This window comes from Reyranella massiliensis 521 (genome assembly GCF_000312425.1).
GTDB lineage: Bacteria > Pseudomonadota > Alphaproteobacteria > Reyranellales > Reyranellaceae > Reyranella > Reyranella massiliensis.
The window spans coordinates 5502549-5558863 of sequence record NZ_HE997181.1 but is presented as its reverse complement, the minus strand read 5'-3'; the positions used below and the strand labels follow the sequence as shown (position 1 = coordinate 5558863).

55 protein-coding genes (2 of these 55 cut by a window edge) are annotated in these 56315 nt (G+C 65.6%); 21 read left to right on the top strand and 34 right to left on the bottom strand.

The window, feature by feature from the left end; genetic code table 11:
• A protein-coding gene (locus BN60_RS27150) for a VOC family protein (protein WP_020699343.1) crosses the window boundary here: on the bottom strand, positions 1 to 374 show its 5' portion. It extends 55 nt beyond the left edge of the window; the window shows 374 of its 429 coding nt (coding positions 1-374); the start codon lies at positions 372 to 374; its stop codon lies off the left edge, out of view.
• 67 nt (positions 375 to 441) lie between these two features.
• Between BN60_RS27150 and BN60_RS27145 the strand changes: the two genes are divergently transcribed.
• Complete coding sequence (locus tag BN60_RS27145; protein WP_020699342.1) at positions 442 to 1080, top strand: TetR/AcrR family transcriptional regulator; 639 nt, start codon at positions 442 to 444, stop codon at positions 1078 to 1080.
• Here the strand turns inward: BN60_RS27145 and xdhB are convergent.
• Both xdhB and xdhA read right to left on the bottom strand, forming a co-directional pair.
• Entirely contained in the window at positions 1025 to 3331 is a 2307-nt protein-coding gene (gene xdhB / locus BN60_RS27140) for a xanthine dehydrogenase molybdopterin binding subunit (RefSeq protein ID WP_020699341.1), read from the bottom strand. The genes BN60_RS27145 and xdhB overlap by 56 nt on opposite strands.
• The gene (gene xdhA, locus BN60_RS27135; protein ID WP_020699340.1) at positions 3328 to 4710 is read right to left on the bottom strand and encodes a xanthine dehydrogenase small subunit; all 1383 of its coding nucleotides are present in this window, start codon (positions 4708 to 4710) and stop codon (positions 3328 to 3330) included. The genes xdhB and xdhA overlap by 4 nt, the downstream gene beginning before the upstream one ends.
• An 81-nt stretch (positions 4711 to 4791) precedes the next feature.
• Between xdhA and BN60_RS27130 the strand changes: the two genes are divergently transcribed.
• The 10 genes from BN60_RS27130 (at position 4792) to BN60_RS27085 (ending at position 14460) form a co-directional block, all read left to right on the top strand.
• A complete protein-coding gene (locus tag BN60_RS27130) occupies positions 4792 to 5691 on the top strand; it encodes a polysaccharide deacetylase family protein (RefSeq protein ID WP_020699339.1) in 900 nt (299 codons plus the stop codon).
• A gap of 1 nt (position 5692) precedes the next feature.
• A complete protein-coding gene (locus tag BN60_RS27125) occupies positions 5693 to 6625 on the top strand; it encodes a polysaccharide deacetylase family protein (protein WP_020699338.1) in 933 nt (310 codons plus the stop codon).
• 4 nt (positions 6626 to 6629) lie between these two features.
• A complete protein-coding gene (locus BN60_RS27120; RefSeq protein ID WP_020699337.1) occupies positions 6630 to 7964 on the top strand; it encodes an MmgE/PrpD family protein in 1335 nt (444 codons plus the stop codon).
• A gap of 85 nt (positions 7965 to 8049) precedes the next feature.
• Entirely contained in the window at positions 8050 to 9279 is a 1230-nt protein-coding gene (locus tag BN60_RS27115; RefSeq protein ID WP_020699336.1) for an ABC transporter substrate-binding protein, read from the top strand.
• A 19-nt stretch (positions 9280 to 9298) separates the two neighbouring features.
• Positions 9299 to 10171, top strand: a complete 873-nt coding sequence (locus tag BN60_RS27110; RefSeq protein ID WP_020699335.1) for a branched-chain amino acid ABC transporter permease — start codon at positions 9299 to 9301, stop codon at positions 10169 to 10171.
• Entirely contained in the window at positions 10168 to 11130 is a 963-nt protein-coding gene (locus tag BN60_RS27105; RefSeq protein WP_020699334.1) for a branched-chain amino acid ABC transporter permease, read from the top strand. Before BN60_RS27110 ends, BN60_RS27105 begins: the two co-directional genes overlap by 4 nt.
• The gene (locus BN60_RS27100) at positions 11123 to 11851 is read left to right on the top strand and encodes an ABC transporter ATP-binding protein (RefSeq protein ID WP_020699333.1); all 729 of its coding nucleotides are present in this window, start codon (positions 11123 to 11125) and stop codon (positions 11849 to 11851) included. Before BN60_RS27105 ends, BN60_RS27100 begins: the two co-directional genes overlap by 8 nt.
• Complete coding sequence (locus BN60_RS27095) at positions 11844 to 12545, top strand: ABC transporter ATP-binding protein (protein ID WP_020699332.1); 702 nt, start codon at positions 11844 to 11846, stop codon at positions 12543 to 12545. The genes BN60_RS27100 and BN60_RS27095 overlap by 8 nt, the downstream gene beginning before the upstream one ends.
• Positions 12546 to 12645: 100 nt before the next feature.
• Entirely contained in the window at positions 12646 to 13572 is a 927-nt protein-coding gene (locus BN60_RS27090) for an alpha/beta hydrolase (protein ID WP_020699331.1), read from the top strand.
• Positions 13573 to 13626: 54 nt separating this feature from the next.
• Positions 13627 to 14460 (top strand): helix-turn-helix domain-containing protein, encoded by an 834-nt coding sequence (locus tag BN60_RS27085; protein ID WP_083856309.1) that lies wholly within the window; start codon positions 13627 to 13629, stop codon positions 14458 to 14460.
• 37 nt (positions 14461 to 14497) lie between these two features.
• Here the strand turns inward: BN60_RS27085 and BN60_RS27080 are convergent, their stop codons facing one another.
• The 12 genes from BN60_RS27080 to BN60_RS27025 all read right to left on the bottom strand — a co-directional run bounded on the left by BN60_RS27080 (position 14498) and on the right by BN60_RS27025 (position 25869).
• The gene (locus BN60_RS27080; RefSeq protein WP_020699329.1) at positions 14498 to 15493 is read right to left on the bottom strand and encodes an ABC transporter ATP-binding protein; all 996 of its coding nucleotides are present in this window, start codon (positions 15491 to 15493) and stop codon (positions 14498 to 14500) included.
• Positions 15474 to 16469 (bottom strand): ABC transporter ATP-binding protein, encoded by a 996-nt coding sequence (locus BN60_RS27075; RefSeq protein ID WP_020699328.1) that lies wholly within the window; start codon positions 16467 to 16469, stop codon positions 15474 to 15476. Before BN60_RS27075 ends, BN60_RS27080 begins: the two co-directional genes overlap by 20 nt.
• A gap of 5 nt (positions 16470 to 16474) precedes the next feature.
• Positions 16475 to 18181 carry an ABC transporter substrate-binding protein gene (locus tag BN60_RS27070; RefSeq protein ID WP_043284376.1) on the bottom strand — a complete coding sequence of 569 codons (1707 nt, stop codon included), beginning with the start codon at positions 18179 to 18181 and terminating at the stop codon, positions 16475 to 16477.
• Positions 18182 to 18200: 19 nt separating this feature from the next.
• Positions 18201 to 19094, bottom strand: coding sequence for an ABC transporter permease (locus tag BN60_RS27065; RefSeq protein WP_020699326.1), 894 nt, complete (start codon positions 19092 to 19094; stop codon positions 18201 to 18203).
• The gene (locus tag BN60_RS27060) at positions 19091 to 20044 is read right to left on the bottom strand and encodes an ABC transporter permease (RefSeq protein ID WP_020699325.1); all 954 of its coding nucleotides are present in this window, start codon (positions 20042 to 20044) and stop codon (positions 19091 to 19093) included. Before BN60_RS27060 ends, BN60_RS27065 begins: the two co-directional genes overlap by 4 nt.
• Before the next feature lie 70 nt (positions 20045 to 20114).
• On the bottom strand, positions 20115 to 21554 hold the full coding sequence (locus BN60_RS27055) for an amidase (RefSeq protein WP_020699324.1): 1440 nt from the start codon (positions 21552 to 21554) through the stop codon (positions 20115 to 20117).
• Positions 21555 to 21565: 11 nt separating this feature from the next.
• The gene (locus BN60_RS27050) at positions 21566 to 21961 is read right to left on the bottom strand and encodes a YybH family protein (RefSeq protein ID WP_020699323.1); all 396 of its coding nucleotides are present in this window, start codon (positions 21959 to 21961) and stop codon (positions 21566 to 21568) included.
• A 93-nt stretch (positions 21962 to 22054) separates the two neighbouring features.
• The gene (locus BN60_RS27045; protein WP_043284372.1) at positions 22055 to 23224 is read right to left on the bottom strand and encodes a BaiN/RdsA family NAD(P)/FAD-dependent oxidoreductase; all 1170 of its coding nucleotides are present in this window, start codon (positions 23222 to 23224) and stop codon (positions 22055 to 22057) included.
• Between the two features lies 1 nt (position 23225).
• The gene (crcB, locus tag BN60_RS27040; protein ID WP_020699321.1) at positions 23226 to 23606 is read right to left on the bottom strand and encodes a fluoride efflux transporter CrcB; all 381 of its coding nucleotides are present in this window, start codon (positions 23604 to 23606) and stop codon (positions 23226 to 23228) included.
• Positions 23606 to 24628 carry a P1 family peptidase gene (locus BN60_RS27035; protein ID WP_020699320.1) on the bottom strand — a complete coding sequence of 341 codons (1023 nt, stop codon included), beginning with the start codon at positions 24626 to 24628 and terminating at the stop codon, positions 23606 to 23608. Before BN60_RS27035 ends, crcB begins: the two co-directional genes overlap by 1 nt.
• Positions 24625 to 25377: an SDR family NAD(P)-dependent oxidoreductase gene (locus BN60_RS27030; protein ID WP_020699319.1), complete on the bottom strand. Its 753-nt coding sequence runs from the start codon at positions 25375 to 25377 to the stop codon at positions 24625 to 24627. The genes BN60_RS27035 and BN60_RS27030 overlap by 4 nt, the downstream gene beginning before the upstream one ends.
• Positions 25378 to 25440: 63 nt before the next feature.
• Entirely contained in the window at positions 25441 to 25869 is a 429-nt protein-coding gene (locus BN60_RS27025; protein ID WP_020699318.1) for a CBS domain-containing protein, read from the bottom strand.
• 80 nt (positions 25870 to 25949) lie between these two features.
• Here BN60_RS27025 and queC point away from each other — a divergent pair, with 80 nt between their 5' ends.
• Positions 25950 to 26663: a 7-cyano-7-deazaguanine synthase QueC gene (queC, locus tag BN60_RS27020; protein WP_020699317.1), complete on the top strand. Its 714-nt coding sequence runs from the start codon at positions 25950 to 25952 to the stop codon at positions 26661 to 26663.
• 2 nt (positions 26664 to 26665) lie between these two features.
• On the opposite strand, the gene BN60_RS27015 is transcribed toward queC, so the two are convergent.
• Positions 26666 to 27181, bottom strand: coding sequence for a DUF4142 domain-containing protein (locus BN60_RS27015; protein ID WP_020699316.1), 516 nt, complete (start codon positions 27179 to 27181; stop codon positions 26666 to 26668).
• Between the two features lie 98 nt (positions 27182 to 27279).
• Between BN60_RS27015 and BN60_RS27010 the strand changes: the two genes are divergently transcribed.
• From BN60_RS27010 to BN60_RS29295, 3 genes are all read left to right on the top strand, one after another.
• The gene (locus BN60_RS27010) at positions 27280 to 27846 is read left to right on the top strand and encodes a VUT family protein (RefSeq protein ID WP_020699315.1); all 567 of its coding nucleotides are present in this window, start codon (positions 27280 to 27282) and stop codon (positions 27844 to 27846) included.
• Positions 27843 to 28289, top strand: coding sequence for a protein tyrosine phosphatase family protein (locus BN60_RS27005; protein ID WP_051150196.1), 447 nt, complete (start codon positions 27843 to 27845; stop codon positions 28287 to 28289). The genes BN60_RS27010 and BN60_RS27005 overlap by 4 nt, the downstream gene beginning before the upstream one ends.
• Positions 28290 to 28391: 102 nt before the next feature.
• On the top strand, positions 28392 to 29222 hold the full coding sequence (locus BN60_RS29295) for a universal stress protein (protein ID WP_020699313.1): 831 nt from the start codon (positions 28392 to 28394) through the stop codon (positions 29220 to 29222).
• A gap of 19 nt (positions 29223 to 29241) precedes the next feature.
• Here the strand turns inward: BN60_RS29295 and BN60_RS26995 are convergent, their stop codons facing one another.
• From BN60_RS26995 to BN60_RS30625, 5 genes are read right to left on the bottom strand one after another with little or no spacing between them, the layout of a single operon-like run.
• Positions 29242 to 29706 carry an SRPBCC domain-containing protein gene (locus BN60_RS26995; RefSeq protein WP_020699312.1) on the bottom strand — a complete coding sequence of 155 codons (465 nt, stop codon included), beginning with the start codon at positions 29704 to 29706 and terminating at the stop codon, positions 29242 to 29244.
• Positions 29703 to 30176, bottom strand: a complete 474-nt coding sequence (locus tag BN60_RS26990; RefSeq protein ID WP_020699311.1) for an SRPBCC family protein — start codon at positions 30174 to 30176, stop codon at positions 29703 to 29705. The genes BN60_RS26995 and BN60_RS26990 overlap by 4 nt, the downstream gene beginning before the upstream one ends.
• 11 nt (positions 30177 to 30187) lie before the next feature.
• On the bottom strand, positions 30188 to 30658 hold the full coding sequence (locus tag BN60_RS26985; RefSeq protein WP_020699310.1) for an SRPBCC family protein: 471 nt from the start codon (positions 30656 to 30658) through the stop codon (positions 30188 to 30190).
• Positions 30655 to 31056 carry an ArsR/SmtB family transcription factor gene (locus BN60_RS26980; protein WP_020699309.1) on the bottom strand — a complete coding sequence of 134 codons (402 nt, stop codon included), beginning with the start codon at positions 31054 to 31056 and terminating at the stop codon, positions 30655 to 30657. Before BN60_RS26980 ends, BN60_RS26985 begins: the two co-directional genes overlap by 4 nt.
• A gap of 51 nt (positions 31057 to 31107) precedes the next feature.
• Positions 31108 to 32553, bottom strand: coding sequence for a tetratricopeptide repeat protein (locus BN60_RS30625; protein WP_020699308.1), 1446 nt, complete (start codon positions 32551 to 32553; stop codon positions 31108 to 31110).
• Positions 32554 to 32679: 126 nt separating this feature from the next.
• On the opposite strand from BN60_RS30625, the gene BN60_RS26970 reads away from it, so the two are divergent.
• Positions 32680 to 33813 (top strand): efflux RND transporter periplasmic adaptor subunit, encoded by a 1134-nt coding sequence (locus tag BN60_RS26970; protein ID WP_043284370.1) that lies wholly within the window; start codon positions 32680 to 32682, stop codon positions 33811 to 33813.
• An 18-nt stretch (positions 33814 to 33831) separates the two neighbouring features.
• Entirely contained in the window at positions 33832 to 36957 is a 3126-nt protein-coding gene (locus BN60_RS26965; protein ID WP_020699306.1) for an efflux RND transporter permease subunit, read from the top strand.
• 83 nt (positions 36958 to 37040) lie between these two features.
• Here the strand turns inward: BN60_RS26965 and katG are convergent, their stop codons facing one another.
• Together katG and BN60_RS26955 are read right to left on the bottom strand one after the other, a co-directional pair.
• Positions 37041 to 39227 (bottom strand): catalase/peroxidase HPI, encoded by a 2187-nt coding sequence (katG, locus tag BN60_RS26960; protein WP_043286962.1) that lies wholly within the window; start codon positions 39225 to 39227, stop codon positions 37041 to 37043.
• A gap of 159 nt (positions 39228 to 39386) precedes the next feature.
• Positions 39387 to 40853 (bottom strand): flavin-containing monooxygenase, encoded by a 1467-nt coding sequence (locus tag BN60_RS26955; protein ID WP_020699304.1) that lies wholly within the window; start codon positions 40851 to 40853, stop codon positions 39387 to 39389.
• A 151-nt stretch (positions 40854 to 41004) separates the two neighbouring features.
• Between BN60_RS26955 and BN60_RS26950 the strand changes: the two genes are divergently transcribed.
• Positions 41005 to 41541 carry a hypothetical protein gene (locus BN60_RS26950; protein ID WP_020699303.1) on the top strand — a complete coding sequence of 179 codons (537 nt, stop codon included), beginning with the start codon at positions 41005 to 41007 and terminating at the stop codon, positions 41539 to 41541.
• Between the two features lie 28 nt (positions 41542 to 41569).
• On the opposite strand, the gene BN60_RS26945 is transcribed toward BN60_RS26950, so the two are convergent.
• The 3 genes from BN60_RS26945 to BN60_RS26935 are packed head-to-tail and all read right to left on the bottom strand — an operon-like array spanning position 41570 to position 43415.
• A complete protein-coding gene (locus BN60_RS26945) occupies positions 41570 to 42178 on the bottom strand; it encodes a pyridoxamine 5'-phosphate oxidase family protein (RefSeq protein WP_043284367.1) in 609 nt (202 codons plus the stop codon).
• Positions 42171 to 42719, bottom strand: coding sequence for a VOC family protein (locus BN60_RS26940; protein ID WP_020699301.1), 549 nt, complete (start codon positions 42717 to 42719; stop codon positions 42171 to 42173). Before BN60_RS26940 ends, BN60_RS26945 begins: the two co-directional genes overlap by 8 nt.
• A 9-nt stretch (positions 42720 to 42728) precedes the next feature.
• Positions 42729 to 43415 carry an RraA family protein gene (locus BN60_RS26935; protein WP_020699300.1) on the bottom strand — a complete coding sequence of 229 codons (687 nt, stop codon included), beginning with the start codon at positions 43413 to 43415 and terminating at the stop codon, positions 42729 to 42731.
• A gap of 64 nt (positions 43416 to 43479) precedes the next feature.
• On the opposite strand from BN60_RS26935, the gene BN60_RS26930 reads away from it, so the two are divergent.
• Genes BN60_RS26930 through BN60_RS26920 form a run of 3 tightly spaced genes read left to right on the top strand, consistent with a single transcriptional unit; the run spans position 43480 to position 47153 of the window.
• Positions 43480 to 44760, top strand: coding sequence for an amidase (locus BN60_RS26930; RefSeq protein WP_020699299.1), 1281 nt, complete (start codon positions 43480 to 43482; stop codon positions 44758 to 44760).
• Positions 44757 to 45545: an aspartate dehydrogenase gene (locus BN60_RS26925; RefSeq protein ID WP_051150195.1), complete on the top strand. Its 789-nt coding sequence runs from the start codon at positions 44757 to 44759 to the stop codon at positions 45543 to 45545. Before BN60_RS26930 ends, BN60_RS26925 begins: the two co-directional genes overlap by 4 nt.
• A 9-nt stretch (positions 45546 to 45554) precedes the next feature.
• On the top strand, positions 45555 to 47153 hold the full coding sequence (locus tag BN60_RS26920; protein WP_020699297.1) for a GMC family oxidoreductase: 1599 nt from the start codon (positions 45555 to 45557) through the stop codon (positions 47151 to 47153).
• Positions 47154 to 47159: 6 nt separating this feature from the next.
• On the opposite strand, the gene BN60_RS26915 is transcribed toward BN60_RS26920, so the two are convergent.
• The 8 genes from BN60_RS26915 to BN60_RS26880 form a co-directional block, all read right to left on the bottom strand.
• On the bottom strand, positions 47160 to 48299 hold the full coding sequence (locus BN60_RS26915) for a mandelate racemase/muconate lactonizing enzyme family protein (protein ID WP_020699296.1): 1140 nt from the start codon (positions 48297 to 48299) through the stop codon (positions 47160 to 47162).
• A gap of 3 nt (positions 48300 to 48302) precedes the next feature.
• On the bottom strand, positions 48303 to 49442 hold the full coding sequence (locus tag BN60_RS26910; protein ID WP_020699295.1) for a mandelate racemase/muconate lactonizing enzyme family protein: 1140 nt from the start codon (positions 49440 to 49442) through the stop codon (positions 48303 to 48305).
• Positions 49443 to 49463: 21 nt separating this feature from the next.
• Positions 49464 to 51509: a hydantoinase/oxoprolinase family protein gene (locus tag BN60_RS26905; protein WP_020699294.1), complete on the bottom strand. Its 2046-nt coding sequence runs from the start codon at positions 51507 to 51509 to the stop codon at positions 49464 to 49466.
• A gap of 2 nt (positions 51510 to 51511) precedes the next feature.
• Positions 51512 to 52216, bottom strand: a complete 705-nt coding sequence (locus BN60_RS26900; RefSeq protein WP_215905995.1) for an ABC transporter ATP-binding protein — start codon at positions 52214 to 52216, stop codon at positions 51512 to 51514.
• Positions 52213 to 52962, bottom strand: coding sequence for an ABC transporter ATP-binding protein (locus BN60_RS26895; RefSeq protein WP_020699292.1), 750 nt, complete (start codon positions 52960 to 52962; stop codon positions 52213 to 52215). Before BN60_RS26895 ends, BN60_RS26900 begins: the two co-directional genes overlap by 4 nt.
• On the bottom strand, positions 52959 to 54836 hold the full coding sequence (locus tag BN60_RS26890) for an ABC transporter permease (protein WP_020699291.1): 1878 nt from the start codon (positions 54834 to 54836) through the stop codon (positions 52959 to 52961). The genes BN60_RS26895 and BN60_RS26890 overlap by 4 nt, the downstream gene beginning before the upstream one ends.
• Before the next feature lie 37 nt (positions 54837 to 54873).
• Positions 54874 to 56094 carry an ABC transporter substrate-binding protein gene (locus BN60_RS26885; protein WP_020699290.1) on the bottom strand — a complete coding sequence of 407 codons (1221 nt, stop codon included), beginning with the start codon at positions 56092 to 56094 and terminating at the stop codon, positions 54874 to 54876.
• 98 nt (positions 56095 to 56192) lie between these two features.
• On the bottom strand, positions 56193 to 56315 hold the 3' portion of the coding sequence (locus BN60_RS26880; RefSeq protein ID WP_020699289.1) for a hypothetical protein. Its footprint extends 255 nt past the window's final position; 123 of the gene's 378 nt are visible here — the last part of the coding sequence; its start codon lies off the right edge, out of view; its stop codon occupies positions 56193 to 56195.

Sequence of the window (56315 nt, the reverse complement as noted above, 5' to 3'; positions counted from 1 at the left end):
ATCGGCTTGATGACGTCGATGGCAATGCCGTTCGGATCTTCGGTGATGAAGTGCCGCTGGCCGAAAGGTTCGTCCCGCAGGGTGAGATGGATCTTGAGGCCGGCTGCCTGTGCTTTCGCAAACTCGGCATCGACGTCGGCGACTTCGAGGTTCACCAGCAGACCGGATGCCTTCTTGCCGCGAAACGCCACCGGGATGGTTTCGTGGCGGCAATCAAGGATCGCGAGGTTGGGTCTGGCCTGACCATCGCCGACGAGATGGACATACCAGTCACTCTCGAAGACACGGCGCAGCCCAAAGTGGTGCTCCCAGAAGGCAACCGTGCCGGCCACATCGTCGGTGCAAAGCACGGTGTAAAACTCGTTGAGTTGCATTGCTCTCTCCATGGTTGCGGTTTACATACAATCTGTATGTTCATGAAGTTAGATACAGGATGTATGTATGTCAAGACCCCGGATCTCGTCCCGTACTCAGGCCGAGCGGCTGGCCGCGACTCGCGCCGCCCTCCTCAAGGAAGCACGGGCGATCTTTGCGACCGCCGGCTACGAAGCGGCGGCAACCGAGGAGATCGTGAAGCGGGCTAAGGTGACGCGCGGCGCGCTCTATCATCACTTCAGGGACAAGCGTGATCTCTTCGAGGCTGTCGTCGAAGAGGTGGCGCGCGGGATCGCCACGATGATCGACGACACCGCTGTGCCCGCTCGCACTCCGTTGGAAACGCTGGTCGAGGGCATGCGCGCCTTCCTCGATGCCTGTCTCGATCCGGCGGTCCGGCGCATCTACCTGATCGACGCGCCCGCCGTTCTGGGCTGGCACCGTTGGCGCGAAATCGACGCGCCACATGGCGTGCGCTCCCTGCGCGAGGGTATTGCCGCGGTACTGGAGGAGCGGCCCGATCCGGCGCTGGCTATCGAGCCTCTCACCTTCCTGCTCTCCGGCGCCTCCAACGAAGCCGCTCTCTGGGTCGCGGAGGCGAAAGACGAAAAAGCAGCACGACGCGCCATGGACCGCGCGCTCGGCGAACTCATCGAGCGACTGTTCGCGCCCTCTCGATCGCCGCGAGCACGCGCTCGGGTGTAGCCGGCGCATCGAGACGTACCGGCGCGCGGCGATTCGTGGCGGCGCCGATTGCATCCTTGAGTGCCGTCCACACGGCGGTCGCCAGCATCAATGGCGGCTCGCCCACCGCCTTGGAACGGAAGATCGTCGCCTCGCGCGACGGCGCATCGGCAAGCATCTTCACATTGAAGACAGGCGGCACGTCGCGGCTGCCGGGGATCTTGTAGGTCGACGGTCCCACTGTCTTGAGACGGCCCTTGGCGTCCCACCACAATTCCTCGCAGGTGAGCCACCCCTGCCCTTGCACGAAAGCACCTTCGATCTGGCCGAGGTCGATCGCCGGATTGAGCGACTCGCCGCAATCCTGCACGAGGTCGACACGCAGCACGCGGCTCTCGCCGGTCAGCGTGTCGATCGCCACCTCGGCCATGGCCGCGCCGAAGGAGAAATAGAAGAACGGCCGGCCGCGCATCGCCACGGGATCCCAGTGGATCTTGGGCGTCTTGTAGAAGCCAGTGGAGGAAAGCGAAACACGCCCCAGCCAGCAGAGCTTTGCCAGCTCGCCGAAAGTCAGCACCTGATTGCTACCGGGCTTGGCGATGCGGACATTGCCATCGGCGAACTCGATGTCGTCTTGCGCGACGCCGAAATGCTCCGCGGCGAAGGCCGTCATGCGCTGCTTGATCGTGTTGGCCGCTTCCCAGGCCGCCCAGCCATTGAGATCGGAGCCCGTCGAAGCCGCCGTCGGTGACGTGTTGGGAACTTCGGCGGTCGACGTTGCGCTCGGCCGGATACGGTCGATATCCACCTTGAACACCTCGGCCACGACCTGCGCCACCTTGATGAAGAGGCCCTGCCCCATCTCGGTACCGCCATGGTTCAGGCGGATGGAGCCGTCGGTGTAGACATGAACCAGCGCCCCCGCCTGGTTCATGTGCGGCAGATTGAAGGAGATGCCGAACTTCAGGGGGAACAGCCCGAGCCCGCGCTTCAACACCGGATGGCCGGTATTGAACGCATCGACCTCGGCGCGCCGCCGTTCCAACGCACCGCCTGTCTTCACTTCGGCCCAACAGCGCAACAGATGGTTCTCGTCGACCTTCTGGCCGTAGGGCGTCTCGTCCTTCCCTTCGGCGTAGAAGTTGAGCGCGCGGACGTCGTTGGGATTACGCGCCAGTCGATGGGCAATGCGGTCCAGCGCATCCTCCATCACCACGACGCCCTGCGGACCACCGAAGCCCCGGAAGGCTGTGTTGGACTGCCTGTTGGTGCGGCAGGCATAGCCGACGGCGCGGAAATGCGGGATCCAGTAGGCGTTGTCGGTATGCGTGAGCGCCCGCGCCACGACGCCCGGCGTGAGATCGAGGCTCCAGCCGGCATCGGCCGCCAGCTCGGCATCGAGCGCCAGCACCCGACCCTCGTTGTCGAAGCCCACCGTGTAGCGGTAATCGAAGCCGTGCCGCTTGCCGGTGGCGATCATGTCGATCTCGCGCGGCAGGCGAAGCTTCACCGGCCGGCGGGTGTGGTTGGCCGCAAGCGCCGCAGCACCCGCCACCCACGAGGCGTTGCTTTCCTTGCCGCCGAAGCCGCCACCGAGACGGCGCACGACGGCGGTGATGCGATTGAAGTCGCAGCCCAGCAGGCGCGCGCAGATGTGCTGCACTTCCGTCGGATGCTGGGTCGAGGAATGCACGACGATGTCGCCATCCTCGCCCGGTAGGGCAAAGGCGATCTGGCCCTCGAGGTAGAAATGCTCCTGCCCGCCGACGCTGAACTCGGCGGTCAGCCGATGCGGCGCACGTTGCAGGGTGCCCTCTGGATCGCCTCGCAACAACGTGGCTGGCGCCTGGACATAGGCCTTTTTCGCGAGCGCCGTCGCGATATCGAGGATGGGCTCTTCCTCCTCGATCTCGACCACAGCGCGCTCGACGGCTGCCCGCGCGGCATCGAGGCTCTCGGCGACGATCAGCGCCAACGGCTGGCCGGCATAGTCGACACGATTCACTGCGAACAGCGGCTCACCTTGACCGACCGCTGCGACATCGTTCGTACCGGGAATGTCGCCCGCCGCCAGCACCGCGCTCACACCGGGCGATATCGCCGCCGCCGCGAGGTCGAGCTTCTTCAGCCGACCGCAGGCCACTGTGCTCAGCACCAGCGCGCCGTGCAGCGTGCCGGGGGGCTCGGGCATGTCGTCGATATAGAGCGCCTGTCCGGTGACGTGCTTCAACGCACTGTCGTGGCGCTGTGCAGTTCCGACCTTGGCGTTCACAGGGCTTCGAGCTCCAACACACGCGCCGGCTCGGCAATGCGGAGCTCCAGCCGGCGCAGCAGATTGGCCGCGACCTGAAGACGGTAGCTGGCCGTGCCGCGCCAATCGCTGAGTGGCTGGAAGTCGTTGGCGACCGCTGCGATGGCCGCCGCGAAACCTTCCGCCTTCAAGGCCGCCTCGACATGCGTTGCCCGCTTTGGCGTCGCCGCCATGCCGCCGAAGCCGACACGGGCGTCCTCGATCCGGCCGTCCTTGATCCGCAGACGGTAAGCCGCGGCGACGGTCGAAATATCCTGGTCGCGCCGCTTGCTCACCTTGTCGCAGAAGAAGACTTCACCCGGCCACAGGCGCGGCATCGACAGGCTCTGGATCACCTCGTCGGGCGCCAGCGCCGTCTTGCGGTAGCCGACAAAGAACTCTTCGAGGGGCAGGTCGCGAGCGCCGCGGCCCGACACCAGTCTGACGCTGGCCTCCAGCGCGATCAGAACAGGCGGCATGTCGCCGATGGGCGAGGCGTTGCCGACATTGCCGCCGAGGGTACCGAGATTCCGGATCTGCCGCGAACCCAGCCGCGAGAGATAGGGACGCAAGGCCGGAAAGGCCTCGATCAGCGTCGGCGCGGCCTCGGTGTAGGTGACGGCTGCGCCGATCGTGATCTTCTCGTCGTCGGCAGCTATTCCCTTCAGCTCGGCGACATGCGCGAGATGGATGATGGTGGACGGCGGCTTGCGGGCCCGGCTGGCGTCGAGCCCCAGGTCGGTGCCGCCGGCCAGCAGTCTCGCGCCGGGATACATGCTGCGCAGCGTCAGCAACTCGTCGAGCGAGCGCGGTGCGAAGAAGACGCCATCGATTGCAGCCGATGCCGGGCGCACTGCCGGAGCCGGCGGCGGATCGATCGCGAGCCCGACAACGCGGCCCATGGCCTCCACGATCGGTCGATAGCCTGTGCACCGGCAGAGATTGCCTGCCAGCGCTTCATGAACCGTATCGGCCTCGGCTTTCTCGCCCCCAGCGGCGAAGGCATAGGCCGACATGACGAAACCCGGCGTACAGAAGCCGCACTGGGTGGCGTCTGCTTCCGCCATCGCGACCTGCACCGGGTGGGCGCCCCCATCGACGCCGCACAGGCCCTCGACCGTGCGCACAGACAGTCCGTCGACCTGGCCCAACAGGGCGATGCAGGAATTCACGGCCTCGCGCCGCCCATCCTCGCGCTCCAGGACGACGGTGCAGGCGCCGCAGTCGCCCTCCGCACAGCCCTCCTTGGTGCCGCGCAGCCCGCGACGGTCGCGCAGCCAGTCGAGCAGGGTCGTCATCGGTGAGATGCCCGTAATCTCGACCGGCTGATCATTGAGGGTGAAGCTTAATCGGTCCGCCATGCGAATAAGGATGCAAGCTGTTGCGCCTACGTCAATCGCATGATGCACTTGCCGCGCCAACAAGGGAGAGAAAGCACCAGGATGGACCCTTACAGATTCGGCTATTCCCCCGTCGTCGCGCGGCCGAAGCTCTCTTGGCCCAACAATGCACGGGTCGCCGTCTGGGTTTGCCCCAACATCGAACATTACGAGTATGTGCCGGCCGAGGTGCGTGTCCGTAATCCCTGGCCGCGCATGCCCCATCCCGACGTGCTGGGCTATGGCGGCCGTGACTACGGCAACCGTGTCGGCCTGTGGCGCATGTTCGAGGTGCTGGACAAGCACAATGTGCGCTGCACCGTCTCGCTCTCCATGTCGGTGATCGAGATGTATCCCGAGATCCTGGAGGCGATGGAAGCGCGCCGCTGGGAGTATATGAGCCACGGCTACTTCAACACGCGCTATCACTGGGGCTACAGCGAACAAGAAGAGCGCGAGGTCATCGAACACAGCAAGGCGACGCACCTGCGCCTGACCGGCCGCAAGCTGCGCGGCTGGTTCTCGCCGGCGATCTCCAACACCATGGCCACCCCCGATCTCGTGAAGGAAGCCGGCCTCGACTATTTCTGCGACTTCTATCACGACGACCAGCCGACGCCGCTGGTCACCAAGCACGGAACCCTGATCCACGTGCCCTATACGATGGATCTCAACGATGCGCTGATCTACCGCCAGCCGGTCGAGGCGGAGGAATTCGCGCAGATGATCATCGATCATTTCGACACGGTCTATCGCGAGGGCCAGGAGAATGGCCGCGTCATGTGCATCGCCCTGCATCCCTACATGATGGGTGCGCCGCATCGGCTGAGACACCTCGACCGGGCACTTTCCTACATTCGCAAGCACAAGGATGCCTGGGTTTGCACCGCCGAGGAGATTCTCGACTGGTACGTCGCCAATGGGCTGAAACCCTTCCAGCAACATCTCGGGAAGGAGGCGTGAGATGAGCACCCCTCCCAATAATATCCCCAAGAACCCGCCGCCGCTCAGGGCCGGGATGGACAATCCCTGGTACGACTATTCGCCGTTTCCGCTCCGGCCGAAGCTCAATTGGCCGCGCAATGCCCGCGTTGCCTCCTTCGTACTGCTGCATCTCGAATACTGGGAACTGCTGCCGGACGAGAAGAGTCATAAGGACCCGCGCTATGTCGGCGAGTACGGCAGTTTCGTGCCCGACTACCGCACCTGGACACAGCGTGAGTATGGCAACCGGGTCGGCATCTTTCGGGTGCTCGACGTGCTCGACCGCTATCAGATCCGTGCCGGCGTGGCGGTGAATGCACTGGCCGCCGAGCGCTACCCCTTCCTGATCGAGCAGTTCAAGAAGCGGAAATACGAGTTCATCGCGCACGGCCATTCGGCTAACCGCATGATCACCTCGAAGATGACCGAGGCCGAAGAAAAAGCGGAGATCGAATCCTCGATTGCCGCCGTCGAGAAAGCTTCCGGCGTGCGCCCGACCGGCTGGCTCGGCCAGGACTATGGCGAAAGCACCCGCACGCCCGGTTTGCTGGCCGAGGCGGGGCTCGACTACGCACTCGACTGGCCGAACGACGATCAGCCCTATCCGATGAAAGTAGGTGGACGGAAGTTCGTCTCGCTGCCCAACCAGCCGGAGTGGGACGACGTGCAGCAACTCTGGCTGCGCCGCATCCCGACCACGCGCTATCCCGACATCGTGGGCGAGGCGTTCGAGCTGCTGCACCACGAGGGCGGTCAGGTGTTCAACCTGTCGATCCACCCGTGGCTGATGGGCATGGCGCACCGCATCAAGTATCTCGACGAGGCCCTGCGCCGGGTCGAGCGCTTCGGCAATGCCTGGCAGGCCACGCCCGGCGAAGTTGCCCGGCACTATATCGACACGATGATGGGCTGACGCCGTGACCGCCTTCTGGCTCGACACCCTGGCTTCCTTCGTCGCCGACTTCCGCCTGGAATCACTGAAACCGGCGACGGTCGAACAAACCTCCTACGTCATGCTCGACACGATCGGCGCTATTGCCGGCGGTGCGGCGGAACCGGAGATGCAGGCGCTGACGGCCAAGCTCGCCGTCAGCCCGGCGGGCGAGGCATCGGTGATCGGCACGGACAAGAAAGCCGTGTCCGCCGCGGCCGCCTTCCTGAACGGCACGGCCGGCACCTTCCTCGAAATGGACGAAGGCAACCGCTTCGCCAAGGGTCATCCCGCCATCCATGCCCTGCCCGCCGTGTGGGCACTGGCCGAGATCAAGGGGCTCTCAGGCAAGGCCGTGATGGAAGCCTTGATCCTGGGCTACGAGATCGGCGCGCGCATCGGCATCGCCGCCGCGCTTCGACCCGACATGCATCCGCACGGCACCTGGGGCACGGTGGGCGCCGCCACCGCCGTCGCGAAGCTGCTGGGCTACGATGCCGCCCGGATTCGCGAGACGATCAACGTCGCGTCTTCGCTGACGCTTGCCACCTCCAAGCGGACCATGCTGGAGGGCGGCACGGTACGGAATGCCTATGCCGGCATCTCGAACCGCATGGCGCTGATGGCGATAGACCTGATCGAAGCAGGGTTCGTTGGCGAACGCGACGGGCTGTCGAGCGTGTTCGGCCGGGTCGTATCGGAGACCTTCGACACGGCGAAGATGATCGACGGGCTCGGCCGCGACTGGCAGATCGACCATAACTATTTCAAGCTCCATTCCTGCTGCCGCTACAATCACGGCGCGCTGGATGCCCTCGATCTCCTGCTCGCACGCGAGCGGGTCGCCCCCGATGCTGTCGAGCGCGTCGATGTCGCGAGCTATCTCTACGCCGCCGAACTCGACGACCAGGCGCCGCGCAACACGCTGGGCGCCAAGTTCTCCGTGCCCTTCGCCGTGGCAACCCGGCTGGTTCGTGGCTCTTCCGCCGTCGAGAACTTCACCTGGGATGCCTTGCGGGACGAGCGCGTGCAGGCCCTCGCCAAGCGGGTCTTCGTGGTCGAGGACAAGGCGATGACCTCGCGCTTGCCGCAGGTCCGCCCCGCCCGGGTCGATCTCAGGCTGCGCGACGGCCGCACGCTCACGGCGGCGGTGGAAGCCAATCGCGGCGACGACCAGGACCCCTATTCGCGGGAAGAACTCACGGCCAAGTACTTCTCCCTCACGGCGCGCGTGTGGTCGCACGAGACAGCCGACGCGGCACGGCAGAAGATCCTGACCCTCGACCGCGTGAGCGACTTGCGCTCTGTCCTGCAATCCTGAGTTTGGCCCCGAGTTGGCATCGCGATTGCTCCCTGGCAGTCGCTGTCGTAGCGTTCGCCTCAGGGAACCAAGAAGAGGCTTCACGATGAAAAAGCACGTGAGCGTTCGGATTTCGCGTCGTGGGTTCGTCGCCGGAACGGCCGTACTGGCCACCGGCTCCCTCGGGTTTCCGTCGATCGGCGGCGCGCAGGCGGCCGCCGTAAAAGTCGGCATGATCCATCCGGTGACGGGGTTCGTCGCCTACAACGGCCAGCAGAGCCGGTTGGGCGGCACCATGGCCGTCGAGGACGTGAACAAGGCGGGCGGCATCAAGTCGATGGGCGGCGCCAAGCTCGAGGCCTTGCTGGGCGACAGCCAGTCCAAGGTCGAAGTGGGCGTGAGTGAAGTCGAGAAGATGAACGAACAGGGCGTCGCGGCCTATATCGGCTGCTTCCAGAGCCCTGTCGGCATCGCCGCCAGCCAGGCCGCCGCCAAGTACAACACGCCCTTCCTGATCGACGTCGGCGCCTCGGACCTGATCGTGAATCGTGGCCTGAAGAACGTGTTCCGCTTGAAGCCCGGTTTCGGTGTGTGCGTCGACGACGGCATCGCCTCGCTGGGCGCCCTGAACAAGGCCGCCAACAATGTCGCCAAGACCGCGGTTATCGTCCACGAATCGGGCGAGTTCGGCACCGGAACCGCCAAGCTGCTGGCCGGCAAGCTTCCGTCGGTCGGGATCACGGCGAAGGAGCTGATCGCGCACGACAATCCGACGCGCAACTTCGACAACATCGCCCTGCGCATCCGGTCCATGGCGCCGGACATCGTGATGATGTCAAACTACGGCAACGAGTACATGCTGCTGGCGCGCACGCTGTTCCAGCAGAAGGTCAATGTCGCGGGCTTCTATTCGATCCTGGGCGGCGGCTTCAATTACAAGTTCGTCAAGGACATGCCCGACGTCTCGCAGTACATGATGGACGTCAACCACTGGTTCAACCCGAAGAGCGCCAAGGCGCAGGAATTGAAGAAGCGTGTCGAAGCTGCGGGCGCGCTCTTCACCTTCGAGGTCTATCTGACCTACTCCAACGTGATGCTGCTGGCCGACGCGCTTGAACATGCAGGGTCGGCGGACAAGGAGAAGCTCACCGCGGCCCTCGCCGCCTCGACCTACAAGGCCGACCTGCTACCTTACGGCCCGACCAAGTTCGTGAACGGCCAGAACCAGGGCGGGCGGCCAGCCGTCATGCAATCGCTCAAGGGCGATATCGAGGTGATCGCCCCCGAGGAATTTGCCTCGGCCAAGGCGGTGTTCCCCAAGCCGAAATTCGGCTGAGAGCGGGCGCGCAACCGGCGTGCTCGATCCCGCCTTCCTCCTTGCCGGCGTCCTGAACGGCCTGCTGGCTGGTGGCATCTATGTACTGGTGGCAGTGGGCCTCACGCTGATCTACGGCGTGCTGCACATCATCAACTTCGCGCATGGCAGCCTGCTGATGCTGGCCATGTACGCCGTCTTCTGGCTGTGGCGGCTGGCCGGCATCGATCCCTATGCCGCGCTGCCGCTGGTGATCGCCGGCTCCTTTGCCTTCGGCTTCGTCCTCTATCGACTGCTGATCGGCCGCTACAATCACGGCCGCGACGAAAACATCCTGCTGATCACCCTCGGCCTCTCGATCGTGTTCGACAATGCCGCCCTCCTCTTCTTCGGCGGCAACACGCAGACGATAGACGTTCCCTATGCCGGCACCTTCGTCGAGCTGGGCGCGGCCTTCCTGCCGCTGCCCAAGATCATCTCCTTTGTCGCCTCGCTGATCCTCTGCACCGCGCTCGCGCTCTACATGGCCTTCAGCGACACCGGCAAGGCGATCCGTGCCGTCGCCAAGGAACGGCAGGGCGCGCGGCTGGTCGGTATCGATGTCGAGACGGTCTTCGCCGTCTCCTACGGCATCGGCATCGCCTGTCTCGGTGCGGCAGCCTGCCTGCTGATGCCGACCTACTACGTTACGCCCTCCTCGGGCCACGCCTTCGTGCTCGTCGCCTTCACCATCGTCGTGCTGGGCGGCATGGGGAGCTTCGTCGGTGCGGCGGTCGGCGGTCTGGTGATCGGCGTCACCGAATCGTTGGGGGGACTGTTCCTCGGCGAACAACTGGGCCAGATCGGCATCTCGCTGATCTTCATCCTGATCCTGCTGCTGAAGCCCACCGGCCTGTTCGGGAGCAAGGCGTGAGCCGCGCGACGCTGCTCTGCATGGTCGGTCTCGCAGCAGCCCTCGTCTATCCGCTGCTGGTGCCGAACTATCTGGTGAATATCGGCATGCTGGTGTTCTTCACCGCCTTCATCGGCCAGTCCTGGAACATCGCCGGCGGCTTCGCAGGCCAGACCTCGTTCGGCCATGTCGTCTTCTTCGGCACCGGCGCCTACACCTCGACGATCCTGCAGGTGACCTACGGCTGGAACCCCTGGCTCGCCTGGCCGGTCGCCACGGCGATGGGCGGTGTCGTTGGCTGGATGATCGCCGTGCTCTCCTTCCGCGCCGGCCTGCGCGGCTCCTACTTCGCGCTGATCACCCTGGCTTTCGCCGAGGTCTTTCGCATCCTCGCCAACTCAGTGCCCTTCACCAAGGGCGGACTGGGCATGCTGATCAAGGCCGACCAGCGGCCGATCAACTTCCAGTTCAAGGACCCGATCTGGATCTACTATCTCGCCCTCCTCCTCTGCCTCGTCTCGGTGGCCATCGCCTGGCACCTGACGCGCAGCCGCTTCGGCGCGCGCCTGGTCGCCATTCGCGAGAACGAGGATGCGGCGCGGGCGCTGGGCATCGACGTCTTCGCCGAAAAGGTGAAGGTGCTGACCCTCTCGGGCGCGATGTGCGCCGCCGGCGGCACCTTCTATGCGCAGAAGTATCTCTACATCGATCCTTCCATCGCCTTCGGCGTCGATAAATCGGTCGAGATGCTGCTGGTCAGTATGGTGGGCGGCGCCGGCACCATCTTCGGTCCCCTGATCGGCTCCTTCACTCTAATGGGCATCAACGAGGCGACGCGCTGGCTGGCGAGCGTTGTGCCGGCGCTGAAGAACGTCCAACCCCTCAGCCTCATCGTCTACGGCATCATGCTGATCCTGATCGTGGCCCGCCTGCCCAATGGGCTGATGGGACTGTTCCGTCGAGGGCCGGCGCGTGCTTGAGGTGCGCGACATCTCGAAGGCCTTCGGCGGCCTCAAGGCCGTGGATCACGCTTCGCTCGACGTGAGGCAGGGCGAGATCGTGGGACTCATTGGACCGAACGGCGCCGGCAAGACGACCCTGTTCGCCACCATCGCCGGCTTCCATCGGCCCGACGCCGGCACGGTCGCCTTCGACGGCAAGGCGATCACCGGCCTGGCGCCGCACCGCATCTGTGCCGCCGGCATGGTCCGCACCTTCCAGATCACGCAGCCCTTCGCGGGAATCAGCGTGCGCGAGAACATCATGGTCGGCGCCTACTTCCGCACCGCCGACCGCCATCAGGCGGCTCGCGACGCCGAGGCGGTCGCGGCCATAGTCGGCATGGCCGACCAGCTCCACCGGCGCGGCGCCGACCTCACCGTGGCCGGCCGCAAGCGGCTGGAACTCGCCCGGGCGCTGGCGACGGGGCCGCGCCTGTTGCTGCTCGACGAGGTGATGGCGGGCCTCAACCCGACGGAAATCGTCGAGATCGTAGGCGTCATCGAGGATATCCGCGCTTCCGGCGTCACGATCCTGCTGATCGAGCATGTGATGCAGGCCGTCACATCGCTTGCCGAGCGGGTCTATGTGCTGAACCAGGGCCGCATGATCGCCGAGGGCACGCCCGCCGCCATCGCCGAGAACCCGCAGGTCGTCGAAGCCTATCTCGGCCCCGGCGCCGCCAAGGTGCTGCGTGCTTGAGGTCGCCGCCTTGCGCGCCGGCTACGGCCCGATCGAGGTGTTGCGCGGCATCGACCTCACCGTCGCGGCAGGTGAGATCGTGGCCCTGCTGGGCAGCAATGGCGCGGGCAAGTCGACCTTGAACAACAACATCTCCGGCCTCTACCGGCCATTTGGTGGCGCGATCCGGTTCGATGGCAAGGACATCGCCGGCACCCCGTCGATGCGGATCGTTGAAAGCGGCCTCGTACAGGTGCCTGAAGGTCGGCGCGTCTTTCCCAATCTGACGGTGCGCGACAATCTCGAACTCGGCAGCTACCGCCGCGGTAAGCCCACTCGGGCACGGAATCTGGAGCGCGTGCTGACGACCTTCCCGCGGCTGCGCGAACGGCTGCGCCAGGCCGCCGGCACGCTCTCGGGCGGCGAGCAGCAGATGCTGGCGATCGGCCGCGGCCTGATGGCCGAGCCTCGGCTGCTGATCCTCGACGAACCCTCGCTCGGCCTCTCGCCCCTGCTGGTCGAAGAAATGTTCGCCTTGATCGGCCGCCTCAATGCCGACGGCCTCTCGATCCTGCTGGTCGAGCAGAATGTCATGCAGTCGCTCACCATCGCCCACCGCGCCTATGTCCTGGAAAACGGCCGCATTGCGCTGCAGGGCCTGGCAGCGGAACTCGCGGAGCATCCCGACTTGCGCAAGAGCTACCTCGGCCACTGACGTCAAATTGGCAATCGCGGCACCGTGCCGTCTCCGGCCGCGGCCTAGCATCCGGCCCACCGCCCTGCGCGGTGCTTTGAAGCCGGACGGGACCTTGATCATGAAAATCGTCGGATTGCTCGGATCGCTCGCCATGATGGCGGCTTGGTCGACGCCGCTGGCCGCGCAGACACCGCCGCCCTCCAGCCCCCCGGCCGACGATGCGCGCGCCCAGGCGATCGCCCGCTACATTGCGGCGACCAAGGCGCCTCTCAAGCATCCGCTGCGCGACGCTGCCAATATCGACCGGCACAGTATCGAAGTCGGCAAGCGCAGCGATGGCACGCTCATCGAGATCGACCTCTCCATTCCACAACCCACCGGCGGCAAGCCGATCCCCGTCGTGCTCCTGCTCCATGGCGGATTGCCCGACGAAGCCACGATCCGCCCCAAGGCCTGGCAGGTGTTCCGCGACTGGGGTACCGCACTGGCCGCGAGCGGCGTCGCTGCCGTCATGTTCGACCATTCGCTCGGCGTGCCTCGCCGCCGCCTCGACCAGGCTCTGGCCGAGACCGACACCGTCCTCGCCTGGCTGGCCAAGGAAGGGCCCGGCCGCGGTCTCGACACACGGCATCTTGCCGCTTTTGTCTTCTCGGCCGGCGGGTTATTCGTGCCGGAGCTGCTGAGCGACAGCCGCCCGCTGCGCACCGACCGCGTCGTCATGTTCTATCCGTCCACGGGCGTCGTGCCGGGCAGCCCGACCGCAGCCGTCACCGACGCCACGCTCGCTGCGCGCATGAGTCTCTCGGCGGCGGCCAAGCGCCTCGCCAGCCAGCGTACGCAGCTCCTGGTCTTGCGCGGCGGCGGCGACGCCTTGCCTGGCCTCCTAAAACTGCTCGATGAGACGACCGCCGAGCTGCTAGCAGCCGACGTGGCGTTCGAGTTGATCAACGTTCCGGGAGCACCGCACAATTTTGACGCCATCACCGACAGCGCCGAGGTACGGAGTGCGATCGACCGGGCACTGGCCTTCGCCGCCCGGCGCTGACAACCGGATATCTGTGCTATCGTTCTGTAGGGGGATGGGCCGCAGGAGCGGATCATGGGGATGCGACTAGCCACGAGTGTCGAGCGTCGCCGCCGGATTCGCCGAGCTGTGCGTCATGTCGAGCAGCGTTTCCGCAGCGAACCCGATGCGCAGATGAAGTTGGCCGAGCTGGCCGATATCGCCTGCTTGTCGCTGTTCCATTTCATCCGCCTCTACCAGAGCGCCGTCGGCGAAACACCGCAAGCGACCTTGCGCCGCCTCCGGCTCGAAGCGGCGCGGCAGCGGCTCACGGCCGATCCGGCGCTCAGCGTCACCGAGGTCGCTTTCGACTCGGGCTACGACAGCTCGCAGGCCTTCACCCGTGCCTATCGCCGGCAATTCGGCACGGTGCCGAGTGTCCGTGACGAGGCCATGGGGCTGCTGGAGAGCGTCGACGCCACGGTCGTCGAGCTGCCGGCGCTCACCATGCAGACCATGGAGATAGAGCGCAGCTGGGCCGGCGCCTGGACGGCCTATGACGAGTTGATGGGGCGGCTCGAGATCGCCGCCGTGCCGATGCGCAATCAGAACGTGTTCGGAGTCTTCTCGCCGGACCGCGTCTTCGCCCATGCCTGCGCGCTGGAGAACGATTTTGTCGACGGCCGCTTCCGGCTGCAGCAGCAGCGTCTCGACGGCGGTTGGCATGCCTGCCTCGGCGGCCAGCCCGACGCGGTGTGGCGACGCCTCGATCGTGACGCCGCGCTGAACAAGGCGCGCGTACTTAACCGGCCGATCTTGATGCGCTACCTCAACGACCCTTCCTACAAGGTCGACACCGAGCAGAAGATCCGGCTCTACGTGCCGCTGGTGGCAGGCGTGCGGCCAGAAGATCTGTCGCTACTGCTCTGATCTCTACCCTCGCGTCTCCGCCAGAGAGGATAGAAGATCAACCTTCCGCAAAGTGGCAGGCCGCGCGATGACCGGGCGACAGCTCGCGCAGTTGCGGTTCCTCGGTACGGCAAAGGTCGGTCGCCATGGGGCAGCGCGTATTGAAACGGCAGCCGGGCGGCGGGTTGAGCGGGCTCGGGATCTCGCCGACCAGCGCCTGGTGCGAACGCTGCGCTTCGAGGCGTGGGTTGGGGATCGGCACCGCCGCCAAGAGCGCCCGCGTATAGGGATGCTGCGGTCGGCGGTAAAGCTGGTCGCGCGGCGCAAGCTCGACGATCTTGCCGAGATACATGACGGCGATGCGGTCGCTGATGTGGCGCACCACGGCGAGATCGTGGGCGATGAAGAGATAGGCAAGGCCGAGCCGCGCCTGCAGGTCTTGGAACAGGTTGACGACCTGCGCCTGGATAGAGACATCCAGGGCCGAAACCGGCTCGTCACAAACCACCAACGCGGGGTTCACGGCGAGCGCGCGGGCGATACCGATGCGCTGGCGCTGGCCACCGGAGAATTCGTGCGGGTAGCGGCGCCCCATCTCGGGCCTGAGCCCGACCATGTCGAGCAGTTCGGCGACGCGGGCTCGGCGCGCGACGCGATCATCGCCCACACCGTGCACGATCAACGGTTCGCCGACGATGTCAGCTACCTTCATGCGCGGATTGAGCGAGCTGAACGGGTCCTGATAGACCATCTGCATGCGCCGACGGATCGGCCGCATCTCGCCGCGGTCCAGACGGGTAACATCGCGGCCCTCGAAGCATACGCGGCCCGCCGTAACCTCCAGCAGTCGCAGCACGGCGAGCCCTGCCGTGGATTTACCCGAGCCCGACTCGCCGACCAGGCCGAGCGTCTCGCCCGCCTTGAGGGCAAAGTCGATCCCGTCGACGGCTTTGACCGAGCCGACGCGCCTTTTGGCGAGCAGGCCGCGACGAACTGGGAAATGCACACGCAGGCCCTCGACCTGCAGCAGCGGTTCAGCGGAACTGGGTGACATCGGCGAAGCAGGCTTTCCTGTGAGTGCCGTCGTCGACAGGTTCGAGAACCGGTCGATCCCGACGGCAACGATCGATGGCGAAGCGGCAGCGCGGCGCGAAGGAGCAACCGGGCGGCATGGCGGCGAGGTCAGGCGGCTGGCCCTCGATCGGCACCAGCCGCTGACGTTCAGCGTCGTCGAGCCGCGGCACCGACGCCATCAGCCCCATTGTGTAGGGATGACGCGGATCCTCGTAGATCTCGAGCGCCGTGCCGCTTTCGACAATGCGGCCGGCATACATCACTGAAACGCGGTCGGCGTAACGGGCGACGACGCCGAGATCGTGGGTGATCAGGATCATCGCCGAACCGGCCTCGCGCGTGAGCTGCTTCAGGAGTTCGAGGATCTGCGCCTGCACCGTAACGTCGAGCGCCGTCGTCGGCTCATCGGCAATGATCAGACGCGGCGTGCAGGCCAGCGCCATGGCGATCATGGCGCGCTGGCGCATGCCCCCGGAGAATTCGTGCGGATAGGCGCGCACGCGGTTGGCCGCGTCGGGAATATGCACCCGGCTGAGCAGGGTCTCGGCCTCGCGTAGTGCTGCCGACCATGGCATGTCGCGGTGGCGGTTGAGCGGCTCGCCGACCTGCAGGCCGATGCTGAGCGCCGGATTGAGCGACGACATCGGCTCCTGCGAGATAAGCGAAATGCGGTCGCCGCGAATCTCCTGCATCTGCCGTTCCGAGAGCGCCAGCAGATCCCGCCCCTCGAACATCACCCGGCCGCCGGCGATCTCGCCGGCCGGACGCTGTACCAGGCGCAGGATCGACATCGCCGTCACGCTCTTGCCCGAACCGCTTTCGCCGACGATTGCCAGCGTCTCGCCCTCGGCGACATCGAAGGAGACGCCATCGACGGCAGGCAGGATGCCGCTATCGGTGTGGAAGCGGACCGACAGGTCCTCGACCGCGAGCAGCGGTACAGCAACCGAAGCCATGGCGGTCAGTATCCCAGCTTCTTCTTGAGGGCCTGATCGATCCAGATGCGGGCATAGATCGGGCCGGGGCGCACCGCGCCGGCGCGCAGTTCACCATTGTAGTTTTTCACCCATGGCCACCACGCGGTGTGGGCATAGGGCGTCGGCAGCCAGATGTACGGCGCCTTCTCCAGCATCTCGACGGTCATGGCCCGCACATGCGCTTGGCGCTCGGTCTCGTCGCGCAAAGCGTACATCGCGGTGATCTTTTCGTCGAAGGCGGGGTCGGCCCAGCCGGACGGGTTCCACGGCGAGCCGGTGCGGAAGTTACGCGTCAGCGTCGTCGTCGGATTGGAATGACCAATCGAAAAGAAGTAGCCCTGCGTCATCTTGCGAGCGGCGAGAGCCGCGAAATAGGCGCCGGGCTCCATGGGCTGGATCTCGATCTTGACGCCAACCCGCGCGAGGTAGCCCGCGACCAGCGGCAGCAGCTCCATATGATCGGGGAAGCAGGAGCAGACCTGGGTCTTGAAGGTGAAGCCGTTGGGGTAGCCCGCCTCGGCCAGCAGCGCCTTGGCCTTCTGCGGATTGTACTCGAACAGCTCCTTCACCGCGGTCGGCATCTCGGACAGGGGTTGGAAGTAGCCACCGAAATCGGGATGCTGCGGATAGGCAAAGAGCTCGGCGTGGCCGTTGTAGTAGGCGTCGACGATCTCCTGCTTGTTCACCGCCATGTTGAGCGCGCGGCGCACGCGGATGTCGTCGAACGGCTTGGTGTTGACGTCCATCGACAGGAAGATGCCGGCCTGGCCGAGCCAGCGCCGCCACTTCAAGGCCGGCGAGCTCTTCTTCAGGCTCTCGACATTCTGCCAACGCACGGATTCCAGGATGTCGAGCTTGGCGGTGCGCAACGCCGTGATCCAGGTCGCCTCGTCCTTGATGAAGCGGAACACCACCTTGTCGACGAAGGGCAGCTTGTAGTCCTTGCCTTCGATCTTCTCGCTGTCCCAATAGTTGGGGTTCTTCACATAGACATTGGAGTTGCCCTGCACCACGTCGGCCAGGGTGAAGGGGCCGGTGCCGTTGGCGTTCTTCCAGTTCGTCGCGCCGGCCTCGATGACCTCGCGCGGCACGATGCCGGAATAGTGTCCGTAGCCGAACCGATAATTCCATTCGGAATGGTATCGGTTCATCTCGATGACCAAGGTATGCTTGTCGCGCGCATAAATCTTCTCGATGTAGTCGAAGAAGCCGCGGGCGTTCTGCGGGCTGGTGTTGACCCGGTCGAAGGCATAGACGACGTCATCGGCGGTGAGCTCGCGGCTCGCCATGACGCCCGGCTTTTCTGGAAACATCACGCCCTTGCGCAGCGTGACGACGACGGCCAGCGGGTTTTCCTGCCATTCCCATTTCTCGGCCAGCTCGCCACGGATGGCATCCGCTGGCAGCCAAGCATCGGCCACGAACTTGTGATTGCCGCCGCGGCCTTCGGACTTGGAGAGATCGGCGGCGAAAAGCTGCTCGTAGAACTGGCCGGTGTCGTGATTGAACTTCCAGCCCCAGTCGCGCGGATCCCAGGAGAGTGGAGCCAAGGTAAGATAGACTGTACCGATATCGAGCGTGCCGCCATAGCGCGGCGCCCCCTGTGCATGCAGCACCTGCGGAGCAGCGAGCGCCGTTCCGGCAACTGCAGCCAGCAGCAGCCGCTTCAAGGTTCGTTTCAGTCCCATCATTCTCTCCATCCCCCGATTTTCAGTGGCGGCCGCCGCGCAGACGCGGATCGAGCAGATCGCGCAGCGCGTCGCCGAACATGTTGATGCCGTAGACCACCAAGGTGAGGCAGATGCCGGGGGCCAGCGCGAGCCACGGCGCGAGATACATGAAGGTGCGGCCCGACCCGGTGAGCATGCCGCCCCAGCTCGGCGCCGGCGGCGGAATGCCGAGGCCGAGGAACGACAGACCGGCTTCGACCAGGATCACCGCGCCGACGCGCATGGTGAACAGCACGATCACCGTCGGCATGACGTTGGGCAGCACGTGGAAGATCAGAACGCGGGCCATCGGCGCGCCGATCGACTGTGCGGCGTGGACATAGGTGTTCTCGCGTACCGAGATGACCGCGCCGCGGATGATGCGGCTGCCACCAATGCCGTAAAGGAAACCCAGCACGACGATCACCTGCCACATTCCGGGCCCAAGGACGGACACGACGACGATCAGGATCACGAGATCGGGGAAGCTCATCCAGGCGTCGACCAGGCGCTGCACGACGATGTCGAACTTGCCGCCGAGATAACCACTCAGGACGCCGACGAAGACCGACACGACGGTGGCAAGCGCTGCGCCGCAGAAGCCGATGATGACCGAAAGCTGCGCGCCGTAGAGGACACGCGAAAGCACGTCGCGACCGAGATTGTCGGTGCCGAATGGGAAGGCCAGCGACGGCGGCTTCAGCCGGTTGACCGGATCGACCTGATTGTAGCCGTATGGCGCCAGCAGGTCGGCGAACAATCCGCAGAACAGGAAGATCGCGAAGATGATCGCGCCTGCCGCCCCCAGCGGCTTGCCGAGGAAGAGCCGGCGAAGGAATCCCATGACCGGGCCGCGTTCGCGGAATGAGGATTCGGTCTGTACGAGGACGGTCATTCGAGCCTCACCTTCGGATCGAGGAGGCCGTAGGAAAGATCGACCAGGAAGTTGATCAGGACGATCGCCACGCCGGTCACCAGGAAAACACCGGTGACGATCGGATAGTCACGGTCGAATACCGCCTCGATCAGCAGCAGCCCCATGCCCGGAATGACGAAGATCTGTTCCATGATGACGGAGCCGCCGATCAGCAGCGTCGCCTGTAGACCAATCACGGTGACGACCGGGATCAGCGCATTTCGGAGCACGTGGCGGACAACCACGACGCGCTCGCTGAGGCCCTTGGCCCATGCGGTACGCACGTACTCCTGACGCAGCACTTCGAGCATTGTCGTGCGCATCATGCGAATGGTCACAGCGGAGAGCGATGTGCCCATGATCAGCGCCGGGATGATCAGCTGCTTGAGGTTGGCAAGCGGGTCTTCGCGGAAGGGAGTGAACTTCACTTCGGGCGACCAGCCCCACCAGATCGCCGGGAAAACGACCACGATGGTGGCGATCCAGAAACCTGGGACCGCCAGCATGAAGATCGAGAAGGAACGCGCGATATAGTCAGCGGCAGTATCCTGGCGGACTGCCGACAGGATGCCGATCGGCAGCGCAATCGCGAGCGCAATGGTAAGCGCCAACAGAGACAATTCGAGGGTCACCGGCAGGCGGGCCGCCAACATGTCGGCGACCGGCGTCTGCCGCCACAGCGACATCCCGAAGTCGCCGTAAAAGAGCACGCCGCCGATCCATTGCAAGTACTGTTCGACCATCGGCCGGTCGAAACCCAACGCGCGTTCCAGCGCGCTGCGGTCGAGTTTGTCGGCGCCGCTGTCCTGCGACAGCATCAGGTCAATCACGTCGCCTGGGATCAGGCGCACGACCATGAAAACGATGACGCTGGCAAAGAACAGTGTCGGCACCAGCGCCGCTATCCGACGAATGACAAAAGCCTGCATCGCGCCTCTCTGGCAGCGTTGATAGGGGTTGCAGTCGCCCTGCGCGGCGCTGCGATTGCGAATTTGCCGTTCAGGCGCCTGCCGGCAGGGAAGGACGGCGATGCATCCAGGGTCGCGTGGCCTCGAGCTGGCCGGCGAGACGGAACAGGGTTGCTTCGTCACCGAAGGCCGCAGCGAACATGACGCCGATCGGCAGCCCCTCCTCGCTCCAGGCAAGCGGCACAGACATGGCGGGTTGGCCGCTCATGTTGAACAGGCTGGTAAAGGGAGAGTAGGTGCGCATGGCGTCGCGCCAGGCCGCTAGATCGGGACTATCCATATGATGGATGCCGAGCTTCGTCGGCGGCGCGGCAAGCGTCGGCGACAGCAGCACATCGTAGCTTCGATGGAATGCCGCCATGCGCCGGCTATGGCGATGGATCGCCTGAACCGCGGCGGCATAGGCTTCAGCGCTCATCGAGTCCGCTTCCTCGACGGCCGCCCAGGTAATGCGATCGACATCGGCTGCCGCGAGCCTGCGCCCCAACGCCCGCGCCCTTCGGCTCAAAGTCAGGCGCACATTGCTCGCCACCAGAACCCACGAAGCGCGTTGCAGCTCCTCGAACGAACCTTCCGGCTGCGCCTCCTCGACATCGTGTCCGAGTTCTTCGAGGAGCTTCGCGGCATCGAGCGCGGCGGAGCGGCACTCCGGCGCTACGGAGACACCGGACAGCGGCGCGAGCTGCAACGCGATCTTCAGTCGCTTCGGGTAAGTGGTGGCGGCCGAAAGGTAGCTCCCTTCGACCGGCGGCGCGCAATAAGGATCGCCCGGCGCCGGCCCGTGCGTGGCATCGAGAACGGCGGCGCTGTCGCGCACAGATCGAGCGATGACATGGCTGGTCGCTAGACTTCCCCAGCCTTCACCTGCCAGTGGACCGGAGGGTGTACGGCCGCGCGTCGGCTTCAGTCCGAACAGGCCGCAGGCCGATGCCGGAATGCGAATCGAGCCGCCGCCATCGCTGCCGTGGGCGATGGGCACGATGCCCGCCGCCACTGCCGCCGCCGATCCTCCCGACGAACCGCCTGGACTGTGCGCGAGATTCCATGGATTGCGCGTGGTGCCGCTGTAGCTCGTCTCCGTCGAGACCGAGAGCCCCATCTCCGGCGTCGTGGTCATGCCGAAGATCACCAGCCCAGCCCGCTTGTAGCGCTCGACCAGGGTCGAATCGTGATCCGCGACGTAATCGGCGAAGAGGCGCGAACCTAGAGTCGCCGGCGCCCCGGCGAGCATGGCCGACAGGCTCTTGAGCAGGAACGGCACGCCCCGAAAGAGACCTTCCGGCAAGTCCCCGGCGATCGCCTCGCGGGCGCGATCCGGGAACGATGCCGACAGGGCATTGAGGTGGGGATTCCAACGCGCCGCCCGTTCGAGCGCGGCATCGAGCAGTTCACCAGGATGAAGTTGGCGCGTGCGGACCAACTCTGCCATGCAGAGGCCATCCATCGAATCGTATTCGGCGATATTGCTCATGGTCGTCGCCGTCAGCCGCGCACCGGCCGGACATCGCTGTTCATGATGTCGCGATGAAGCCTCCAGCCGGCCTCGGTACGCTTCCAGATCACGATGTACTTGCCGCAATCGGCCACCTGCCCGTCCGGCTGTACCCACTCGGAAGTGCCGCGTTCCCACGCGCCGTCACCGCTCCCCTCGACCTCCTGGGTCGCAAGCACCAGACGCGCCGGACGGCGAGATCGGATGTGCTCTCCGAAGATAACGGCGCCATGGCGGCCACACACGGCCGGCATACCCGGCATCAAGATCAGCGCATCCTCGGTATAGAGGTCAGCGAAAGCTTCGAGGCTGCCGGCATTGGCTAGCGTCACGAAGCACTGCACCGCTGCTTCGATTTCCTGCCGGATGGTCGATCCACTGTTCATACCCGCTCCACTCTCTCGTCCTGGCGAGAGAGTGGAGCCGTCAGGCAAGCAGCGCGTGACCGTGTTTGCGCAATTCGGCGGCGGTCGACTGGTCTAGACCGACTCTCCAGCCACCCAGCCCGACGACCAGGCCCACTGGAAGTTGTAGCCGCCCAGCCAGCCCGTCACGTCGACGGCTTCGCCGATGGCGTAGAGGCCGGGAACGGATTTGGCCTCCATGGTCTTGGAAGAAAGACCGGCGGTGTCGATGCCGCCCACGGTGACTTCGGCCTTGGCGTAGCCCTCGGTGCCGGTCGGAACGATCGTCCAGGTCTTGAGCCGCGCCGCCAACGCTTCGAGATCGCGATCGCGCAGGTTGGCCATCGTGCCCTCTGTGCCGATGTCGGGCGCCAGCGCCTGGGCCAGGCGCTGCGGTAGCTTTTCGGCAAGCACCGTCCGCAGCTCGGCCTTGGGCCTTGTCCGCTTGCGCTCCTTCAGGAACGCGGCGGCATCGAGGTCGGGCAACATGTCGACCACGATCTGTTGTCCCGGGCGCCAATAGGACGAGACCTGCAGGATCGCCGGCCCCGACAGTCCGCGATGCGTGAAGAGAAGCGCCTCGCGGAACGAGGCGCGGCCACAACGCGCCACGACGTCGAGCGACACGCCGCTGATGGCGGGCGTGGCCAGCGTCAACGGCACGAGGCCCGGCCGTATTTCGGTGAGCTTCAGGCCGAAGCGTCGTGCGAGGTCGTGTGCGAAGCCCGTGGCGCCCATCTTGGGTATCGACAGCCCGCCGGTCGCCAGCACGAGCGCGGCAGCGGAGAAATCACCGTGATCCGTCGTGATCGTGAAACGGTCGGCCTTCTCGACCTTCGTCACCCGATGCGCGACGCGGACATCGACACCGGCCGCCGCGCATTCGTCGAGCAGCATCGCCACGATCTGGCGGGCCGAGCCGTCGCAAAAGAGCTGGCCCAGGGTCTTCTCGTGCCAGGCGATGCGGTGCTTTTCCACCAGCTCGATGAAATCGTGCTGGGTGTAGCGCGCCAGCGCCGACTTGCAGAAATGCGGATTGTTCGAGAGGAAGGCCTCGGGCCGGGCGTCGAGATTGGTGAAGTTGCACCGTCCGCCGCCCGAGATGAGGATCTTCTTGCCGACCTTCTCGGCATGATCGAGCAGCAGCACCTTGCGGCCGCGTTGGCCGGCCCGCAGGGCGCACATCAGCCCCGCGGCACCTCCTCCCAGGACGACGACGTCGAAAGCATGCTGGCTCACTCTCAAATCACCCGAGCGCCACCCGCATCGACCATAGGCCGAGGACCAGGCCGATCAGCGCACCAGCCGCCGAGCCGCCAACATAGAGTGAGGCCAGAAGATATTCGTGACGCTCCCACAGCAAAATGGCGTCGAGCGAAAAAGCGGAAAATGTCGTGAAGCCGCCCAGCACGCCGGTCGCCAGAAAGAGCCGGAGATGTCCTGTCGTGTCGGATCTTTCCATGAAGAAGCCGGCGACCAGGCCCATCGCCAGCGAGCCCAGGATGTTGATGACCAGGGTATGCCAAGGGAAGTGCGTGCCCATCAGCCGCGCCACCCAGATATTCATGCCGTGACGCGCCGCACCGCCGATGCCTGCGCCCACGAACACGACGAGATAGCCCATCATCAGCGGCCCCCGAAGCGCGTCTTCCAGTCGGGCAGCGCGTTTGCAAACGGCAACGCCGTCGCCTCGTAGACGCCGCGTGCCACGGCGCGGGCGAGACAGTCGGCCGCCACGGTGCCCAGCTCGGTCATTACCTTCGGGTCAGCTGCATCGCCCAGTGCCGCAGCCTTGCCGGTCGCGGCGGCGAACACCGTGTCGCCGTCGTTCGGCGCATGGACCGGCCGCAGCGACTTGCCGAGTCCGTCATTGGCCATGATGGCCAACCGTTTGCACTCGGCCTTGCCGAGCCGCGCGTCGGTTGCGACCAATGCAATCGTGGTTGCCGTCGCCTGCACCGGCTGGCCTTTGAAGCGGATCGACAGCGCATCGCCGGGCAGGCGCGCCGGCCAGCCCTTGCCGCCGAACTCGCCGTCGCGCTCGTAAGCGCCTGCCCAGAAGTGTGGCCCGTCGCCGATCGTCGCGGCGCCAACAGCGTTGACCGCCACCAATGCGCCGACGGTGAAGCCCTGGCTGGTCTTCGCGCTGGTCGAGCCCAATCCGCCTTTCAGACCCGCGGTCGTGGCGCCCACGCCCGCTCCCGCCGTGCCGAGCGCGAAAGTATCGCCTGCCGCCAGGGCAGCATCGCGGCCGAGATCCCAGTAGGGCGGCCGTTGCTTCACCGGCTCACGCAACCACGCCTTATCGCCGCCATTGACCAGATCGAACAGGATCGCCTGCACCGCCACGGGAACGGTGATGCCCCCGAAAGTCGCGCCACGCCCCTGCGCGCACAGCACTGCCGAGGCGCCACCTGCCGCGTCGAGACCATAGACCGAGCCGCCAGACAGCACGACGGCGTCGATATTGCCGCGCACCATCTCGGGTTCGAGCGACGTCACCATGCGCGAGCCCGGCGCGCCGCCCAGCGTCACGACGCTCGCGACCGCGCCGCCGTCGAAGATCGCCACGGTGGCGCCCGTCGCCGCACGCATGTCCTCGGCATTGCCAACCAATACGCCAGCAACATCGGTGATCAGGTTTCTCATGTCAGGAACTCGCCGCCGTTCACATGGATGGTTTGGCCGGTAATGAAGGTGCCCTCCGGTCCGACCAGCAGGCGCACCATGGCGGCGATCTCCTCGACCGTACCGAAGCGCTTCAATGGGATGGGACGGTTGACGCGATTGGCCGGCGCAGGGCCAGCCGACGCACCGCGCGTCGTGTCGATGGCGCCGGGCGCCAGCGCGTTGCAGGTGATCTTGTGCGGCGCGAGCTCGACCGCGAGCGCCCGCATCAGGCCTTCGAGGCCGGACTTCGACGCCGAGACATGGCAGCGATTGGGCGTGCCCACATGCGTGGAGATGCCCGAGAGCGCCACGAAGGCGCCGCCACCCCGCGCCACCATCTGCGGCACAATCGCTTTGCCCAGCAGGAAGGCGCCATCGAGCGCTACCGCCATGATCTCCCGCCATTCGTCGAACGACATGTCGAGAAACGATGTCTGTCGTCGCAGGCCGGCATTGCTGACCAGAATATCGACGCCGCCGAACCTGGCGGCCGCCTCCGCCGCGAGACGCGGCGGCACGGCGGGATCGGAAACGTCGCCCATGGCGGCCATTGCCCGGCCACCGGCGCCTTCGATCTCGGCGACCACCGCATCGACGGTGGCCTTGTCCGCACGGCCGTTGACGACGACCGCCGCGCCATCGCGCGCCAGCGTAAGCGCAATAGTACGCCCGATATTCTTGCCTGCGCCCGTAACCAGCGCGACCTTGCCTTGCAGGGGTGATGACATGCGTTCTCCGCCCGGATCCCGGCGGACCCTAGCGGAGAAAGACTTGAAATTTAAGCGACGCCTTCAGCCGGCGACGATATAGGCCTTGAGCGCCTCGGTTTCGTGCCTGGTCTCTTCCAGGCGCGCCTTCACCACGTCGCCGATCGAGATCACGCCAAGCAGTTCGCCATGGCGCACCACGGGAAGGTGGCGGAAGCGGCCGCGAGTCATCAACTCCATGACGCGGTCGATCGAATCGTCGGGATCGCAAGTCACCACGTCGCGCGTCATGACGTGGCGCGCTTCGAGTTCCATTGCCGCCGCACCGTGACTGGCGAAGGCGCGCACCAGATCGCGCTCGGAGACAATTCCGGCAACCGCTTCGTCGTCGAGTACCAGAACCGAACCGATTCGCCGAAGGCTGAGCTGCTGGGCCACTTGTCCGACAGAGGTTGCCGGCGTGACCGTATGCACGAGGCCGCCCTTTTGGGACAGGATATCGGAGACGAACATCGTTCCCCCTCTCTGACCGATGGTCTTCAAACAAGGCAACGCGGTAGCGCGAAGAGAGGTTGCGGGCCATAAGACCTCACATGAACGACGCTCGATCGGCCCTCGTCCTTTTCTCCGGCGGCCAGGATTCCACCACGTGTCTGGCCTGGGCGCTAGAGCGATTTGCGCATGTCGAGACAGTGGCTTTCGACTATCGCCAGCGCCACAGAATCGAGCTCGATCAACGACTTGTTGTGCTGGAAGAGGTTCGCCGCAGCTTTCCCCAATGGGCGGGCAAGCTCGGCCAGGACCATTTCATCGACATGGCGGTTCTCGGCCAGATCAGCGAGACGTCCCTCACCCGCGATGTCGCCTTCGCCATGGAGAAGGATGGCCTGCCCAACAGCTTCGTGCCGGGCCGCAACCTGCTGTTCTTCACCTTCGCCGCTGCCGTGGCGTGGCGGCGCGAGATCCGCAATCTCGTGGGCGGCATGTGCGAGACCGATTTCTCGGGCTATCCGGATTGCCGCGACAACACGGTGAAGGCGTTGCAGGTCGCGCTCAATCTCGGCATGGACCGCAGCTTCGTGCTGCACACGCCTTTGATGTGGCTGGACAAGGCCGAGACCTGGGGCCTGGCCCAAGAGCTGGGCGGATCAACGCTCGTCGGTTTGATCCTGGAGCACACGCATACCTGCTACGACAGCGTACGCGGCCCCAGGAACGACTGGGGCTATGGCTGCGGCAAATGCCCCGCCTGCGCACTGCGCAAGCGGGGCTTCGAAGCCTACAGAGAGGGCAGGTCTTCGCTTTAGGTTCAACGGCCGGCCGCGATGCGGCGGGCATACTCCAGATACTCGACCGACTTCGGCTGCATCCGCTGGGCGTAGCGGCGCAAGGCGCCGTTGTCACCGTTCTGGGAATAGGCGCCGTACTGATCGTGGGCTTGCGTCTGAATGGCAAGCTGGGCATTGGCATAGGCCGTGTCGAACTCCGCCCCCGTCAGCGAGTTCAGGCGCTGTATGATGGCGACCGTATTCGGCGGATTGGAGGGGTCCGGGGCGTAGGAAACGCCGGCTTCGGCACGGGCCTTGACCAGGAACTGCGCAGCCTCGGTATGCTCATCCACCATGCGCGAGGCATAGCCACGGATAAGCTCGTTGGTCGACTTGGCAAGTGCCAGGCGGCCGGAGGCGATCTCGAAATCGTTGACGGTCTGGCAGAAGCCGACGAACCGGGCGTCCGGCAGGGCGTCGACCGCGAGAACCGCCGTCGCATGGGCTGCGACCGGCACGGCAGCCAGAGCGAATAGGACGGAGCGGCGAGCGAGCATGTGAATCTCCATGGTGTGCGCAATAGTATGCGCGTGCAGAAAACGCCTGCCAAATGGGCGAGTTCCCTCCCTGCGCCAGACCTGCTAGGAGCGCCGGCATGAGTCCCGTCGCCCGGCGCAAGATCGAAGCCTTGGCCTATTTCTTGGGCTTCATCGCCTGTATCCCCCTCGCCAACTGGATGATCGGCCATGTCGGCACGGTCTGCATCCCTCAAGGTCCGTGCCTGGTGCCGGTGGCGCCGTGGGGCCCCGATGGTCACGCGCTGATGGCGCCATCGGGCGTGTTGATGATCGGCCTGGCGCTGGTCCTGCGCGACATGGTGCAGCGCCGCCTCGGCCGCGGCGTGGCGCTGATCGCCATCGTCGCCGGAGCCGCGCTCTCAGGCGCGATCGCGCCGCCTCAGCTCCTGGTCGCGTCGGCGACTGCGTTCCTGCTGTCGGAGCTTGCCGACTTCGCCGTCTACACACCCCTGCAGTCGCGAGGCCTCGTGCTGGCCGTGCTGGCCAGCAGCATCGTCGGCCTGGTGGCCGACAGCATTCTTTTCCTGTGGCTGGCCTTCGGCAGCCTCGACTATCTCGCGGGCCAGATCGTCGGCAAGCTCTGGATGGTGCTGCTGGCGCTGCCGTTCATTCACTGGATCCGCAAGCGCGAGCTCGCGGCATGAGCCTTTCCCTGCCCATGGCCGACGACCGTGTCGCCCTCACCGGCCAGCTCGCGCCGGCCGACATGCAGGAGCTTGCCGCAGCGGGTTTCGTCGTGGTGATCAACAACCGGCCCGATCGCGAGGCGATCTTCGGCCAGCCGCGAACCGCCGATCTCGACAAGGCCGCCACGGCGGCCGGGCTGAAGTTCCTCGACCTGCCCTTCTCCGGACCGCGCGCCACTCCCGATCAGGTTCGCGCCTTCGCCGACCTGCTGGCGGAGGGCGACGGCAAGATCGCGGCCTTCTGCAAGAGCGGCATGCGCTCGGCCCTGCTCTGGGGCGCAGCATCGCTCGCCAATGGACGTTCCCTCGATGAAGTGCTCGCCGGCGCGCGCAGGGCTGGCCAGGAACTAGGCGGCGCCGCCGAGATCATGACCGCCCTCGCCCAGGCAGCGCGGCGCTAGACAGCCGCGTTGGCGAGCCGCCGATCGAAAGGTTCGGCTTGCACCGCGCCCGGCATCGCTCCTTAATCGCGCGTCCTTAAAGTGGTGGTCTGGGGGAATTTCATGTTCAAGTCGATTCTGGCCGTGTCCGAAGGCGGTCCCGATGCTGCAATGTCGTTCCGGCTGGCCAGCCGGGTGGCCGGCATCTTCGACGGTACGGTCGACGCGTTGCATTTGCCCGTGGGTCCCGCCGGTGGCGCGGTCGGCGGTCTCGCGATGAGCGGCGAGGCGATGCCCCTGATCATGAACCTCGACGACGAGCGCCTTGAAGCCCGCGCCAAGGAATCCGAGCGCGTCTACAAGGAGCTGCTCGGTGCCAACAAGGGCTCCACCTACACCGCCGCGCAGACAGCGACGCTCGACACGCTGGTCGCCATGGGCCGGTGCTCGGACCTGCTGGTGCTCGGCCGCCCAGGTTCCGATCCGGAGAACGTGGCCCCGGCCACCGTCGAGGCTGCGATCCATGAATGCGCCCGTGCCGTCATGATTGCGCCCCCGAATGCCGGTGAGGGCGGTTTCGGCTCGATCATCGTGGCGTGGAACGGCAGCTTTCAGGCGGCGCGCGCCGTCGAATACTCTCTGCCGTTCCTGCAGAAGGCTTCGAGCATCACCATACTGGTGGTCGGCTCCAAGGCGGACGATGTCGGCGCTTCCTATCTCGCCCGCAACCTCGGCCGTCACGGCATCACCACGACAATCGACGCGATCGATCCCGGCGCCGTCTCGGGCCGCGCCCGTGGCCGTGCCCTGCTCGACTACACGCACGGCAAGGGTGCCGACCTCGTGGTGATGGGCGCCTATGGCCGCGGCCAGGTCATGAGCTTCCTCGGCATGGGCGGCGCCACCGGCAAGGTGATTTCGTCCTGCCGCGTGCCGCTGCTGATGGCGCACTGATTCCGCAAGACAGCCGGGCTCAGAGGCCGAGCCCGATCTTGTCCAGCATCGAAGAGAGACCTTCCTCGCGGTTGATCGCGTTGTCGCGACCGTCGAGGAAGGCGATTTGTTCCGTCAGCACAAGGCGCGTGCGACCGGCTGACGGCGAGAATTCGACGGTCGTCAGAGAAACCGAAATCCTCTCCCCGCCGCTCGTCATCCCGTAGGCGTAGACGATGCGCCGCTCGGGAACGATATCGACATAACGGGTCTCGGCGACGAACCGCGGATCATCCTGAGGCCCGAAGCGCTTCACCTCGTACCCGCCCTCTCGAAAATCGAACGTCTGCTCGGCGATGATCCAACGACCAGGCACGTCCCACTTGGCGCGCGCTGCGGGTTCGGCCCAGGCGGCGAAAACCCGCGCAGGAGCGGCCTTGTAGACACGCTCCAGGCAGATCGTGCCGTGTTCGACGGAACGAACCGGGGAAGCCGCAGTCGTCACGCCGCTTGCGCCTTGCGTTCGAGCGCGGCTGCGAGATTGTCGAACAGGGCGCCTGTGCCTTCCTCACGGGCGGCAAGATGATCGTGGCCGTCGAGAAAGACGATCTGCTCGGTATAGACGAGCCTGGTGCCCTTGCCGTCGGCTTTGAATTCGGTCGTGCCCAGCGACACGCTGATGCGCGTCTCGTCCATGTGCATCTCGTAGCTCATCACGATGCGCTCGTTCGGCACGATGTCCTGATAGAGGCCGTTGAAGTAGTGCACCGGCTGGCCCGGCGGGCCGCCGCTTACGCTCTCGCGGCCGCCTTCACGGAAGTCGAGCTTGTGGTCCGAGCGCTCCCAATCCTCCGGTCCGACGAACCACTTCGCCTTGGATTTGGCATCAGAGTAGGCCCGGAACACCTTCTCCCGCGACGAGGGAAAGTGCCGCTCGATGGTGAAGGTCGCATGGACGGTCGATCGCTTGGTCATGATGCTCTCCTTCAGGCAGCTTCGGCGTGCCGCAGCATGCGTTCGAGATTGTCGAGGCCGATCCGGGTGCCTTCCTCGCGGCCGGCGATGTCGTCATAGCCGTCGAGGAACACGCCCTGCTCGGTGAAGCGCATGCGCGTGCCGCCGGCTTCGGCGAGGAATTCGATGGTCGACAGCGAGACGGAGATGCGCCGTGCGTCGAGATGCATGTCGTAGGAGAAGATGATCCGCTCGTCCGGCACGATGTCCCAGTAGACCGCTTCGAAGATGTGGCGCGTGCCGCCGGCCGGGCCGGTGATGGCGCGCTCGCGGCCGCCAACCCTGAAATCGAGTTCATGCAGTTGGGGTTTCCAGGCTTCGTCGCAATAGGCCCATCGCGCCTTGGCCTCGACGCTCGCCCAGGCGGCGAAGACGCGGGCCGGCTTGGCCGGATAGTGGCGCTCGATGGTGAAGGTGGCGGGAATGGCGGATCGTTCGATCATGTCTTCTTCCTCTGGCGCCGGATGCCCGGTGCGGCTGATGACGTTGAGGGGCCGTCACCGGCTTCCGTCTCGGCGAGAAACGCGCCCAGGCGGTCGAACCGGCGTTCCCAACTCGCGCGCCGCTCGCTCAGCCACCGCTCGGCCGCCGTGAACATCTGCGGCTCGATCCGGCAGGTCCGGACGCGGCCGACTTTCTGCGAACGGACCAGGCCGCTCGTCTCCAGAACCGCGAGATGCTGCACAACCGCCGACAGAGTCATGTCCAGCGGCCGGGCCAGTTCGCTGACCGAGGCCGGGCCCTGGCTCAGCCGCTCGACCATCACCCGCCGGGTCGGATCGGCCAGGGCCTGAAAGGCAAGATCGAGAGGGGCCGGCATCGCCGCCTGATAGTTAAGCATTCACTTAAGTATCAGGATTGGCAGAAGCCAGCAAGAGCTCCGGGCTTTTTGTTATGGGCAGGCGCCGGCGGCTTGGGTCATGACCTGCGCGTCGCTGCAGGCGGAGCAGGCATTGCTGTAGGTCTGTCGGCTGCCGTCACGGCGTGTACCGCAGGCCGGCCGGTAATCCTGCGTGCACATCTGCGGCCGGGGATCGGCGCAAGGGCCGCCGGCGACCGGCATGGACTCGGGCGCGAGTTCGCCGCGGGTCAGGCGAAACAGGAAGGGTTGCGGGCGATATTCGCTCAGCACGCCGAGCATGGCGATCTTGGAACCGACCGCCGGCAGCGGGCTGAGCGGCCGCGCCATGACGATCTCGAGTTCCACGACGCTATCCTTCTGCGCCTCTTCGGTAATCGCGGCTTCGATGCGGTCGGGATTTGCGGCGAGTACTTTCAGCGGCACCTTGAGTCGCCCGCCCGCCTGCTGTTTGTCGTTGATTGCCTTCCACACTTTCTCGGCCGCCGCCTTGTTGGCAGGGCTGAAGTCGCGATGACGGAGCACCAGCGCCCATTCGGCGAACGAGAGTGACGCCGGATCGTTGTCCTCGAGAAGCTGCAGAGCCTGCTCCGGCGGCGTCATGGCGCGCGGGATCGACTTCTTGAAATTCTCCGGCGGCGCCTTCTCGCCAGCGACGACACGCTGGACGATCTGGTTCCAGCCCTGCTCGTTGCCGCGGTAGGTACGATAGCGCGAACGGACGTAGCGGTCGATGTCCTGCGCCGCCGAGTCGTTCTTCGCCGCCTTGGCAATCGCGATCGCGCGCGCCCCGTACCAGAAGCCCAGCGCATCGACCGGCATGTCCTCGAGTTGCGATACCGAGAACTGGTAGACGTCCTGCAGATTCGTGGGATCGGCCGCAACGGCCAGACGATAATACTTGCGCGCCTTCTCGTAGTCCTTGGCCTGCAGGGCGGCAAAACCCAGCACGCCATTGAACACCCCGGCGATCTGTTCCTTCACACGCTCAAAGCCCGCATCGTCGAGCAGCGGCGGCTTCTGCCATTTCGGCAGCACGGCAAGACCGCGTTCGGCGGCAGCAACCGCCGGCGCCAGCGCCGCAGTCTCGCCACCCGAGGCCTTGAGGCGGCCGACATAGGCGCTGTTGGCCAACGCGCGGACATTGTCGGGGTCGATCTGGAGGAGTTTCACGCCCAGCACATCGGCCTTGGCTGGCTGGCCGGCGGCATGCCAGGCAGCGATGGCCTGCTCGTAGGCGTCTATGCGCAGGACGCTGCCCGGATACCAGGCGATGAACACTTCCATCGCCGTGGCGCGCCTTGACGGATCCTGGGTGTTCAGAGCCGTCATGTAGCTGTCGTACTCGGCGGGATTGCCGAAATTGCCGCGCTGCATCTGGCCTTGCTGCGCCGGTGCGGGCGTTTGCGCTGCCACGTCGAAAGACGCCGTGGTGCACGCCGCTACGAGCGCAACAGCCAACCAATGCAACAACGCCATTCCTTGCTCCTCTTCCTTCACGCATCGTGATAGCGCCACGGCAACGCCGGGCCCGGGGAAATACCGTGACCCTCCAGTTGAATTAAGGCAGTGTTTGGACGTTAGGTTCGAGTGAGGGCGAAGACAATGAAAGACCGACGTTCAACGGCCTGGATGCTGGCCGTAACGGGCCTCGTGGTTGCCTTCTCCACGATAGCGTCGGCACAACAAACCGCACCGCCGCCGGCCGTCCTGGTGGAGGCCGCAGCCGAACGTCCGATCGCCGACCAGGCCGAATTCATCGGCCGCGCTGCCGCCGTCGACAAGGTCGAGCTGCGTGCACGGGTAAAGGGCTTCCTCGGTCCCCGCAAGTTCAGCGACGGTGACCAAGTTAAGGCCGGCCAGGTGGTCTTCACCATCGAGCCCGAGACCTACCAGGCCGCGGTCGACCAGAAGATCGCCCAGCGGGACGCAGCGACCGCGGCCCTGACCAATGCGGATCTGGCCCTGCGGCGCGCTTCCGAGCTGCTGCGGACCAATACCGGAACGCAGGCGACCTACGATCAGCGGCTCTCCGAGCAGCTCCAGGCCAAGGCCCAGCTCGAGGACGCCAAGGCCCAGCTCCGCGACGCCGAGATCCAGCTTTCCTACACCCAGATCAAATCGCCGATCGACGGCCGCATCGGCCGTGCCGCCTTCTCTCCCGGCAACCTCGTCAGCCCCGATTCCGGCGTGCTGGCCACGGTGGTCAGCGAGCACCCGATCCGCGTGCTCTTCCCCGTGACCCAGCGGGAACTGCTCGATGCCCGGCGTGGCGCCGGCCCCGCCGGCGGCGCAAGCGGCGAAGGAATCGTGGCTCTGCTCAGGCTGGCCGACGGCAGCCTGTACGCCGGCAAGGGCAAGATCGACTTCCTCGACGTCACCGTCGATCCCAAGACCGACACTCAGCTGGCCCGCGCCACCTTCGATAACAAGGAGGGCCTCCTGACCGATGGCCAGACCGTCCGCGTGATCATCGAGGGCGAGAAGCCGCCGATGGCACTTGCTGTACCGCAGGCCGCAATCGCGCAGGACCAAGGCGGTGCCTACTTGTTCGTGGTGAACGACAAGAACGTCGCCGAGCAGCGGCGAGTGAAGACCGGCGTGTCGCGCGACGGCCTGGTCGCCATCACCGACGGCCTCAAGGCCGGCGAAAAGGTGATCGTGCAAGGTCAGCAGCGGGTGCGGCCGGGCATGACGGTCAATCCGAGCCCCGCGCCGCCAACGGCCCAGAAACAGTAAGCCGAGAGACGCCACATCATGACGATCTCGTCGCTGTTCATCCGCCGCCCACGGCTGGCTTTCGTCATCTCGACGGTCATCAGCATCGCCGGCGCCATTGCGCTCACGGCGCTGCCGGTGGCGCAGTTTCCCGACATCGTGCCGCCGCAGGTCACCGTCAACGCCACCTACCCCGGCGCCTCCGCGCAGGCGGTCGAGGAGAGCGTCGCCCAGGTCATCGAGGCCCAGGTCAACGGCGTGGAGCGCATGCTCTACATGAAATCGACCTCGGGCGGCGACGGCAGCTACCAACTCACGGTCAGCTTCGAGGTCGGTTCCAACCCGGACCTCAATACCGTCAACGTCACCAACCGGGTGAACCAAGGCATCGCCCTGCTGCCGCCGGAAGTCCAGCGCAACGGCGTCACCACGCGCAAGCAATCCTCGGCGCTGCTGCAGGTCATCGCCATCCATTCGCCCAAGGGCAGCCGCGACGGCCTGTTCCTGTCCAATTTCGCAACCATCAACCTGCTCGACACGCTGCGCCGCGTGCCGGGCGTCGGCAATGCCTCCCTGTTCGGTGCGCTCGACTACTCCATGCGCGTCTGGCTGAACATGGAACGGCTGGCGAGCCTCAACATCACCCCCGACGACGTGGTGAAGGCGGTCCAGGCGCAGAACGTGCAGGCCGCGGTCGGCCTGGTCGGCGCCGCGCCGCTGATGAACGATGTCGACTTCCAGCTCAACATCACCACCCAGGGCCGCCTCACCACGGTCGAAGAGTTCGAGAATATCGTGGTGCGCGCCCAGGCCGACGGTGCGCTGGTACGGGTCAAGGACGTCGCCCGCGTCGAGCTGGGCGCCAAGAACAGCGATTCGGTCGGCCGCTACAACGGCCAACCGGCCTCGGGCATCCAGATCTTCCAGCTCCCCGGCGCCAACGCGCTCGCCACCGCCGAGGGCGTCCGGAAGGCGATGAAGGAGCTGGAGCCGCGCTTCCCCGACGATGTCGCCTACGACGTGATGTACGACACGACCGTGTTCGTGAAGGCCACCATCGAAAGCGTCATCCACACGCTGATCGAAGCCTTCGTGCTGGTCGCCATCGTGGTCTTCATCTTCCTGGGCAACCTGCGGGCCACCATCATTCCGATTGTCGCCGTGCCGGTGGCCCTGATCGGCACTTTCGCCGTCATGCTGGCCTTCGGCTTCTCGGCCAACACCATTTCGCTGCTGGCGTTAGTGCTGGCGATCGGCATCGTGGTCGACGACGCCATCGTCGTGGTCGAAGCGGTCGAGCACATATTGGAGCACGAACCCAACCTTACGGTGGCCGAGGCGACCGAGAAGGCCATGGGGCAGGTCACCGGCCCGATCATCGCCATCACCCTGGTGCTGCTCTCGGTCTTCATTCCGACCGCCTTCATTCCCGGCATCGCCGGCCAGCTCTATTCGCAGTTCGCCGTCGCCGTCTCGGTCTCGATGGTGATCTCGGCGATCAACGCGCTGACGCTGTCGCCGGCCCTTTGTTCGCTGGTCCTGCGCCACAAGAAGAAGCCGACAGGCGTCATCGCCTGGATGCAGAACGGCATCGACAGGACGCGCGATGGCTATGTCCGCATCGTCACGCCACTGGCGCGGCGCGGCATCGTGGCCCTGTTGCTGGTGGGCGGCTTCGTGGTCGCGACCGGCGGCATCGGCTCGATGGTCCCCTCGGGCTTCCTGCCCGACGAGGACCAGGGAGCCTTCATGGCCGAGATCCAGCTGCCCGACGCCGCCTCGACCAACCGCACCTTGGGCGCCGTCGACCAGGTCGAGAAGACGATCCAGGGCAAGCCCTGGCTGCAGAGCGTATTTACCGTCTCGGGCTACAGCCTGCTCGACGGGCTGGCGCTTCCCAACCGCGCACTGGTGGTCGTCGCCCTCAAGCCCTTCGACCAGCGCAAGGACGCCAACCTCTCGGTGTTCAGCGCCCTCAAGGAGCTGAACATCGCCTTCAGCCAGATCGCGGCCGCCAACGTCTTCGCCTTCAACCTGCCGCCGATCATGGGGTTGGGCAATTCCTCGGGCTTCGAGTTTCAGCTCCAGACGCTCACCGGCGCACCGCCGACCGAGCTGGCTGCCGTCGCGCGCGGCATGATGGTCGCGGCTCAGCAGGTACCGGAACTCGCCAGCGTGTTCACGACCTACGGGGCCTCGACGCCGCAGATCAATCTCAAGCTCGACCGCGAACGCGCCCAGGCTCTCGGAGTCAGCATCGCCGACATCTTCTCGGCTCTGCAGACCTCGATGGGCGGCACCTATACCAACGACTTCAACCTGTTCGGCCGTACCTGGCAGGTAAAGGTCCAGGCCGAGGCATCGGATCGAAAGACGGTGAACGACGTGTTTCGTGTGCGCGTGCGCTCGGCCAGCGGCGAACTGGTGCCGCTGCAGGCCGTCGCCAACGTCGAGATGGTGACGGCGCCGTCCTCGATCGTGCGCTACAACAATCTGCGTTCGGTGACGCTGAACGGCGCCCCAGCTCCCGGCTACTCGTCTGGCCAGGCGATCGCCGCCATGGAGAAGCTCGCGAAGGCCACCCTGCCCACAGGCTATGGCTATGAATGGACAGGTACCGCGCTGCAGGAGAAGGCCGCCAGCGGCCAGACCGGCTTCATCCTGGGTCTGGCCGTGGTGTTCGCCTACCTCTTCCTGGTGGGCCTCTACGAAAGCACCGCCATCCCGGTCGCCGCCCTGCTGTCGGTGACGGTCGGCCTGTTCGGCGCGATGACGGCCCTGCTCCTGGCCGGCCTCGATAACAACATCTACGCCCAGATCGGCATCGTCGTGCTGATCGCGCTGGCCGCCAAGAACGCCATCCTGATCATCGAGTTCGCCATGGCCGAGCGCGAGAAAGGGGTGGATGTCGTGACGGCGGCCACCACGGCGGCAGGCTTGCGCTTCCGTGCGGTGATGATGACGTCATTCGCCTTCATCCTGGGCCTCGTGCCGCTGGTGATCGCGTCCGGCGCCGGTGCCGCCACGCAGCGTGCCGTCGGCACGGCCGTGTTCGGCGGCATGATCGCCGCCGCCTGCCTCGGCATTTTCGTGATCCCCGGTCTCTACGTCGCCTTCCAGCGCGGCCGCGAGAAGATCAAGGGGATGATGGGCGCGCAGCGCTAGGGAGCATCGCCGTTCCTGGCTTGAGGGTTGTCCGTCGGAGGACAACCCCTCGCGCTGTACGTTCCGCCGATTTCTCCGGCAGATTAGTGGGCTTCGAAGCGATCCAGGTTCATGACCTTGGTCCACGCAGCCACGAAGTCCGTCACGAACTTCCGTCCGGAGTCCGCACAAGCATAGACTTCGGCAAGCGCCCGAAGCTGGGAATGGGAACCGAAGATCAGGTCGACGCGCGTGCCGGTCCACTTGATCTCGTTCGTCTTCCGGTCGCGCCCTTCGAACAACTCGGTCGAACCGGCGCTGGGCTGCCACTCGGTGCCCATGTCGAGGAGATTGACGAAGAAGTCGTTCGTTAGCGTCTCCGGCTTCTTGGTGAAGACACCATGCGCCGGCTGCCCGGCCTTCAGGACGCGCAAGCCGCCGACGAGCGCCGTCATCTCGGGCGCCGTCAGCGTGAGGAGCTGCGCCCGATCCACCAGCAATTCTTCGGCCGACAGGCGCGACTTGCCGTGAAGATAGTTGCGGAAGCCATCGGCGGTCGGTTCGAGTGGTGCGAAGGAGTGGACATCCGTCTGCTCCTGCGAGGCATCGGTGCGTCCCGGCGTGAAGGGGACGGTCACATCGTGACCGGCGGCCTTCGCCGCCTTTTCGATTGCCGCACTGCCGGCCAGGACGATCAGATCGGCCAGGGAGATCTTTGCGCCGCCGAACGTCGAGCCGTTGAACGCCGCCCGAACAGCTTCCAGCTTTTCGAGGACGACGGCCAGCTGCGCCGGCCGGTTGACCGCCCAGTCTTTCTGCGGCGCAAGACGGATACGCGCGCCGTTGGCACCGCCGCGCTTGTCGGAGCCGCGGAAAGTCGACGCCGAGGCCCAGGCGGTCGAGACCAGTTCGGAAACGGAGAGGCCGGACGCAAGGATCTTGGCCTTCAGATCGACGATATCGCGATCTCCGACCAGCGGGTGGTCGACGGCAGGAATCGGGTCCTGCCAGATCAGCGTTTCCTTCGGGACGAGCGGCCCGAGGTAGCGCACGACCGGACCCATGTCGCGATGCGTCAGCTTGAACCAGGCCCGGGCAAAGGCGTCGGCAAACTCGGCCGGGTTCTCGAGGAAGCGGCGCGAGATCTTCTCGTAGGCCGGATCGACCCGCAGCGAGAGATCGGTCGTCAGCATCGACGGGGGATGCCGCTTCGAGGGATCGAACGCATCCGGGACCGTGCCGGCACCGGCGCCGCCCTTCGGCGTCCACTGATGCGCACCGGCCGGGCTCTTCGTCAGCTCCCATTCATGACCGAACAGATTCTCGAAGAAGTGATTGCTCCACCTGGTCGGTGTCTGGCTCCAGGTGACTTCGAGGCCGCTGGTGATCGCGTCTCGGCCCTTGCCTGTGCCGTACTTGCTCTTCCAGCCGAGGCCCTGCTGCTCGATCGGTGCGCCCTCCGGCTCCGGACCGACCAGCGTGGCGTCGCCGGCGCCGTGCGTCTTGCCGAACGTATGGCCGCCGGCGATGAGGGCGACGGTCTCCTCGTCATTCATGGCCATGCGGGCAAAGGTCTCGCGGATGTCCCTGGCAGCCGCGAGAGGATCGGGCTTGCCGTTCGGACCTTCCGGGTTGACGTAGATAAGGCCCATCTGGACGGCGCCGAGAGGATTTTCCAGATCGCGATCGCCGGAATAACGCTCATCGGCCAGCCACTTGCCTTCGGGCCCCCAATAGATGTCCTGGTCGGGCTCCCAGGTGTCCACGCGTCCGCCGCCGAATCCGAATGTCTTGAAGCCCATTGATTCGAGCGCGACGTTGCCCGTCAGGATGATGAGGTCGGCCCAGGAGAGCTTCTGGCCGTATTTCTGCTTGATCGGCCAGAGCAGCCGGCGCGCCTTGTCGAGGTTCGCGTTGTCGGGCCAGCTGTTCACGGGGGCGAAGCGTTGCTGGCCCCGGCCGCCGCCGCCACGGCCATCGGCGATGCGGTAGGTGCCGGCACTGTGCCATGCCATGCGGATAAACAGACCGCCATAATGGCCGAAGTCGGCCGGCCACCAGTCTTGCGACTGGGTCATCAAGGCATGGAGGTCCTTGATCACAGCCTGGAGGTCGAGGCTCTTGAACTCCTTGGCGTAGTCGAACGCCTGCCCCAGTGGATTGGACAGGCTCGAGTGCTGGTGAAGCACCTGGAGGTTCAGCTGATTGGGCCACCAATCGCGGTTCGTGGCGCCGCCTTGCGCCTTGCTGAATGGACATGCACTCGCGGCATCATCAACATTCGTGTCCATCTTGGCCTCCATAGCGTCTGCGTGCAGGTGAACGTCAATATTGCTGCGTGGCGCGGACGGCCTTGATCTGGCGATCGGGCTTCGGCTCCGCTCGCGAACTATAGCGGGCACGACGCGCTCTGCCGCAAGCTTCTTTTGGAGGGAAGCTATCTCGACGCGTTAGCTGGACGTCGCCGCCTGCCTTGCGACCAGATCGAAATCGGCAAGATCGGGGGCGTGCATTTCGGCGCGGAAGCGGTCGAAGCTCCAGGGCCAGAGTGCCGGACTGCCGTTGCGGTCGAGGTACCAGCTCTTGCAGCCGGTCACCCAGACGGTGCCTTTCATGGCTTCGCGCAACGCCTCATTGAAACGCCGCGTGGCCGCCTGCGAAGGCGCCACGGCATGGCACTTGCCATCCAGAACCAAGCCGACGAGCTGCAGGACGTAAGCGAGCTGCAGCTCGGAAATCAGGATCACCGAGAAGTTGCCGATCGGACTGTTGGGCCCCACCAGCATGAAGAAGTTCGGAAAGCCCGGTATGGCCACCGAGCGATAGGCCTCGTTGGCCTGGGCCCAGGCGTCGGCGAGCCTCAGCCCGCCCTCGCCGATCACGTCGATCGGACGCAGGAAGGCGTGGCCGTCGAAGCCGGTTGCCAGCACCAGCACATCGAGTTCGTGCAGGACGCCATCCTTGGTACGCACGCCTGACGCCTCGATCCGTTCGATACCCTCGGTGACCAGCTCGACATTCGGCTTCTGCATCGCCGGATAGAAGGTATCCGACATGATCAGCCGCTTGCAGGCCGCCCGGTAGTTGGGGGTCAGCCGCCGTCGCAGTTCGGGATCGCGCACGTTCTCTTCGAGATTGGTGCGGCAGGCGGTCTCGATCTTGTGCAACTCGTCCTGATCGCCGATCACGGCACGCGCGAACGTGTCGACGAAACGCGCCGACCAGAAATCGTAGGATTGCTGCAGGCTCTGCGGCGAGGCGAGATACATCGCCTTTTCGTCTTCGCTGTAGGGCGGATTGGCGAGCGGCAGAACCCATTGGGCGGTGCGCTGGAACAGCGTCAGCTTGGACACGCGATCGGCCAACGCCGGAACGATCTGGATCGCCGTAGAGCCCGTGCCGATGATGCCCACTCGCTTGCCGTCGAGTGGGATCGAATGATCCCAGCGCGCCGAGTGGAAGCAGGCGCCCTTGAAATCACCGAGCCCCGGAATGTCAGGAGTGGCGGGATGGTGCAGCACGCCGGTCGCCGCGATCACGAAATCGACGACGTCGGTGGCGCCGCCTTTGATTGCGAGATGCCAGCGGCCGTCGCGATACTCGGCACGCTCGATTTCGCTGTTGAAGCGGAAATATGGGTCGAGGCCATACTTCCTGGCCACGCCTTCGAAATATCCCTGGATCTCGGCACCGGGCGAGAAGCGATGCGACCAGTCGCCCTTCAGCTCGAAGGAATAGGCATAGACATGGCTCGGTACGTCGCACGACAGGCCAGGATAGGTATTGTCGCGCCAGGTGCCGCCCAGTCGCGCGGCCTTCTCGTAGATCGCGAAGTCCTCGATGCCGCGCTCCTTGAGCTTGATGGCCGTCAGGATGCCCGACATGCCGGCCCCGATGATCGCGAAACGCTTGCCCACTGCCGATCCTCCGCACTCAGTCCGAAAGAGACTGCCGACAAAGGCTGCCGCCGTCGACCGGCCAAGCCGCGATATGGAAGGCCGAGGCTGACAGCGATAGGCTGACCTCTGCCGCAAGGCGACGGCCGACTTTGCCCTGGAGACTTCGGACATGCGCTTTCTTTCCACCAGCCTTCTTGCAACCGCTGCCGCCCTGCTTTTGATCCCCGGCCTCGCCCATGCCGATCCGGCCTGCGAGCCTCTCCTCAAGGCCATGCGCGCCTTCTCCGAGCAGCCCAGCATCCGGCAGAGCACCTACGACAAGGACGCCCTCCTCATGCAGAGCATCTCGCTCAAGGACGCGATGTACGTCCGCGAAGGCGGCAATGGCCCCTGGCGGAAAGTGCCTTTCGACCTCGACAGGCGGAAGCAGATGGCCGAGCAGGCCTTGAAGAGCATGCCGCCGAGCGACTGCAGTGGACCGCGCGCCGAGACGCGCGATGGCATTGCGGTCAACATCTACTCGTACAAACAACCCAATCCGATGAAGCCCGGGGAATTCACCTCGAGCAGCCTGTGGATCGGTCGGGCGGACGGCCTGCCGCGCCGCATGGTGCTATCGGATACGTCGTACCAGTCGATCGAGTACGGCACGTTCGCCGCCCCCGAGAGCGTCGCGGAACCGCGAGAGCGTCGACCCTCTCGTTGAGCGCTGATGGACCAGACGAGATCAGGATCTAAGTGCCATTGGGCGTCTTCTGCCGGGGATGGATATAGTCCCTGAAGTCGTCGAAGCCCTTCCAGGCGGGCTCCGGCGGCGCATAGTTGGGCCGCGGCGCGTACTTGGACGCCTCCGCCGTTCCCGGTGTCACGATGTAGCGCGGGCAGTTGGGGAAGATCGCCCGGGCCTTCACCCGCACCAGGAGCTGCGCACCGGCAAAGCGCTGCATCAGCGGATCGTCGCGGCTCACGGTCGCCTCGCCGTTGACGCGTACCCGGCGCGGCTTCTCGCCCATGTCGATAAAGAGCAGACCGACATTCGGATTGGCCACGATATTGCCGAGGCTCTTGAACATGCCATTGCCGTCGTAGTCGGGAAAGGCGAGTTCGCCGGGGCCGATCACCTTCACGAAACCCGGCATGCCGCCCTTGAAGGAACAATCGGGCTGGCCGCGATCGTCCGAGGTTGCAAGGAAGAAGAACATCGCGCCTTCGATGAAGGCCCGGTCGCTCTCGGTGAATTCTGTATGGGTCAGCTTCTCGACCAGTCGGTCGGCAATGCGGCGGCTGTCGAACTGGTCCTGGAGGCGACGATTGCCGTCGTGGAACATCGTGCTTTCAACCATCGACGCGCGCCTTGAGATTGGCATCGTGCAGTGTCGTATCCTGGCCCGGCGGAGCCACGCGCACGGCGTCTTCGAGCGTCGCGGTCTGGCGCCACTCCTCGGCCGGCCGGGAACGGTCGTCGGAGCCGATCTGGTCAACGCCCCAGTAAAGTTCGAGGTGATGGCCGTCAGGATCGAGGAACTCGACGGAGACCTGGCAGCCGGCGCGGCGACGGCCTTCGTAGACCAGCTTCGCACCGTGCGCCTTGAGGTGATCGCGGGCGCGGAACACCTCATCGAGCGTCGCCAGTTCGAAAGCGAGATGGTGCAGGCTCTTCGGTCCCTCGCCTCCCTCGCCGCGGCCACCCACCAATGCCAGGCAGTGATGATCGCCATTGCACCGCAGGAAGACCATGCCACCCGGCATCATCGCGCCGGGATAGCTGTCCGACACCTTGAAGCCCAGCACCTCCGTGTAGAAGTGCCTGGAACGCTCCAGATCGGCGACATAGACGACGGCGTGACCGAGCTTCTGAACCTTGAACGGCAGACCTTGCGGCATGGACTCCTCCTAGAGGCGTAGCACCCGCGGCGATTTGAGCAACGCAGCCGCGCTCGCCGTCATCTTAGCACCACCCTTCACCGCCGCCTCGGCCTTCGTCTCGGCCGCGCGGACCTCGGCCAGCCGCTTGATGGTGGCGTCGAGGATGGCCTGCGGCACCACGACGACGCCATCGGCATCGCCCACGATGACATCGCCAGAACTTACCGGCACACCGCCGATCGTGACCGGCAGGCCGACGCTGCCCGGTCCGTTCTTGGCCGGCGAGTTGGGGACGATCCCGGCGCAGAAGAGCGGCAGGCCGGCCGCGACGATGCCGACGCGGTCGCGCGCCAGACCGTCAGTGACCAGGGCGGCAAGGCCGGCATTCTTCATCATGCCAGCCACCAGATCGCCGACCAGCGCGGTCAGCCGATAGGAATCGTTGGCGCACATGATGACGTCGCCCGGCCGGGCGATCTCCATGGCGCCGAACAGCGCAAGATTGTCGGCCGGATAAGCGTGGCAGGTCACCGCGACGCCCACGAACGAGGCGTTCTCCGGATCGCAGGGCTTGATGGTCCAGTCGAGTGCGCCGCGGCCATCCATGGCGTCGACGAGATGCGATGTCTGCGCGCCTTTCAGGGCCGCGACCTTGGCAGGATCGGGCCGGTGAAAGCCAGCCTTGATCGTGAGCAGCGGCGGATCGTCGAGCATGGGCTACCTTTCTGTCCTGGGCTCGGCCATCATGCGCCGAACGATACGGGAGGGGGAAGAACGCATGGCGAAATCGCCAAACAGGCTCTCGGCCAGCGAAGCCGTACGGCGCATGGCCGAGAAGCGGCTCAAGGCGCGCGATCTGGTCGAGGCCTGCCTCGATCGCATCGAGGCCCGCGAGGGCCAGGTCCATGCCTGGGAAGCGCTCGATCCCGAAGGCGCCCGCAAGCGCGCCGACCAGTTGGACAAGCGCGCGCGGCCGGTCGGCCCGCTGCACGGTATTCCGCTGGCCGTGAAGGACATCATCTCCACCAAGACGATGCCCACCACCTGCGGCTCGCCGATCTATCGCGATCACGTCGTGGGCAAGGATGCCGCCTGCGTCAGCCGGCTCACCGCGGCCGGCGCCATCGTGCTCGGCAAGTCGGTGACCACCGAGTTCGCGGGCGGTCACGCCGGCAAGACCCACAATCCGCACAATCTCCGCCACACGCCGGCCGGCTCCTCCTCCGGCTCGGCCGCCGCCGTCGCCGACTTCATGGCGCCGGTGGGCTATGGCACGCAGACCGCGGGCTCCGTGATCCGCCCCGGCGCCTTCAACGGCGTCGTCGCCTACAAAGGCACCTACGGGTGGGCCGATATGACCGGCGTGAAGACTTATGCCAAGAGCCTCGACACGCTGGGTTTCTTCACCCGCGAGGCGAACGACCTGGCACTGATCCGCGCCGCCTACGGCCATGCACCCGCCGATCCGCCGGCGAGAGGCCAGGCACCGCGCATCGGTCTGGTGCGCACGCCCTGGTGGGACGAAGCCGATCCCTACAACAGGAAGAACATCGAGGAAGCAGCCCGCGCGCTGCGTGCCGCCGGCGCCAAAGTGCGCGAATGGCGGGCGCCGGAGAACTGGACAAGCCTCGTGCCGGCGCAGAGCCGCATCATGACCAAGGAGGCGACGCAATCCTACGCCAAGGAACGCGCCCGCTTCTCACACCTCTTCTCGCCCATCATGAAAGGCGTGATGGTCGACGGCGACGCCGTAACCCGGCGACAGTATGCCGATGCCAAGAAGCGCAAACGCATCGCCGTGGGTCAGCTCGACGATGCCTGGGAAAAGTTCGACCTGCTGCTGACGCCCGCGGCCAAGGGCGAAGCGCCGGCAGGCCTCGGCAGTACCGGCGATCCGCTCTTCAATCGTTTCTGGACCTTGCTCGGCACTCCGTGCATCGCCATGCCCTTCAATACAGGACCGTTCGGCCTGCCGCTGTCGGTGCAGCTCGTCGGCAAGCATGGCAGCGACGACCAGCTGGTCGCCTGGGCACGCTGGATCGAAACCCAGCTCTCATGACGGTCCAACTAGGCATGATCGGCTATGGCGCCATCGGCAAGCATGTCGAGGCGGCATTGAAGGCCGGCAATATCGAGAACCTGAATCTCGTGGCGGCGCTGGTGAAGCGGCCGCGTAACCAGGGCCTGCTTACTCACGAGCCCGACCGTTTCTTCGCCAATAAGTTCGACGCCGTCGCCGAATGCGCCGGACACGAGGCGGTACGCACCTATGGCCAAAGAGTTTTGGAAAGCGGCGCGGATTTCCTGGTGACGTCCGTCGGGGCTTTCACCGACACGGCCCTGTTCGAACGCCTGCTGGCCGCCGCAAAGGCAAGCGGTCGCAAGCTCATCCTGCCCTCGGGCGGCATCGGCGCCCTCGACATCCTGAGCAGCGCCGCGGTCGGCGGGCTCGACAGCGTTACCGTCACGGTGCGCAAGGACCCGTCGGCCTGGAAAGGCACTGTCGCGGAGACCCTGGTGGACCTAGACGGACTGAAGGCGCCGCACACTGTGTTCGACGGTCCGGTGCGCGAAGGGGCGCGCCTCTATCCGCAGAACGTCAATATCTCGGCGGCAGCTGCCATCGCCGGAATCGGCCTGGACAGGACGCGGGTCGTGATCGTGGCCGATCCGACGATCACCACGCACATCGTCGAACTTGAAGCCAGGGGCGCCTTCGGCCGCTTCACCTTCATGGAGGACGTGACGGTCAGCGAGGAGAACCGCAAGACCGGCAAGCTGGTCGCCATGGCGATGGTGAAGTCGGTGCGCCAGCTCGCTTCGACTTTGGTGGTGGCAGCCTAGGAGGCGACCATGGAAGAGTTCGACTATGTGATCGTCGGCGCCGGCGCGGCGGGCTGCGTGCTGGCCAATCGGCTTTCGGCCTCGGGCAGGAACAACGTCGCGGTGATCGAGGCCGGTGGCAACGACAACCACATCTGGATCAAAGTCCCGGCCGGCTTCAACAAGACGGTCTACAACGACAAGCTCAATTGGGGTTACGAGACCGCGCCCGGCCCGCACATCGACGGCCGCAAGATAAGGTTTCCGCGCGGCAAGGTTTTGGGCGGTTCGGGCTCGATCAACGGCCATCTCTATGTGCGCGGCCAGGCCGCCGACTACGACACCTGGGCGCAGCTCGGCTGCCGCGGCTGGTCGTGGACCGACGTGCTCCCCTATTTCAAGCGTGCCGAATCGCGCGTGGGTGGCAGCGACGAGGTGCGCGGGCGCGATGGACCGCTGGTCATCGAGGACCAGCGCGATCCGCATGTCCTGTCGAATGCCTTCATGGCCGCCAACGAGACCCTCGGCCTCAAGCGCACGCCCGACTACAACAGCGGCGATCAGGAAGGCACGCTTCTCTACCAGAACATGATGCGGAACGGCCTGCGCTGGAGTCCGGTCGACGCCTATCTCAAGCCGGCGATGAAACGTCCGAACGTCCAGGTCATCACCCACGCGCTGGTCGAGCGGGTGGACCTCGACGGGAAGCGGGCCACGGGCATCACCTATCGCCAGCATGGACAGACGAAGCAGGTCCGCGCCCGGCGCGATGTCATCTTGGCCGGCGGCGCGATCAACACGCCGCAACTCCTGCAGCTCTCGGGTATCGGCAATCCCGACGACCTAGCCGCCATCGGCGTGGCGGTGAAACACGCCCTGCCCGGCGTCGGCCGCAACTTCCGCGACCACTACGCGGTCCGGGTCTCGGCGCTGGTGAAGGGGGCGGGCTCCCTCAACGAACGCAGCCGTGGCCTCAGGCTCGTGGGCGAAGTCCTGCGCTATGCTGCCACCCGCAAGGGCCTGCTGACCACGGCACCGAGCCATGCCGGCGGCTACTTCAGGACGCGGCCGGGGCTCGAAACGCCCGACATGCAGCTCTACTTCGCGCCGGCAAGCTATGGCGGCGGCCGCTACGGCACCACCGTGCTCGATACGGTGCCCGGGATGACCCTGGGCGCGGCGCAGCTGCGCCCCGAAAGCACCGGCCATGTGAGAGCGCTCACCGCCGACCCGACGGCCAAGCCGGAGATCCAGCCGAACTACCTCGCCGATCAGATCGACCGCGATGCGCTGCTCGCGGCGATGAAGTACTTGCGCAAGCTTCTGGCGACGCCGCCGCTCGCCGACTATGTGATCCGCGAGAACTTTCCCGGCCCCGACGTGCAGACCGACGAGCAATGGCTGGCGCACGCCCGCGCCACCGGCTCGACGACCTATCACCCGGTGGGCTCGGCCAAGATCGGGACCGACCCGATGGCCGTCGTCGATCCCGCGTCGATGCGCGTCGTCGGAATGCAGGGCCTGCGCGTGGCCGACGCCTCGTGCATGCCGACGATGGTTTCAGGCAATACCTACGCCGCGACCAACATGATCGCGGAGAAGGCGTCGGACCTTATTCCCGAGACGTAGCCGGCCTCAGACGTAACCCGGCCCTTCGATCACCGGGTTGGCGATCAGGAACTTCTCGTCGATTTCGACGCCGATACCGGGCTTGTCGAGCGGGCGTACGCAACCGTCGGCGCCGATCTTCCAGGGCTCGCTGCCCAACTCGTCGCGGAACTTGTTGGCCACTGAAAGATCGGCCTCGAAGTAGCCGCCATTGTCGATAGACGCCAGGAAGTGGATCGACACGGCATGGTTCAGGCCGGTCATCGAGCTGTGCGGATGGATCGGCAGCTTCCACATGGAGGCCGCCGCCGCGATGCGCTGCACCTCGGTCACGCCGCCGCTCTTGGAGAGGTCGGGCTGCAGGACGGTGATGTTGCCGTCCTCGATCAGCCGATGGAACTCGAAGCGGGTGTAGTGGTTCTCGCCGGCCGCCAGCGGCGTGCGGCCCCAGCTTTTGGCCATGGCGTAGGAGCGATGGTCGTGCGCCGGGAACGGCTCCTCCAGCCAGGCGATGCCGAGTTCATCCATCGCCGGCATCACGCGGCGCACGTCTTCCGGCGCGTAGCCGGTGTTGGCGTCGGTCAGCAGCACGATGTCGTCGCCGAAGCGGCGGCGCACCGCGGTCATGCGGGCGATATCGGCTTTCACCGTGTCGCCGACACGCAGCTTCAGGGCCTTGTAGCCCGCTTCGACCATGGGCGCGGCTTCGTCAGCCAGCGCCTCCGGCGCCTGATAGCCCAGCGCGATGCCGCCGGCATAGGCCTTCACCGGCCGGTTGCTGCCGCCCAGCAGCTTGTAGAGCGGCCAGCCTACGGCCTTGCCTTTGATGTCCCACAGCGCCTGGTCGAGGCCGCTCATCGCCATCGAGGTGGCCGCGCCCATACCATGGCTGCCGAGCTGGAACTTGTAGATCTTGGCCCATATGCCGACCGTATCCGTGGCATCCATGCCCACCACGAAGCCCTTGAGCGTCGTGTTGATCAGATGGCCGATGCTGCCCGGCGAGCGCGCATGATGGCTCTCGCCCCAACCGACGATGCCATCCTCGGTCGTCACCTTCACCATCACGCAATCGCGCTTGGTCATGGTACCGATACCCAGCGACACCTGCCGCTCGGGAGGGACACGGAAGCTGGTCGGATAGGCTTTTACATCGACGATCTTCATGGCTCAGGCCACCTTGTATTTCTTCAGGACCTCGCGATCGATCTCGATGCCGAGGCCGGGGCCGGTCGGCACCTGGACGATGCCCTTCTTCTGCTCGATCGGCTCCTTTGCCAGATGATCGCGCAATGGATTTGGCGTCTGCTCGAATTCGAGCATCGGCGGCATTGGCCGGAACGCCGGCGGCTGGTCCGGCAAAGCGGCCAGGAACTGCACCGTCGCAGCAAGCCCAATGGCCGAGCCCCAGGCATGCGGCACGCATTCGACGCCGAAAGCCGATGCCAGGGTCGCGATCTTGCGGCACTCCGAGAAGCCACCGGCCGCGCACAGGTCGGGCTGCACTATGTCCATTGCCTTCTTCGCGATAACGTCGCGGAAGCCCCAGCGCGTGAAATCGTTCTCGCCACCGGCGACGGCCATGTCGAGGGCGCGCGTGACTTCGATGTAGCCGTCGTGATCCTCTGGGCTGATCGGCTCCTCGAACCAGAGAATGTCGTGCTCCTCCAGCATGCGGCCGAGCTTGATGGCGTTGGGCACCGAGAAGCAGTGATTGGCATCGACCGCGAGCTTCACGTCCGGCCCAATCGCTTCGCGCACTGCGGCGACACGCTTGGCGTCGAGCTTGAGGTCGCCCAGGCCGATCTTCATCTTGATGGCGCGGAAGCCGTCGTTCTTGAACTCCAGGGCCTCCTCGACCGCCTCTTCGATCAGCCGATTCATGTCGATGAAATAGAGGCCGGTCGCGTAAGGAACGACCTCGCTGCGATAGGCGCCGCCGATCAGCTTGTGCACCGGCTTGCCCACAGCGCGGCCCATGATGTCCCACAGCGCGATGTCGATGCCCGAGATGGCCGAGATCGCCATGCCGGTCGTGCCGTAATCCTTGATCCTGTTGTAGAGGTCTTCCCAGATCGCCTCGACGTCGAACGGGTCCTTGCCGATCACGCGCGCCTTGAACTGCGTCTCGATGAACGTCTTGGCGACGGCCGACGGACCATAGCATTCGCCCCAGCCGGTGATGCCTTCGTCGGTCGAGATCTCGACGACGCACGAGGCGCGCGTGCCATAGACCCAGCCGCGCGCCGATACGAACGGCTTCTCGACCTTGCACTGCAGGATATGGCAGGCGACGTCTGTCACCTTCATCGGCGTCCTCCAAGTTTTTCGTTAGCCGACTGTTATCAGCAAATTGCCGAGCTTGTCCTGACGGACCTTGTCGCCGGGCTCGACGACGGTCGTGCAATCGAGCTGTTCGAGGATCGCCGGTCCCTCGAAGACTGCATCGAGCGGCAGTTTCTCGCGCGCATAGACCGGCGTTTCGCGCCAGCCGTCGTTGAACCAGACGCGCCGCTCGCCGGCCTGCGCTGCCTTCAATGTCGGCGCGCGTTCCGTGGCCGCGAGCGCGCCGAGCGAAATCTCAGGCCGCACGCCGATCACGGCGGTGTGCAGGTTCACAAGCACCGGCGGGATTTCCGCCAGCTCGATGCCGAAGCGGCGGAAGTAGGCCGCGGCAAAAGCCTTGTGCAGGCCGGCAACGCCGATGTCCGCGCTTTCCACCCCAACGGACAGAATGTGGCTCTGTCCCTGGAACTGCATGTCGGCGGCCAGCACGCGGCGCAGCTCGCGCACCGGCACGCCCTCGCGTGCAATGGTGGCCTCGCCCTCGGCCGCCTGCTCGGCGTAGATGCGCGCGACCGTCGCATCGTCGACGGCAGACAGCGGCTTGTTCACCGTGCGCACATAGTCGTGGCGCAGGTCGGCCACGACACAGCCCAGCGCGTTGGTGATGCCGGGCCGCGCCGGCACCAGCACGGTCGGGATGGCAAGCTCGCGCGCAAGCGCCGTGGCGTGCAACGGGCCGGCCCCGCCGAAGGCGAAGAGGGCGAAGTCGCGAGGATCGTGGCCGCGCGACAGCGATACCAGCCGGATGGCGCCGGCCATGCGATCGTTGGCGATGCGCAGAATTGCGGCGGCCGCCGCCCCGGCGTCGAGCCCCAGCCGCGAACCCACCTTCTCCAAGACGAGGTCGCGCACACGATCCAGCGTCACCTTGTTGTCGACGCCCAGCAGCCGGTCGGGATTGAGCCGGCCCAGGATCAGGTTGGCATCGGTGATCGTGGGTTCGGCCCCGCCCCGGCCGTAGCAGATCGGGCCGGGCCGGGCGCCCGCGCTCTCGGGGCCGACCCGCAGCATGCCCGCCGCATCGACCGATGCAATCGAGCCGCCGCCGGCTCCGATCGTATGGACATCGACCATCGGCACATGGATCGGCAGGGCATATTCCAGCTCCAGCTCGCCCGAAACCTGCGGTACGGCATTCTCGATCAGGCCGACATCGGTCGAGGTGCCGCCCATGTCGTAGGTGATCAGGTTGGGATGGCCCGACGCGCGCCCCGTGTAAGCCGCCGCCATCACGCCCGAGGCCGGACCCGACATCACCGTATTCACGGCGGCCTCGGCGATGAGCTGCGAGGAAATCGTGCCGCCATTGCCCTGCATCACCAGCAGGTCGCGGTCGAAGCCTTTGGCCTCAAGCTCCTTGCGCAGACGCGAGAGGTAGCGGTCGAGCACCGGCTGCACCGAGGCATTGACCGCAGCCGTCACGCCACGTTCGTACTCGCGATACTCCGACAGGATGACGTGGCCTGCGGTGACATAGGCGTTGGGCCAGAGCCCGCGCACGATCTCCGCCGCGCGCCGTTCGTGCGCCGGGTTGATGTAGCTGTGCAGGAAATGGATGACGACGGCCTCGCAGCCTTGGGCCAGCAGCTTGGTTGCCGCCTCGGCGACGGCAACCTCGTCGAGCGGCGTCAGCACCTTGCCGTCGGCGTCCATGCGTTCCGGCACTTCGAGGCGCACCTCGCGGTCGATCATCGGCCGGAACGTGCCGCGCAGACCGTAGGGCTGGGGCCGCGTGCGACGCCCCAGCTCGAGCACGTCGCGAAAGCCCCTGGTCGTGATCAGCCCGACCTTGGCGATCTTGCGCTCCAGCAGCGCATTGGTCGTCGTGGTCGTGCCGTGCACCACGGCCTGCAGCACGGTGGGGTCGAGACTCGCCGAAGCAAGCGCTGCCATGAACCCGACGGCCTGGTTGTCGACCGTGGTCGGCACCTTGGCCAGCTTCACCTCGCGGGTCTCCGGGTCGATGGCCAGCAGGTCGGTGAAGGTGCCGCCGACATCGATGCCGACGGTGAAACTGCTCTTGGGGGACATGCTCAAACCGATAGGTACTGTTCACGCAACGAGGCGTCGGCTGTCAGCTCGGCCATCGAGCCGCCGAAGCGGATCTGGCCCTTCTCGATGATATAGGCACGGTCCGCGACGGCCTGCGAGAAATGCAGGTTCTGTTCGCTGAGCAGCACGCAAAGCCCCTCGCCCTTCAGCGCCCGGATGGAATTGGCCATCTGCTCCACGATGATCGGCGCCAGCCCTTCCGAGGGCTCATCGAGGAGCACGCATCGCGGATTGCCCATCAGGGTGCGGGCGATGGTGAGCATCTGCTGCTCGCCGCCCGACATGCGTCCACCCGGTCGCTCGCCCATGCCGGCCAGATTGGGGAAGAGCGCGAAGAGCTTGTCCTCGGTCCAGGTCGGCGCACCGTCGCGCGCCGGCTGGCGTCCGACTTCAAGGTTCTCTACCACCGTCAGCTCGGTGAAGATGCGCCGTTCCTCCGGCACGTAGCCCAGCCCAAGGCGCGCGATGCGATAGGGCGGCAGACGATCGATGCGCTGGCCGGCAAAGGCCACCTCGCCATGGGCAGGTGGCACCAGCCCCATGATCGCTTTCATGGCCGTGGACTTGCCGGCGCCGTTGCGGCCCAGCAACGCCACGACCTCGCCCGCGCGCGCCTCCAGGGAAACGCCGTGCAGGATATGCGCGCGGCCGTAGAAGGCGTGCAGATCCCGGACTTCGAGCATCAGTGGACGCTCCCGAGATAGACGGCGCGCACATCGGGATTGTTGCGCACCTCTTCGGGCGTGCCGCCGGCGATGAGCTGGCCGCGGTCGAGCACGATGATGCGGTCGGCCTGGGAGAAGACGACGTCCATATCGTGCTCGGTGAACAGCACGGCGATATTGCGCACCCGCGCCACCTGCGCGGTCAGCTCCATCAGCGCCACGCGTTCCTTGGGTGCCATGCCGGCCGTCGGTTCATCCATCAGGAGAAGCCGGGGCTGGTTGGCGAGCGCGATGGCCAGCTCAACCCTCTTCAGATCGCCATAGGCCAGCACACCGCAAACACGGTCGGCCTGGTCGAGCATGCCGACCTGCTGCAGCAAGGCATCGGCTTCGGGCCGGAACGCCGCACCGAAACGCTGCAGCAGGGAGCGCAGGCGGCCCGCGTGGGAATAGAGCGCCATCTGCACGTTCTCGCGCACCGACAGCGACGCGAAGGTCGCCGTAATCTGGAAGGTGCGGCCCACACCCAGCCGCCAGATGGCGCGCGGTCGCAAGCCCACGATATCGCGGCCATCGAGCCGGACGACCCCGGCGTCAGGGGCAAGCTGGCCGTTCAGCATGTTGAAGCAGGTGCTCTTGCCCGCGCCATTGGGCCCGATCAGGGCCAGCATCTCGCCGGCAGCGACGGCAAAGGAAACATCGGCCACGGCCTGCACGCCGCCGAACGCCTTGTGCAGTCCTTCGACCAGAAGAACGGCGTTGTTCATGCGTGCCGCTCCCGCCACCGCATCGCCAACGCCTTGAGGCCGCCGACCAGCCCCTGCGGGAACAGCAGCACGATCAGCAGGATCACGAGGCCGATGACGGCCCGCCAGAACTCGGTGTTACGCGCCACGACGTCGCGCAACCAAGTGAAGATCGCAGCACCAACGACCGGGCCGGTCAGGGTTTCGACACCGCCCAGTAACACCATGACCAATCCATCGGTCGATTGAGCAATCGAAATGGTCGACGGCGAGATGCTGCCCTTGGAGAAGGCGTAGACAGCGCCGGCGAGCCCTGCCAACGCGCCCACGAGCACGAAGGCCGCCCACTGGAAGCGACGCAGGTCGATGCCAATGGCCTCGGCGCGCAACGGCGAATCGCGGCCGGCGCGCAGTGCGTAGCCGAAGGGCGAGAACATCACGCGCCAGAGAAACGCAATGCCTGCGCCGCACAAAGCCAGGGCGAGGTAGTAGTAGACCGTTTTGTCGGCGAGCCACGAAGACGGCCAGACGCCGAACACGCCGTTGCTGCCGCCCGTGACCGAATCCCACTGGAACACGATCGACCAGCTGATCTGCGCGAAGGCGAGCGTCAGCATCGCGAGATAGACGCCCGAGAGACGCACGCAGAACCAGCCATAGACGATGGCGAAGGCGCCGGCGATCAGCGGCGCGATCAGCAACGCCGCTTCCATCGGCAGGCCGACGCGCTTCAGCAACAGGCCGGCCGCATAGGCCCCGATGCCGAAGTAGGCCGCATGGCCGAACGAGACCATGCCCGCCGGCCCCATGATGAAGTGCAGCGAGACCGAGAACAGGGCGAAGCAGACGATGTCGGTCAGCAGGATCGCCGCGTAACGGTCCGTGACCCACGGGACAATAATGAGCAACGCTAGCCAGACCAGCGCAAAGGTCCATGAGGGCACGGTGAATGGCGGTGCCGGTTCGGCCGCGACTCGCTGCGCGGCCTGGGGCTTGCCCAGCAAGCCATAGGGCCGCACGACCAGCACCAGCGCCATGATCAGGAACTCGACCACGAGAGTGAGCTTGGAGAAGGAAATCTCGACGCCAAACCAGGTAACGCTGCCGATGCCGATGCAGAAGGCCTTGGCGACCCCGATGATCACCGCCGCCAGAAAGGCCCCGCCAATACTGCCCAACCCGCCCACGACGGTGACCACAAAGGCGTCGGCGATGACGGCAAGATCGAGTTCGAGGTTGGCGGGCTCGCGCGGGATCTGGAGTGCGCCACCCAGCCCCGCCAACACGGCGCCGACGAAGAAGACGGACGTGAAGAGCTTGGCCTGGTCGACGCCCAGCGCGCCGACCATCTCGCGGTCCTGCGTGGCGGCGCGCACCAGTGCCCCCCAGCGGGTGCGGGTCAGCAACAGCCAGATGGCTGCCAGGACCAGCGGGCCGATGACGATCAGCAGCAGATCGTAGGCCGGCACGCGCTTGCCTAGAATCTCGACAGCCGTCGACAGACCAGGCGCACGCGGTCCCACCAGGTCTTCCGCACCCCAGGTGAAAAGCGCGATATCCTTGATGATCAGGACGATGGCAAAGGTCGCCAGAAGCTGGAACAGCTCGGGCGCGCGATAGATACGCCGCAGCACCGCGAGCTCGATCAGCACGCCGACCAGCCCGACCGCGAGCGCCGCCAGCACGACGGCACTCCAGAACCCGAGCGGTGTGCGGCCGAACAGCTCGATCAGCGAATAGGCGCCGTAGAGCCCCAGCATGTAGAGCGAACCGTGCGCAAAGTTCACGATTCGCGTGACGCCGAAGATCAGCGACAGGCCGGCCGACACCAGGAACAGCGACGAGGCGGCGGCCAGTCCGTTCAGGAGCTGGATGAGGATCGAAGATAGAGTCACGAACTAAACTGTCGGGACGACGGTGGCAGAACCACCATCAGTTCTTCGGCCTCATCTTCTGGACATCGGCATCGCTCGGCAGGGCATCCTTGCCGTCGACGAAGCGCCAGTCCTTCATGACTCCCTTGCCGTCCTTGACGCCGATGCGGCCGACATAGGCGCCCATGGTCGACTGATGATCGATCGGGCGATACTGGATCATCCCGAACGGTGTCATCAGGGTGAGGCCGCTCATCGCCGCCACCAGCTTCGCCTGATCGAGCGAGCCCGCCTTCTTGATTGCTTCGGCGGCCGACATCACGGTCGCGTAGCCCACCACGGAGCCCAGCCGCGGATAGTCCTTGAACTTCGCCTGATAGGCGTTGAGGAACTTGGTGTGCTCCGGCGTCTTGATCTCGCTCCACGGATAGCCCGTCACGTACCAGCCTTCCGGCGCCTCTTCCTTCAGCGGATCGAGATATTCCGGCTCGCCGGCCAGGAGGTTGAACACCTCGACGCCCTTGAAGAGGCCGCGCTGCTGGCCTTCGCGCACGAACTTGGCGAGGTCCGGCCCGAACAACGAAGAGAAGATCGCGTCCGGCTTGGCGTCGGCCAACGCCTGCGCCACGGCGCCCGCGTCGATCTTGCCAAGCGGCGGCGCCTGTTCGATCACGAATTCGACGTCGGGCTGCTTCTCCTTGAGCAGCTTCTTGAACGCCGCCGTCGCCGACTGGCCGTACTCGTAGTTGGGATAGACGATCGCCCAGCGCTTCTTCTTGAGCTTGGCGGCGTCGGGAATGAGCATCGCCGTCTGCATATAGGTCGAGGTTCGCAGGCGGTACGTGTAGGCGTTGCCCGAATCCCAGACGATCTTGTCGGTGAGCGGCTCCGCAGCGATGAACAGCACCTTGCGCTGCTTGGCGAAATCGGCGACGGCCAGGCCGACGTTCGACGGGAAGGTGCCGATCAGGAACGCCGCGCCCTCGCGGCTCAGCAGCTCCTCGGCGACGCGCACGGCATCGCCGGGATTGCCGTTGTCGTCGCGGCTCACGACCTCGATCTTGCGACCGAGCACGCCGCCCGCGGCATTGACCTCTTCAACGGCCAGTTCGATTCCCTTCTTGTAGGGTTCGAGGAAGGCCGGAAAAACCTTGTAGCTGTTCATTTCACCGATCTTGATCGGCGCCTGGGCAGCGGCCGGGCCTGCCAGTCCCAGGGCGGCCAGCGACGCCGCGACGAACGCAGCGGTGCCGGCGAGCAGACGATTGCGGGTCAGCATGAAGTCCCCCTTCGCGGAATGATGAAACTCACTCTCCCTGGACCGAACCTACCGAGCCCGGCCCACACCTCACAAGCACACAACAGACCAGCCGGGCATCAATCGGCGAAACTCGATCGCGCCTGGATGCCCCAATGCCCCTCCTGGAGGGTCACGATATAGATCGTCTCGAAAGTGCCGATCAGCGACTCGTCCTTGCGCCAGCGGCTGAACTTCACCTT

What these genes read in the sequence shown, in the direction of transcription:
- BN60_RS27065 (WP_020699326.1), bottom strand. Translation starts at nt 19,094, where the DNA reads ATGACCGTCCTCGTACAGACCGAATCCTCATTCCGCGAACGCGGCCCG.
- BN60_RS30625 (WP_020699308.1), bottom strand. Translation starts at nt 32,553, where the DNA reads ATGGCGTTGTTGCATTGGTTGGCTGTTGCGCTCGTAGCGGCGTGCACC.
- BN60_RS26980 (WP_020699309.1), bottom strand. Translation starts at nt 31,056, where the DNA reads ATGCTTAACTATCAGGCGGCGATGCCGGCCCCTCTCGATCTTGCCTTT.
- BN60_RS26915 (WP_020699296.1), bottom strand. Translation starts at nt 48,299, where the DNA reads ATGAAGATCGTCGATGTAAAAGCCTATCCGACCAGCTTCCGTGTCCCT.
- BN60_RS27055 (WP_020699324.1), bottom strand. Translation starts at nt 21,554, where the DNA reads ATGAGCAATATCGCCGAATACGATTCGATGGATGGCCTCTGCATGGCA.
- BN60_RS26990 (WP_020699311.1), bottom strand. Translation starts at nt 30,176, where the DNA reads ATGACCAAGCGATCGACCGTCCATGCGACCTTCACCATCGAGCGGCAC.
- BN60_RS27070 (WP_043284376.1), bottom strand. Translation starts at nt 18,181, where the DNA reads ATGATGGGACTGAAACGAACCTTGAAGCGGCTGCTGCTGGCTGCAGTT.
- BN60_RS27035 (WP_020699320.1), bottom strand. Translation starts at nt 24,628, where the DNA reads ATGAGAAACCTGATCACCGATGTTGCTGGCGTATTGGTTGGCAATGCC.
- BN60_RS27080 (WP_020699329.1), bottom strand. Translation starts at nt 15,493, where the DNA reads ATGTCACCCAGTTCCGCTGAACCGCTGCTGCAGGTCGAGGGCCTGCGT.
- queC (WP_020699317.1), top strand. Translation starts at nt 25,950, where the DNA reads ATGAACGACGCTCGATCGGCCCTCGTCCTTTTCTCCGGCGGCCAGGAT.
- BN60_RS26950 (WP_020699303.1), top strand. Translation starts at nt 41,005, where the DNA reads ATGCGCTTTCTTTCCACCAGCCTTCTTGCAACCGCTGCCGCCCTGCTT.
- xdhA (WP_020699340.1), bottom strand. Translation starts at nt 4,710, where the DNA reads ATGGCGGACCGATTAAGCTTCACCCTCAATGATCAGCCGGTCGAGATT.
- katG (WP_043286962.1), bottom strand. Translation starts at nt 39,227, where the DNA reads ATGGACACGAATGTTGATGATGCCGCGAGTGCATGTCCATTCAGCAAG.
- BN60_RS26895 (WP_020699292.1), bottom strand. Translation starts at nt 52,962, where the DNA reads ATGAACAACGCCGTTCTTCTGGTCGAAGGACTGCACAAGGCGTTCGGC.
- BN60_RS26925 (WP_051150195.1), top strand. Translation starts at nt 44,757, where the DNA reads ATGACGGTCCAACTAGGCATGATCGGCTATGGCGCCATCGGCAAGCAT.
- BN60_RS27125 (WP_020699338.1), top strand. Translation starts at nt 5,693, where the DNA reads ATGAGCACCCCTCCCAATAATATCCCCAAGAACCCGCCGCCGCTCAGG.
- BN60_RS27030 (WP_020699319.1), bottom strand. Translation starts at nt 25,377, where the DNA reads ATGTCATCACCCCTGCAAGGCAAGGTCGCGCTGGTTACGGGCGCAGGC.
- BN60_RS26945 (WP_043284367.1), bottom strand. Translation starts at nt 42,178, where the DNA reads ATGGTTGAAAGCACGATGTTCCACGACGGCAATCGTCGCCTCCAGGAC.
- BN60_RS26965 (WP_020699306.1), top strand. Translation starts at nt 33,832, where the DNA reads ATGACGATCTCGTCGCTGTTCATCCGCCGCCCACGGCTGGCTTTCGTC.
- BN60_RS27145 (WP_020699342.1), top strand. Translation starts at nt 442, where the DNA reads ATGTCAAGACCCCGGATCTCGTCCCGTACTCAGGCCGAGCGGCTGGCC.
- BN60_RS27090 (WP_020699331.1), top strand. Translation starts at nt 12,646, where the DNA reads ATGAAAATCGTCGGATTGCTCGGATCGCTCGCCATGATGGCGGCTTGG.
- BN60_RS27005 (WP_051150196.1), top strand. Translation starts at nt 27,843, where the DNA reads ATGAGCCTTTCCCTGCCCATGGCCGACGACCGTGTCGCCCTCACCGGC.
- BN60_RS26940 (WP_020699301.1), bottom strand. Translation starts at nt 42,719, where the DNA reads ATGCCGCAAGGTCTGCCGTTCAAGGTTCAGAAGCTCGGTCACGCCGTC.
- BN60_RS27060 (WP_020699325.1), bottom strand. Translation starts at nt 20,044, where the DNA reads ATGCAGGCTTTTGTCATTCGTCGGATAGCGGCGCTGGTGCCGACACTG.
- BN60_RS29295 (WP_020699313.1), top strand. Translation starts at nt 28,392, where the DNA reads ATGTTCAAGTCGATTCTGGCCGTGTCCGAAGGCGGTCCCGATGCTGCA.
- BN60_RS26970 (WP_043284370.1), top strand. Translation starts at nt 32,680, where the DNA reads ATGAAAGACCGACGTTCAACGGCCTGGATGCTGGCCGTAACGGGCCTC.
- BN60_RS27130 (WP_020699339.1), top strand. Translation starts at nt 4,792, where the DNA reads ATGGACCCTTACAGATTCGGCTATTCCCCCGTCGTCGCGCGGCCGAAG.
- BN60_RS26930 (WP_020699299.1), top strand. Translation starts at nt 43,480, where the DNA reads ATGGCGAAATCGCCAAACAGGCTCTCGGCCAGCGAAGCCGTACGGCGC.
- BN60_RS26920 (WP_020699297.1), top strand. Translation starts at nt 45,555, where the DNA reads ATGGAAGAGTTCGACTATGTGATCGTCGGCGCCGGCGCGGCGGGCTGC.
- BN60_RS26905 (WP_020699294.1), bottom strand. Translation starts at nt 51,509, where the DNA reads ATGTCCCCCAAGAGCAGTTTCACCGTCGGCATCGATGTCGGCGGCACC.
- BN60_RS27115 (WP_020699336.1), top strand. Translation starts at nt 8,050, where the DNA reads ATGAAAAAGCACGTGAGCGTTCGGATTTCGCGTCGTGGGTTCGTCGCC.
- BN60_RS27075 (WP_020699328.1), bottom strand. Translation starts at nt 16,469, where the DNA reads ATGGCTTCGGTTGCTGTACCGCTGCTCGCGGTCGAGGACCTGTCGGTC.
- BN60_RS26910 (WP_020699295.1), bottom strand. Translation starts at nt 49,442, where the DNA reads ATGAAGGTGACAGACGTCGCCTGCCATATCCTGCAGTGCAAGGTCGAG.
- BN60_RS27025 (WP_020699318.1), bottom strand. Translation starts at nt 25,869, where the DNA reads ATGTTCGTCTCCGATATCCTGTCCCAAAAGGGCGGCCTCGTGCATACG.
- BN60_RS26885 (WP_020699290.1), bottom strand. Translation starts at nt 56,094, where the DNA reads ATGCTGACCCGCAATCGTCTGCTCGCCGGCACCGCTGCGTTCGTCGCG.
- BN60_RS26935 (WP_020699300.1), bottom strand. Translation starts at nt 43,415, where the DNA reads ATGCTCGACGATCCGCCGCTGCTCACGATCAAGGCTGGCTTTCACCGG.
- BN60_RS27015 (WP_020699316.1), bottom strand. Translation starts at nt 27,181, where the DNA reads ATGCTCGCTCGCCGCTCCGTCCTATTCGCTCTGGCTGCCGTGCCGGTC.
- BN60_RS26985 (WP_020699310.1), bottom strand. Translation starts at nt 30,658, where the DNA reads ATGATCGAACGATCCGCCATTCCCGCCACCTTCACCATCGAGCGCCAC.
- BN60_RS27085 (WP_083856309.1), top strand. Translation starts at nt 13,627, where the DNA reads ATGGGGATGCGACTAGCCACGAGTGTCGAGCGTCGCCGCCGGATTCGC.
- crcB (WP_020699321.1), bottom strand. Translation starts at nt 23,606, where the DNA reads ATGATGGGCTATCTCGTCGTGTTCGTGGGCGCAGGCATCGGCGGTGCG.
- BN60_RS27050 (WP_020699323.1), bottom strand. Translation starts at nt 21,961, where the DNA reads ATGAACAGTGGATCGACCATCCGGCAGGAAATCGAAGCAGCGGTGCAG.
- BN60_RS27010 (WP_020699315.1), top strand. Translation starts at nt 27,280, where the DNA reads ATGAGTCCCGTCGCCCGGCGCAAGATCGAAGCCTTGGCCTATTTCTTG.